Below are 56,982 nucleotides of genomic sequence, written 5' to 3' on the forward strand. Positions count from 1 at the left end.
CCGGCGATGTCGAGCGCACGGGCACGCGGGTGCAAGAGGGACAGGCCCTCGTGCCGGCCCTGGTCATCGGCAAGACCTCCGGCGGGGACCGGTTGTCGTGCACCCGCCTGCCGACCGGGGTGGCGGTCTGGTCGTTGCCGACCGAGGCCGGCTATCCCCGGATCCCGATGGCGCTCGTCGTGGGTGGCGTCGCCCTGGCGGGTACTGGCGCACTCATCCATCCCCGGTCCCGGGGACTGACCCCCTTCGCCTGACCAGCGCGCGCCCTTCGGTCGGGGTAGCGTCGTGGGCGCACCGGGATGGACATCAGCGAAGGGAGCCCGATGCACGCTCTGAACTCCACAGTGGTCAAGGCCGCACTGGCCGCCGGAGGGCTGGTCCTCGTGGCACTCGTCGCCGTCCTGTGGGTCCTGGCCGGGAGGGACTCGGGTGAGCCGGAGCTCCTCGCCGACTCCATGGCGGGACAGTCCACCCAGGTCCAGGTGGGCGAGGGGACGGCCATGGTCTGGGTCTCCAGCTCCGGGTCCGGCGATCCGCGTCCCGGCGACGAGCCCGACCCGGGGATGTGCAGCGTCACCGGACAGGGGATGCCCTCCCTCGCCGAGCCCGACACGACAGACACGTCCTCCATCGGGGAGACGACCCTCTACCCGGTCGCCCAGGTCGAGGACTACAAGGCACCCATGGCAGTCGTCTGCTCGGGCGGGTCCATTGACCACGTCTACGTCATGCGCTGACCGGGTCGTCGCCCGACCAGCACGACCGCGACCGCAGCAGCCACCACAGCGGTGGCCAGCTGCACCGCTGCGTCCAGCATCGGGGCGCTGCCGGGGAGGATGGGCGCATACAGCCCCAGCAGGATGATGCCGGCCACTGCGGCGGCCCATCCCATCGACGGGGCGAGCCAGGCACCGGCAGCTCCGACGGCCAGACCGACCACTCCCCCACCCACGACGAAGTGGATCCGAGCCGTGGTCACGTCGTGCACCCACCACCCCGCGGAACGGGTGACGAGTACCTCGGCGACGAGCCCCGCGAACACGGCAGCGACCACGCTCAACCCGCACCTCCTCATACGTCGTCCTCCATCGACTCGTCAGGCCCCGACTCGTCCGAGTGCTCGTACCGAAGGGTGTCCGTCACGTGGCCGATCAGTGCCTGGTCCACCTCGGTCCCAGCGATCGTCACCGCCACCGATGTCGCCGGCTGACGCTGGGAGGCGATGATCCAGGCACCCTGCGCAGGCTCCCCCCCGTCCTCGTAGGTGAAGGTCTGGATCAGGGCGGTGTCGGCTCCCTCGACCGTGATGTCGCGGAGATCTCCGGGCTCGTACCCGTCCAGCTTCAGCCGGGCCGGAAGTCTCAAGGAACCGATGGCGCCGGCAGCGGTCCGGGAGTCGTCGTAGGGATCTGCCACCTGGATGCTGGCGCCTTCGGTCTCGGCGGCCAGGACCCACTTCTTGCCGGACCCCGCCCCCTGCGTCCAGTCCTGCGGGTACTCCACCGTGATCCGCTCACCCTCGAGCTGCTTCCAGCCCTCGCTCGCTGCGTCTGGGGAGCAGGCCGCGAGGGCCGTCGTCCCCAGCAAGGCCACCACGGCGAGTACTGCGCCCACCCGGAGCCGATGTGCTGTTCCGATCACGATCCTCCTTGACCTCATGAGATGCAGTCCTCGTAGGGCACCATCGAGCGCTCCGCGTTCCTCGGGGCCCCAAGGTACGCGGCATAGACCGCTTCCGCCTCACTCTCGCTGACCGAGAAGTCGAAACCGAGCTTGAGCCCGAGTGAGACCTCGGCTGCCAGGCCGCTGGCGCTGGTCACTCCCTCACTCGTGATCGCCGATACGGTGGCCTGCTCGTGCATCAGCCGGCTGAAGGAGTCCGAGCCCGCGCGGGCCGGGTTGACCGCACCCATGGGGATGGTTCCGGGCCACTCGTAGCCACCGCTGTCCTGTCCACCGAGCCAGTCCTGGACGACGGACACGTCCTCGTCGTATCCCGGCGAGTCGGGGTCCAGGCTCAGGCTGGTCGTCGCGACCGTCGCGGTCGTGTCCGTCTCGGAGGTGAAGATCGAGCCGGACCCGCTGTCGGCCTCGGGGCCGGTCCCGTCACTGCCGCCGCCGTCGATGGTGGCGCCTGCGTTGATCGCACCCTCGCTCGTCGAGACGATCGAGATCTCGGTGATCTCTCCCGCGGCGTTCTCCGTGATCGACATACTCATCCCCTCGGTGTCCCCCAGACCCAGGTCCGCCGACCAGATGTCGGAGGAGACGTCCGGGTTGATCGACATGTCCACGGTGTAGGTGGTGGAGTCGTCCTGCGCACCCTCGGTCCCGTTGGTGTCGGTCGTCTGTGTCCACGTGGCGTCGGCCTCGACCGAGGCGGCGATCGCCTGCGCTTGCAGGCTCGGTCCGCTCCCGTCGTCGTTGCCGGTGAGGTTGATCCCCAGCTGGCCGTCGACCTCGCCGGTGAGGCCGATCTCGGTCGTCGTCGTGCCCGGCTCCGGCAGCGGGTCCAACGGATCGATGAGATCGACCATGAACGCCCCCCGGCCGCCGTACGTGCGGGTCACGTCGCGCACCCGGTGGTCGTTGAGCAGCTCCTCGAACTCGTCGGCGGACTCGGCGTCCGGGAACGTCCACGTGTCTCCGAGACCCAGCTCGACGCCACCGCCGAAGTCGACGGACGCGCCCAGCTCGGCGCCTCCTCCCGTACGCAGCTCAGCCCCGGCTCCACCGGACGCCCCGAGCATCGCACCGTCCGTGGCCGTCAGGGTCACGGTGCCGTCACTCATCACGGTCCGGACCAGTCCCGCGTTGTCACCGATGTCGATGAAGGCGATGGAGATGGTCGAGTTGTACTCCTCACCGGTCCGCGAGACCTGGCAGACCGGCGGTTGGAAGTCCTCGTCCGTCGGGGGCCCGGCTTCGTCGCCACCCTCGTCGCCGGAGCCGCATCCCAGCTCGGTCTGCAGGATCGACCCGACCGAGTCACACACGGCGGCCCGTACGTTCGCGCCCTGCGGGCTGACCGTGAAGACGATCGCGCCGACGAGGATCGCTGCGACGACGACCGCGCCGACGTACTCGGCCGAGCTGGCACCGCGCTCCCGGCGGCGTGTGCGCTCACTCATGGGTACTCGGGCTCCTTGATCTGCTCCTCGACGAGGTCGGCCAGGGCATCGTGCCCCTGGGCGTTGGGGTGGAAGCTGCCCGGGTCGACCAGCGACAGGCCGGGCCCACCCCAGTTGAGGTCGTTGATCCACGGGTCGCCGGAGCCGATGCCGTGCCCCCGGAAGGCCTCCGTCGGGTCGATGAACTCCACCCCGGCCTCGCGCGCCGCCGAACGCAACATGTCGTTGAGCGCACCGGCCTGCTCGTTCATCCACGCCTGGTCCTCGGCGAACAGCAGATTGCTCACGCTGTCGTCGGGGTCCTGTACGAACAACTCCGGGTACCCGACGATGACGACCCGCGCATCGGGTGCCCGCTCCTGCATCTCGTCGTAGGTGTCCACGAGCTCGTCGTGCAGGGTGTCGAGACGGCCTTCGATCCGGTCCGCGTGCGTGTCCTGGCACGAGTCGAGCATGGGGACCCCGCTCTCCCCGTTCATGACACAGTCCTTGACGACGTCGGCGAAGCCGAGGTCGTTGCCACCGACCGACATCGTGATTAGCGAGACGTCGTCGCCGAGGTCGTCCAGCTGGGGACCCTCGTCGTCGTTGCTGTCGTTGTCGTCAGTCAGGTCGCCCTGGGTGGCGCCCGAGCACGCGGAGAAGGTGGACCCCTCCTGGAAGGTGATGCCCGTGCCCTCCCGCTGGATCAACTCCGAGTACGCGTTGTCCGAGCGGTGGCACCGGTTGCGCTCGTCATCTCCCCAGTTGTCCCAGTCCCACTCGTCACCGTGGTCGTAGTCGGTGTCCGGGTCGTAGTCCCCCGCACCCTCACCGGAGGCATAGCTGTCGCCCAGGGCGACGTACTCCCCCCACGTGGCCTGCTCCAGCGGGGTCGCGGTCGGGTCCTGTGGCGGGCAAGAGCCCTGGTCGAGGATCCGGCAGACAGCGTTCCCGACCGCTGTCGGGAGCTGCGCCCCGCTGATGCCGGCGACGACACCCGCGACGATCATCGCCGCGACGACGACCAGACCGACCCGCTCGAGGGCGGCGGCCCCCTGCTCCGCCCCCCTCGAGCGCTGCCCCCCCGGTGTCACGCTCAGTCCATCCGCTCGACTGCGCTGACGGCGTCCTCGAGGACCTGGGGGTCGGGCTCGTCCTTGAGCGCATAGGAGACCAGGGCGACGAGAGCATGGTCGTCGGTCACGAGGACCATGTCGGTGGTCAGGCCGGCGCCCGTGGTCGCCGTCTGTCGCCACGCCACGGCGTTGGCCGGCAGACCCTTGACCTCCAACGGCTCCACATCGAAGCGCACGGTCGGGCTGTCCGCCTTGTTGCCCTTCGTCTCGTAGGACGTGCATCCGGTCAGTGATGCCTTGACGTCCCGAACCACGGCCGCCGGCGTCGTGGCATCGGAGTGGATACGCACGTGCTGGGCGAGGAAGGGACCCAGACCCCCCTGCGAGTATCGGATGGCGCCACCGTCGACCGGCTTCTGCGGCTCGATGTCGACCCCGCAGACGAGCTGCTTGAAGCCCGGACCGGGTGGTTCGCTGTCCCGCCACGTCCCGGGGAGGTCCTTGCTGGTGATGAACCGATCGGCGACCGGTCGGTCGTCCGTGCTGCTCGCGGATGACGACACTTCTGACGCGGCCGGCGCACTGCCTGCACCCTCCGGCGCGGGCTCGTCCCCGCAGCCACTCAGGCCGAGCACGAGCGCACCCACCGCCACCGAGGCCACCCGTCGTGCTCCGGGCACCGCTCGTGCCCTGCTGCTGGCTCGATGGCCCATGTCATCGTTCTCCTTCGATCCCGGGTGACGCCGGCAGTGCGTCCTGATCGAAGATAGAAGTGCAGTCATCCCCCGCACAGGGCTCTGGGACCCGGTTGTGGGCCCGTCCATGGTGGGACCACGGGCCTACGACGGACAGGGCGAAGGGGGCATCGACCCCGCGTCACGGCCGGAGTCGGTGCAGTCAGAGCAGGGCGACGACCAGCGCCGCCACACCGAGCAGGAGCGACAGCCCGCCGGCCACGGCAGCCCAGCGGTGTCGGATCAGTCCTGCAGCGGCCAGGACCAGCCCCGGGACGGCGAGAAGCGCCATCCGCTGGCCCTGGGCCGATTCCTCCAGCGCAGCAGTGGTGGGCTCGATGTAGAACCCCTTGAGCAGGGCCCAGGCGCAGATGAAGAGGTTGAGCACGAACGCGAGTGCGGGGACGGATCGCATCAGATCTCCTGGAGAAGTGTGCTGACGGCCGGCGCGACGAGGACGAGGAGCGTCCCGGCGACGAGGTAGGGACCGAAGGCCAGCTGGGACTTGCGCCCGGCGCCGGTGAAGACCACGAGGTAGACCGCGGCCACGCCGGCGAGCAGGAAGGAGACGACAGACCCCAACAGGACGTGCGGCCACGACAGGTAACCCAGGAGCATGCCCAGACTCGGGGCGAGTTTCGCATCGCCGAGGCCCATTCCCGAGCCCCCACCGATCAGCACGAGGATGAGGTAGAACCCACCGAGCGTCACCCCGGCGAGCAGTGCCCGCACCCAGGCGCCGACGTCGTCCGCCACGATGGCGACCCCGAGCAGCGCGACCACCAGTCCCACGGCGAGCGGGTAGGTGATCGTGTCGGGCAGACGGAAGACGTCGATGTCAATGGCACCGAGCACGACGAGTGACATACCGGCCACCGCCTGGACCGTCGCGAGCAGGGGCTCGTCCGGGCGCGCGAGCACCAGGAGCGCGGGAAGCAGGACGCACGCGGTGACCACCCAGCCGACCCCTCTGGTCCGCAGCCCGAACTCGTCCTCGTAGCGGTATGCCTGCGAGCGCAACCAACGGGCACACCACAGTCCGACCGCGCCTCCGAGGAGTGCTGCAACCCCGGTCCAGGGGAGCACGTCCTCGCTCATCGAGCCATCCCCCTCACCGTCGGATCGTCCATCCGGCGATCAGGGCCGGGATGCCCATGGCGAGCCCGAGGACTCCCGCTCCGAGGGCGACGAGCCCGACGAGCGCGGTGGAGCGGCCGAAAACGGACTGTTCGGACAGTGCCGCCCCCGCCAGCGTGTCTCCGGAGCAGGTCAGGGTTGCCGGCTCGGACTGCAGCTCGACCTGCGTGAACGGGTACCACGTGGTCCCCTCGACGGTGACCGGATCCCCGAGGGCGAAGTCGACGTCCCCGACCCGGGTCCCGCTGGCGACATCTCCGTCGTCCTCGATCAGCTCGCAGCCAAGCGTGCGCGGCGAGTCGCTCGCGGGTTCAGCGGTGTAGACCATCACGGATCCACCGAGGAGGCCGGTGTCCGAGGGGATGACCACCTCCGGTCCCTCGGAGACCGTGAGGCGGACCGGATCGTTGCCCTGCGCGAGGGTCACGCCCCCGACGATGATCGAGGCGACGCCTCCGACGACGAGGGACACGCCGGCGACGAGCAGGACGAGCTTCAGGACCGACGAGAACCGTGTCATGGAGGCGCGGGTACCGACTTACCGCAGTGCGGAGGTGTCGATGCGGGTGTCGTGGATCTCGGGCCGGGAGCGCACGACGAGGACGACGACGACGGCCCAGACCACCGCGTCCACCACCCAGGCGATGATGCCCTCCCACCCGAAGGCGGTGGCGATCAGCGCCTTCCCGGTCCAGGCGGCAGGCAGGAGGACGTACGCGAACATCCCGGCGACGAGCCAGAGGATCCGCGGTCCGCCGCTCGACCAGCGGTACCCGCCGGTGAGTACCAGGGCCACCGCTCCGAGGACGAGGACGGTTCGCACCACGGCACCGACGGGGACGCTCAGCGCCATGATGCCGATGATCGACCCGACGACGCCGAAGATGGTGGCGGCGACCACCAAGGCCAGGCAGGTCAGGACGGCGCCGACCGTGCGGCCAGTCGTCCAGGTGCGCGTCGTCGGCGTCGGGTGGAGATCGTGGACCACGCGTCACGCTCCCTTGAACGTCGCGAGGATCGTGGGTAGTTCGCTGTCGTCGAAGGTGTCGGCGTCTCCGAGGGCCACGACGTTGAGGATGAGGTCCGGGCTGATCTGGGCCATCAGCTGCCAGGTCTCACGTCGTTTGCCGTCGGCACCGCCGACCGGGTTGGTCCACTGGACGAGGACGGCCTTCTCTGCGCCCGGCCAGGTGACTTCGGAGCGCTCGACCCCGGCCTCGTTGTCGACCGACTGCATCTCCTCCAGCACGAACGACTGCTGGATCACGTCCTGCTTCGGCTTCTCGTCCCGGAGGATCGCCACCCGCTCCAAGGAGTTGTCGTCGTCCTTCGTGCGCGGGGCGTCGAAGACGTAGGCCTTCGTCCCGTTGTCCGCCGTGACGATCTCCTCCTCGAAGACGCCGGGAACCCCGATGGTGAAGTCGGGTCCCTCGACAGTGCGCCACTGCGAGGAGATCGCAGCCGGCGTGACCGGCGGCGTCGGGGTCCCGGTGGGCTGCATCTGCGATTGCGAGGGTTTCACGTTCTCCTCCTCCGGCTCGTCGGAGGACGAGCACGCAGCCACGGTCACCAGGAAGGCCGTGGTCACGGCCACGATGCAGGAACGGCGGCCGGACATCAGTCTCCTCCTGCGGCGCTGGCGCCGCTGCAACTCGTCCAGTCGGACATCCGTGATCCGTCCCAGTATTGCGCATCGGTCAGGTCAATGGTCTCGGTCGACACGTCCACAGAACCCGCCAGCGCGATGGGTCCGGCCTTGCCACCGCCGTTGCCGGCCAAGGGGGTCGAACCGTCGAGATCGTATCCCTGCTGGGTCAGGCTGCCGGTCTGACGGACCCGGTTGAAGTAGTTCAGGTCGGCGGGGACCGTGACCGGCATGGCCACGGCCGCGGTCACGCCACCGACGGACTTCACTCCTTGGCTGGCGAGAAAGGACCAGCCGGCCACCTGGTTGTCCCGGGAGTCCATGGGAAGCGACGTCTGGAAGACCGTGGACCGTCCAGCGGACGTGTCGATGTACCCACTCTCGGCCTCACCCGTGAAGACCGCAGCCGCCAGACCGCTCCCCTCACCGGAAGCGGTCACCGTGGCATCGACCGAGCTCACCTCACCGTCGGGGTCCACGGTGACGGCCGTGACCACCTCCATCGAGCCGCTCATCCCGGCGCCCATGAAGTCAATGCCCTCGGTGTCCACGCCCAGAGTCTGCAGCCCGGCCTCCCCGCTGACCTCGGACGCCAGGTAGAAGGTCTTCGAGCCATCCTTCGACTCCCGGAACCCGAGGGCCTGGGCGGCAGTCACTCCGGCGTTCGCCTTGCCGATGCTGGCCGCCTGGGCCGACGCGTTGACCGAGAACCCGCCTTCGTGGAACGTCTCGTCCGGTTCCGGCAAGGGCTGGGTCAGGCCGGTCCCGTCCGTCACCTTGTCGGTCAGCCAGCGCACGGGGCCGGACTCGGCCACCAACTCGTCCTTGGCTGCGTCAGCGATGTGGGCATTCACCAGATCGCGCAACTCGGCCTCGTCCTCGGCGTCGTAGACCTCGCCCTCCGTGACGGACAGACCGGCTCCCACGTCGGCCGACGCCTGGTTGCCGACGGTTCGATCGGCGACCGTGAGCGACATGCCACCGCCCACGCCAACCTCGACGCCGGCGCCCTTGCCCTTGCCGACGGTCATCCGATAGGTCCCGTCGCTGAGGTGCTCGATCTGGAACTGTCGTCCGTTCTCCAGGGTGACCACGGAGACGGAGACCTGCCCCTGGACGTTGCCTGAGGTTCCGGTGACGGTGCAGGCCTGGGTCGGCTCGGGGCGCTTCGCGGTGTCGTCGCCACCGGATGATCCACACGCGCCCTGCCCGAGGTTGAGGATGCTGCACACGGCCTCACGGGTGCGCTCCGCAACCGGGGTGCGCTGGGTCAGGACGACGACGAGGGCACCAACCAGCATCGCGGCGACGACGATGAGACCCACCTGCTCCAGGCTGGCGGCACCCCCCTCGCGGCGACACCGCGTCGACCCCCTGGACATCCAACCCCCTGCTGATGGCAACCGTCGGGTTCTCCGACAGATTTCTCCGCCCAATGTAACCAGATGGGTTACCCGACGTCTTGGGCCCGCAGGCCCGGGTCAGGGCCCAGAGACGCGGCCTGCACCGTCGACGCCGTAACCTGTGTGCCATGGGTCACAGGATCGAGTCGGAGCTGGTCGCCAACGTCATCACCGTCCACGTCACGGAGGGGCAGACGGTCGCCGCCGGTGACGAGCTGGTCCTCCTGGAGTCGATGAAGATGGAGATCCCGGTCCTCACCGAGGGTCCCGGCCGGATCGCCGAGGTGAAGGTCACCGCCGGCGACGTCGTCCAGGAGGGCGAGGTCCTCGTGGTCATCGACGACTGAGTCAGCCGACCTCGAGGACCACCGCGACCTGACCGGCGAGACGGATCGTGGTCCCGGGCCCGATCGGCTGCGGCTCGCCCGGCGACATCCGACGTGACGGCCCCTCGGGAGTGGCCAGCGTCGTGCCGTTCGTCGAGCCGAGGTCGCGGGCGATGACCTGCGTCCCCTCCGGGTACACCTCGACGTGGCTGCGCGAGATCTCGTTGTCCGGGCTGGCCACCCGCACCAGGTGCGGCTCCCCCACGTAGCCGATCCCGGCGCTTGCCCGGGGCGCCCGACCCAGCAGCACGCCTCGGTCGAGCTCGACGACCTCCCCCGTCGGCAGGACGAGTCGGGCCGATGGCCGGGGCCGGTCCGGCTCGCCCTCCCGCGGCACGTCGCCCGCGACCGGCAACACACCCGTCGACGGACCCACCCCGGCGGTGGGGGCCGGAGCGCGGACGTCATCGGCTACGGCCTCCTCCGACGACTCGCGCACCGCGGCGGCGGTGGACCCCCTCGGGGGCACCCGGGCACTCACGAGATGACCGTCGACGAACTGCGGGTGGCGCGCTGCGGGCGACCCGGGCACACCCTCGGGCGCCGTCTGCGGGGAGACGGCGGCGGGGGCCTTCGGCTCGGGGGTCCGGGCGGGCCCGGCCGGGACGGGTTCGGGCTCGCCGGTGCAGAGCACGGCCGTCGCGGTGTCCTCGTCGATGTCCTCGTCGATCCACGGCGCGCGGGCGGGTGCGACGAGCTCGCGGGTGGTCTCGTCGGCACCGGTGAGCAGGACCCGGGCCGTACCGCGGACGAGCACACGCAGACCGGTCTCGTCGACGATCGCGAAGTCCGGCGTCTGCCGCACGCCGTCGGCCGTCAGCACGTCGGTCAGCACATCGGCGGGACTGTCGCCACCGGCGGCCGCGAGGGCCGCGGCGAGGCGCTCACCGAGGGACTCGTCCCCCTTCGCCAGGACGTGGACGCCCGCTCGGGTGAACTCGACCCAGCCGTCGCGGCCCTCGGCCCTGAACTCCATGGTCACTCCCTCGTCACCGCTCGCCCACGTGTGCCTGGTCGATGTCGGCGTCGTCGAGGGCGACCACGACGACGCTCACATTGTCCCTGCCCCCGGCGGCCACAGCAGCCCGGACGAGCTCGTCGGCTGCGTCCCGGGGGTCGGGGTGTGCCTGCAGGATCTCACGCAGCTGCTCGTCGGTGAGCTCGTTGGTCAGCCCGTCGCTGCACGCGAGGAAACGCTCACCCGGGGTCGGCGGCACCAGCCAGAGGTCCGGCCGGTGTCTCAACGGTGCCCCCAGCGAACGGGTGACGATGTTGCGGGCGGGGTGCACCTCGGCCTGCGCGGGGGTGATGACGCCCGAGTCGACGAGTTCCTGGACCTCGGAGTGGTCGACGGTGACCCGAGTGAGCTCGTCACCCACGAACCGGTAGACCCGCGAGTCGCCGACGTTGACGACGGCCCACTGGGCGCGGCCGGAGTGGGTGACGAGGACGAGACCGGTCACCGTCGTGCCCATCCCCCGTTGCTCGGGACGGGCCCGGACCGAGTCGAGGATGCGCTGGTTGGCCAGCAGCACCTGCCCGGTGACGTCGTCGCAGGTCAGGTCGTCGCGCTCGACCAGCTCGCGCATGGTCGCGACGGCGATCCCGCTGGCCACCTCACCCGCGGCGTGCCCACCCATGCCGTCAGCGACAACGAGGACGGAGCCCTCGGCGAGCACGGCGTCCTCGTTGTGGTCCCGCACTCGCCCGGTGTCGGTGGCGCCGGCGATCCGCAGCCGTCCGCGGATCTCGCTGACGGAGCTCACGAGCCCAACCGCATCGACTCGACGATCCGCTCGAGGGTGGCGTCGTCTCTCTCCCGACGAGACCCGGCGAAGGAACCGGTCACCTGGACGACGTCGACGACCTCCTCGCGCTGCCGGGTGGAGAACCAGTGCGTCTGCACCACGGCACCGATCTGCCCGTCGACGAAGGAGACCTCGGCCCCGACGAGGTCCTCCCCAGCCACCTCGCGACGGCGGGCGCCACCGACCCGGCCCCGGTCCCGCTGGTGGGCGTACCCCTCGAGCTCGCTGCTGATCTCGTCCGTGCCGAACGGCGCCGGCCGCTGGTAGTGCCGCACGACGAGGTTGGCCAGGAAGTGGTCGGCTGCCGGCGCGCCGTCACGGATGGCGATGAGGGTGTCCGGGGCCCACACCTGGATCCAGCCCTCGGGCATCTCGAGATGGATCCGAGGCGGCCCGGGCACGACGGGGCTCGGGTAGGTCACGGTGGGCACAGCTGCTCTCCTGATCGGACGACGGGGGTGACCGGGGCGGGGCCCCCGCCCCAGCCTGCCACTTGGCGGCGCCGAGGTGGAGGGCTCAGCCGCGTTCGGCCCACCACGCGCGCAGCCGATCGGTGGCGGCCTCGGTGCCGATCGGACCCTCGTCGAGGCGGACCTGCAGGAGGTAACGGTAGGCCTGCCCGATCTGCGGCCCGGGAGGGATCCCGAGGACCTCACCGATCTGGTTGCCGTCGAGCTCGGGTCGCACCGCTTCGAGCTCCTCCTGCTCGAGCAGTCGCTCGATCCGCTCCTCGAGGTCGTCGTAGGCCCGGGCCAGACGGTTGGCCTTGCGCTGGTTGCGCGTGGTGCAGTCCGCCCGGGTCAGGCGGTGCAGCCGCTGGAGAAGGGGCCCGGCATCGGTGACGTAGCGCCGCACGGCCGAGTCGGTCCACTGGCCGTCGCGGTAGCCGTGGAAGCGCAGGTGCAGCTCGACGAGACGGGCGACCTGCTTGGTGGTCTCCTTGTCGAAACGCAGGGCCTTCAGGCGCTTGGCGGTCATCTTCGCCCCGACGACGTCGTGGTGGTGGAAGGAGACGCCGCCACCGTCCTCGAAGCGTCGGGTACGCGGCTTGCCGATGTCGTGCAGCAGTGCCGCCAGTCGCAGGACGAGGTCCGGCCCGGGCACGGAAGTCTCCTGCGGGTCACGCTGCGCGTCACCGTCGGTCCGTGCCGCGTCCTCCAAGTCGATCGCCTGCTGCAGCACCGTCAGCGAGTGCTCGTAGACGTCCTTGTGCCGGTGGTGCTCGTCGACCTCCAGACGCAGGGCGGGCAGCTCGGGGAGCACGTGGTCGGCCAGGCCGGTCCCGACGAGCACGCGCAGCCCGGCGACGGGGTCCTCACCGAGCACGAGCTTGACCAGCTCGTCACGGATCCGCTCGGCGGAGACGATGTCCAGGGTCGCCGCGGACTCGGTCATGGCGGCCGTGACGTCCGGGGCCGGGACGAGCCCGAGCTGGGCGACGAAACGAGCCGCCCGCATCATCCGCAGCGGGTCGTCGGTGAAGGAGACATCCGGCGTGGACGGCGTGCGCAACCGCTGGGCCGCGAGGTCGAGCAGACCGCCGTGCGGGTCGACGAGCTCGAGGTCGGGCAGCCGCAACGCCATCGCGTTGACCGTGAAGTCGCGCCGGACGAGGTCGTCCCGGAGGTTGTCGCCGAAGGCGACGACCGGCTTGCGGGTGCGACCGTCGTAGGCGTCGGCCCGGTAGGTGGTGACCTCGACGATCGTCTCCCCCCGGCGGGCACCGATCGTGCCGAACTCCCGGCCCATGTCCCAGGTGGCGTCGCCCCAGACGTGCAGGATGCGCTCGGTCTCCTCCGGTGCCGCGGAGGTGGTGAAGTCAAGGTCTCCGCTGGCGCGTGCGAGGAAGGCGTCCCGGACCGGGCCACCGACGAGGGCCAGCTCGTGACCCCCCTTCGCGAAGGCCTCGCCGAGCTCGGTCAGCAGTGGGATCACCGGGGCCAGGTGGGCCACCGCGGCACGCAGGACCTCGGGGGGAATGGCTGGGGTGGACATGGGTGCCAAGGCTACGTGGATGCGCGCTCGGGCACCGCAGCCACGTACGTCCCGGCATGACGGCGACGGGGGCAACAGTCCGGTCGAGCCTCTCGCACCGGCCCCTCCCGGTGCAGGTGCGATGGCTACAGTGACCACATGAGCCACCCCGCCCCCGCCTCCGGACCGCAGCGGCGCCTGCCCGCGGTCGAGGAGCGCAGTGCGGGTGGGGTGGTCGTGGACATCCACGAGGGTGACGCCCGGATCGCCGTCATCGCCCGGCGCAACCGGGCCGGACGACTCGAGTGGTGCCTGCCCAAGGGACACATCGAGGGTCAGGAGACCCTGGTGGAGACCGCCGCCCGGGAGGTCGCGGAGGAGACCGGTATCGAGGCGCGCGTGCTCGTCGAGCTCGGGACGATCGACTACTGGTTCGCCACTCCGGACCGACGGATCCACAAGTTCGTGCACCACTACCTCCTCGAGGCCACCGGTGGGCACCTGACGATCGAGAACGACCCCGACCAGGAGGCCGTCGACGTCGCGTGGCTCCCGCTGCGCGAGGCACACCGGCACCTCACCTTCCCCAACGAGCGACGCATCGCGAGGGAGGCGTGGCAGCGGCTCGCCGGCGACGCCTGAGACCGACCAGCATCGCGCTGCTCCTGCTCGCGATGTTGGTCCTGCCCTCGGCCGCCGCCACCTCCCTGCCCCCCGGGGAGGACTCCACCGGTGGTGAGCTGACCATCGCCTCGATCACCCCCGTCGTCGACGGCGAGGGAACGGCCCGGGTGGAGGGGGAGCTGACGAACACCGGCGAGCAGGCTCTCGCCGCCCAGGAGGTCTCGCTGGTCGGTCGGACCGCCTCGGCCGACCGCGACGACATCGTGACCTGGGCCGAGGGGACGCAGCCGGTCGCCAAGGATCCCCGGGCCACGGTCACCCTCGAGGACCTCGATCCCGGGGAGTCCGCGCCCTTCACCCTCGAGGTCACCGCCGACGAGCTGGCGCCCGGGCTGACCGCCGGCGCGGCGTGGGTGAGCGTGCAGACGTCGCAGACCGCGGTGCACACCTTCATCGGGGTGCACCGGGCCAAGGAGTACGTCCCGATGGGCATGGTCTGGGGGGTCCCACTCCTGCTCCCGGCCGACGAGCGCCTCTTCGGCGAACCCGGCCCCGACCGCGTCCAGGCGTGGAAGGAGACCGTCGGGCCCGAGTCGCGCCTGTGGCAGCTGACCGAGGAACCGCCGGCAGAGGACGAGACGTGGATCCTCGACCCGAGCCTGCTGTCCCTGCCACCGGAGCCGACGGAGGACACCGGCCAGAACCTCACCCGTGCGCTGAATGCCGAGCGGGAGGTCCGGGCCGAGTGGGCCAGTCGGGTCCGCTCCACCCTGGATCCGGAGCAGACCATCGTGCTGCCCTCAGGGGATGCCGACGTCGCCGCGGCGGCCCGATGGCAGGACGTCGCCGAGCTCGTCGCCCCGCAGGTCGAGGAGGGCGTGCGGTCCGCCGACCTGCTCGACGACTCCCACGGCGACATCCAGTGGCCGGCCGACGGTGTCGTCACCGAGTCGCGCACCACGGCCCTGGGCCGGCTCCAGCCCGGGTCCACGCCGCCGACCGTGCTGACCGACACCTCCGCCATCGCGCCCGGAGGATTCACCCCCACCGGCGCGACCCGCACCACCCACGGCAGTGGGTTGCTGGTCGCCGACCACTCCCTCTCCACCCTCGCGGGCGAGCTGACCTCCCCTTCCGACGCGACGCTCGCCCGACAGCGCATCGTCGCCGAGACCTCCGTGCTCCTGGGCGAGCGCCCCGGCACGCCCCGGACGCTGCTGGTCGTCCCCGCCCGCGCGAGCTCACCGTCGCCCGAGGCCTACGCCGATCTGCGGGGCGTCGTCGACGAGATCCCGTGGCTCGACCGGGGCAGATTCGACGACCTGCTCGACGGGGTCGATCGGGCCCAGCAGACGGCCGTTCCCCGGACCACCCAGCAGATCGCCCGTGCCACCGACGAGAAGCCGGTCCCGCCCGTGCTCACCCCGACGTCGGCCACGCGCATCGCCGAGGACAGGCGGTCCATGTCGATCTTCGCCTCCGTGCGCTCCGACGGCGAGGTCTGGAAGGAGGCGGTCGACCCGGCCCTCGACCAGTTGACCTCCGCCCGCTGGCGCAGCGACACCGCAGCCTTCGACGCGTTGCACGACCAGCTGGCCACGGAGGTCACCCTGAGCCACGACGACCTCGTCGTCTCGTCGGGGGAGGTCAACTTCTTCGCCGACAAGGGGCGATTGCAGATCACCATCATCAACAAGACGGACGTGAGGCTGACGAACCTCGACGTCCGGGTGGAGTCGCAGAATCCCTCCTTCCGTATCCAGGAACCGTCCAAGCCCGTGACGATCGGACCCGACGGGCGGCAGAAGGTCACCGTGCAGGCGACCGCCCTGGCCGCCGGCCGCACCCCCGTGCACGTCGTCGTCACCACGCCGAACGGTCACGAGCTGACCGAACAGGCCACCCTGGAGGTACGGATGCGACCCACGGGCGAGACCGTCTACTGGGCCATCGGCGGCATCGCCGTCGTCCTCCTCGGTGTGGGTACGTGGCGTAGCCTTCGCCGTCGGACGAGGACCACCGTGAACGAGGACAGTGCATGAGCGAGCCACCCAGCGCTCCGACGCCCGATCGTGGCAGCGAGGACGTCGCCCCGGGCACGACGGTGGAATCACCCTCGATCATGCGCTCCAGCGCGATCATGGCTGCCGGCAGCCTGGCCTCGCGCATCCTCGGCCTGGTCCGCAACACGCTGACCATCGCCGTCGTCGGGCTCAACCTCATCCCCTCCGATGCGTGGAACGCGGCGAACACGCTGCCGAACATCTTCCACCTGCTCATCGCCGGTGGGGTGCTCAACGCGGTGATCGTCCCGCAGATCACCAAGGCGCTGCGGCACGAGGACGGCGGCGTGGTCTACATCAACCGGCTGCTGACCCTCGCGGTCACCGTGCTCGCCGGTGTGACCCTCGTCCTCACGCTCGCCGCGCCGCTGCTCATCTCCCTCGTCGTCTCGAGCAGCTGGGACGGGCCCTCGCGTGGGCTGGCGACGGCCTTCGCCGTGATCTGCCTGCCCCAGGTCTTCTTCTACGGCCTCTACACGCTGCTCGGGCAGGTGCTCACCGCGCACAACCGCTTCGGCATGTTCATGTGGGCTCCCGCCCTGGCCAATGTCGTGGCCATCGCGGGCCTGTCGTGGTTCCTCCTGACGGGAGCCCCGCTCCAGGCACCGGTCTCGCAGTGGACGCCGACGATGATCGCCGTCCTCGGCGGATCGGCGACGTTGGGCATCGCCCTGCAGGCCCTCGTGCTCATTCCGCCGCTGCGCGCCACCGGGCTGCGCTTCCGCCCGGTCTGGGGGATCCGCGGCAGCGGCCTGGGGTCGGCCTCGCGGATGGCCCTGTGGGCCTTCGCCGCCGTGGCCGTGGGTCAGCTGGGCTACTTCGTCAACTCGCGGGTCCTCACCGGCGCGACCCAGCGAGCCGCCGAGCAAGGCATCGAGGGCGCGGGGCTGACCGCATACGCCAATGCCTACCTGCTCTTCATGCTGCCGCACGGGCTCGTCACGGTCTCCCTCGTGACCGCCCTCTTCACCCGGCTGTCGCACGCGGCGCACGACGGGGACACCCCCGCCGTCACCGCCGACCTGCGTCGCGGCATGACGATGCCCGCCGTCCTGCTGATCCCGGCGACCGCAGCGGTCGTGCTGCTCGCCCCCTACGTCCTCGCCGCGATCCTGCCCGGTACCGACCGGGCCGCGACGAACGCCTCGGTCGGGGTCCTGGTGACGATGATGCTCGGGCTGGTCCCCTACGGCTGGTTCTTCCTCGTCCAGCGTGCCTTCTACGCCTACGAGGACGGACGCACCCCCTTCGCCCTGCAGATCGTGGTCACGCTGGTCGCGGTCGCCGTCACCCTCATCGGGAGCACACGACCCGCCGAGCAGGTGGCCACCTGGGTCGGCTCCGGCCAGACCCTGTCCAACCTCTGCGCAGCGCTCATCGGTCTGTGGCTGCTCCACCGCCGCCTGGGTCCGCTGCGACTGGGTCGGGTCGTGCGCCAGAACGTGCGCCTCGTGCTCGCGACCGGTGTCGCCACCGCGGCCGGCTGGGGGGTCCTGCAGCTGCTGAGCGGCCCCGTCGCGGTCGATACCTGGCTCGGCTCGGTCATCATCTGCCTGGTGATCGGCACCCTCCTCCTCGTCATCACCCTCGCCATCGCCGCCAGACTGCGGGTGCGCGAGGTCACCGAGGTCCTCGAACCACTGACGCGCCGGCTCTCCAACGGCTGACGCGCCCGTGCGGCTCCCCGAGTCGGGGCCGTTGTGGATCTAGGATGGCGCGGCAGGCCAGACCATCGACGAGAGGGACACCGTGCACGGGGTGAACCCGGGGACCGAACTCGGTCGCTACACGCTCGACGCGCAGATCGAGACGGTGTCCGGCGGCGAACGGTGGACCGCGCGCGACACCACGCTGGAGCGCGACGTGACCGTCTTGGTCATGCCCACCGACGACCCGGAGACCGCCGCCGCCCTCGATGCCGCCCGCCGGGCCGCCGGCATCGAGAGCGCGCAGCTCGTGCGCATCCTCGACGTCGGGACCCAGGGGTCGTTCGGCTACGTGTGCGAGGAGCACGTCGAGGACCCGACCACCTTCGCGACGCTGATCGGGACGAAGGGGGTGCCGGCCGAGGAGGTCCGCCGGATCACCGGCGAGGTCGCCACCGGCCTCGAGGCGGCCCGCATGCGCGGGCTGCACCACCTCGCGCTCACCCCCGAGTCAGTGCTGCTGACCTCGGACGGGCGCATCAAGGTCCGCGGTCTGGCCACCACCGCAGCCCTGGCCGGTATCGAGACCGAGGGCGAGGACGCCGACCGCGATGACGCCATGGGCGTCGTCGCCCTCGCCTACGCCGGTCTGACCGCGACCTGGCCGCTGGAGACCGCATCAGGCGTGCCCGCCGCCCGTCGCGGTGAGGACGGGCCACCACCGCCCTCGCGGATCGCCGTCGGTGTCCCCGGTGACCTCGACACGATCTGCCGCGAGACGCTCGGCGAGGGCACCGGCCCCGACTCGCCGGGTGACTATGCCGCCCAGGTGGCTCCCTGGTCACGCATCCCGCTGGCCGGCTCCGTGCGCACCACACCGCAGACCCGTGCCGCCGCCACCGATCTCGCCGACCAGCGGGGCGTCCCCGCGTCCGACGTCGCGTCCGACACCGCGTCCGTCGATCCCTCGGCGGACACCGCGGCTGCCGGAGGGGCTGCTGTGGCCGGGGGCGCTGCAGCAGCCGCAGGCACGGCTGCTCCTTCCGGTGTCGGATCCACCGACGCGGATGACGACCCCGAGACCACCGAGATACCCCAGTACCAGGACGACGCGGCCCCTGCCACCGCGGGTGGCACCACGGACGGGAGCGACGAGCCGGACACCGAGAGGGGCCACGGGGGTACGACCCGGGCGGCTGCCGGCGCGGCAGCCGCCGCCGGCGCGGTCGGCACCGGAGCCAAGGTCATCGGCGATCGCCTCGGCAAGGCATCCAGGACCGCCGCCGAGCGATCCCGGGAGGCGCTGCACGAGTCCCGCGCCCGGCGTGAGGCCATCCGCGAGGACCGCACCAGGAACTCCTCACTCGGCGCGGCCACCGTGTCCGCCGAGGTCGAGGCGCCCGCGCCGCTGCTGCCGGCAGAGGCCGGTCAGGCGCCCACCCGCGCCCAGTCCAACCTCGTGCTGCTGATCGTCGCCGCCTTCGTCGCCGTCGCCTGCGTCTTCGGCTGGGTCGGGGTCTCGCAGATCGGTGACGGCAGCGATCTGGACGAGATCTTCGTCGGCGAGGGGAGCACCCCCACGCAGACCGGCCCCACCGACGGCTCGTCCGCGGGCTCCGGGTCGAAGGACTCCTCGGCGGGCGACGGGGCCGACGACGAGCCCTTCGGCATCATCAATGCGGCAGGGTACGACCCCTCGGGGGACGGCGTCGAACACAACGCCGAGGCTGCGCGGATCTACGACGGCGACCCGGACACCGTGTGGACGACCGAGGGCTACGCGACCCCGGACTTCGGCGGAGGCAAGACCGGAGTGGGTGTCACGGTCGATTTGGGTCAGGCCCAGGAGATCAGCACCGTGACACTGGACCTGCCGACCAGCGCCAACGCCACCGTCTTCGCCGGGGACGCACCGTCGAACTCCGGCACCGAGATCGGCACGACGGACGGCCAGACCGGTGAAGTCACCCTCTCCACGTCGGACCCGACCCCGGGCAGGTACGTCACCGTGTGGTTCACCTCGCTCACGCCCGACGGCGAGGGCCGGTACCGGGCCTCGTTGGGTGAGATCACCATCAAATGATCCGGCGGCGATCCGCTCGCCCGGCACGGCCGCCGAGACGATCGCCGGAACCCAGAAGGCCTCCACTTCGTCGATACCGGGGACCACACGGTGCGAAGGGAGGTGGCCATGACCGACGATCAGGACCCGACCGGTATGAGTCACCTGCTTGCCGGACTGAAGGAGAGCGGACCAATGCCCGACGATCTGAATGACCGCATTCGAGCCAGTCTGGAGCAGGAGCAGGCGGCACGCGGGAAGACGCCCGACGCGTCCACCGACGGGGACGACACCGGCTTCTGGTCGGAGGTGGACTCCGAGGACCGGGGATCCACGCGACGCCGCGGTCACACCGGCCGCTGGGTGCTGGGCCTTGCGGTGGCCGTGGTCGTCGCCCTGGGGATCGGGGGCATCGTCGCGCTCGGCTCCGACGAGCCGGATCAGAAGGCCGACGGTCCACAGGCCAGCGCTCCCGCGAGCGAGGGCGAGGGCGAGGGCGAGGGGACCTCGTCCTCGCAGGAGTCGGCCTCGTCCTCGAGCTCGGCCGGTACCCCCTCCCAGGTGCCGGCCTTCGCGATCACCGACACCGATACCGACTACTCGCGCGCGAACCTGCCCGCGAAGGCGGCCGAGCTCGAGGCGGACCCCCTCAGTGCCCCCGAGCTGGAGGACCCGGGACGCCTCGACGGCATGGACACCGCCGCAGCCGCCAGTGACTGCCTCGCCCGCATCGGCCAGCCGGAGCTGCTGCCGATCGTCATCGACGTCGCCACGTTCGACGGCCGGGACGGGCTGCTGCTCGTGGCCGAGGAGGCACCCGAGGGCAAGGTCCGGGCGTGGGCGGTGACCACCGGCTGCGAGCCGATCTGGGACGAGGCCTTCTCGATACCACAGGGGTGACCCGGCTGCGGACCGGTGTCGGGAACAGACGGGACCTACGATGGCGTTGACATCTGCGTAACCTCCCGCGGGCGGCTCGACCGCTCCGGTACCACCAACCCTTCAAGGACCGACTCCGTGGCCGACGCCAACACCTCCACCGTCCGCAACGTCATCATCATCGGCTCGGGTCCGGCCGGCTACACGGCTGCCGTCTATGCCGCCCGGGCCAACCTCGAGCCGCTGATGTTCGAGGGCTCCGTCACCGCCGGTGGCGCACTGATGAACACGACCGACGTCGAGAACTTCCCCGGCTTCACCGACGGGATCATGGGCCCGGACCTCATGCTCAACATGCGAGCCCAGGCCGACCGTTTCGGCGCCGAGATCGTCACGGACGATGTCACCGAGGTCTCGCTCGAGGGCGAGGTCAAGGTCGTCACCGACGGTGCGGGCAACCAGCACCGGGCCCACTCCGTCATCCTGGCCATGGGCTCCGCCTATCGCGAGCTCGGCCTCGAGGACGAGAAGCGTCTGTCCGGGCGAGGCGTCAGCTGGTGTGCCACCTGCGACGGCTTCTTCTTCCGGGATCAGGACATCGTCGTCGTCGGTGGCGGGGACTCCGCCGTCGAGGAGGCCACCTTCCTGACCAAGTTCGCCCGCTCCGTGACGATCGTGCACCGCCGCGACGAGCTGCGGGCCAGCAAGATCATGGCTGACCGGGCGCACGCCAACGACAAGATCTCGTTCGCGTGGAACTCCGAGGTCCTGGCCATCCACGGCGAGGACAAGCTCTCCGGCCTGACGCTGCGCGACACCGTAACCGGGCAGACCCGCGATATCGCGGCCACCGGCCTCTTCGTCGCCATCGGCCACGACCCGCGCAACGAGTTGATCACCGGCGTCGTCGACCTCGACGACGAGGGGTATGTCCTCGTCGAAGGCCGCTCGACCCGCACCAACGTCGATGGCGTCTTCGCCTGCGGGGACCTCGTTGACCACACCTACCGCCAGGCGATCACCGCTGCCGGCACCGGGTGCTCCGCAGCACTGGACGCGGAGCGCTTCCTCGCCGCACGCGAGGAGGCCGCGGATCCCGCCGAGGACCAGGCGCTCATCGCGCAGGACAACCCGGTCGCCGGAACCGTCGGCGTCCGCTGAACCCCCCGAACACACGCATCACCGAGAGGAAGATCCGCATGGCCACCACCCCGACCACCGACGCAACCTTCGACGAGGACGTCCTCAAGAGTGACACCCCGGTCCTCGTGGACTTCTGGGCCACCTGGTGCGGCCCGTGCCGCGCCGTCGCACCGGTTCTGGAGGAGCTGTCCGGCGACTACGACGGCAAGTTGAAGATCGTCAAGCTCGACACCGACGCCAACCCGCAGATCACCGCCCGATACGGGATCACGTCCATCCCGACCATGCACGTCTTCCAGGGCGGCGAGGTCGTCAAGACGCTCGTCGGCGCCATGCCGAAGCCGAAGCTGGTCAAGGAGCTGGAGCCGTTCGTCGGCTGAGTTCACGTGTGGCAGAAGGTGATTCACGTTCTGCCACAGTCTTGGCATCCGGTGCCAAGGTTCGATGGGGCGCCCCTGTGGCCGTCGCAGGCCCAGGCCCTGAGTCGGGGCACTCCCACACGAACCTTGGCACCTTTGTCATGTCCGGTCCCGGCAGGTCTCGTGGCACCTGTGTCACGCCGTGGACCTGAGTCGGGGCGCACGGGAACCCTCGCGGCGTCGTCATCCACCGAGGAGGGCCACGGGCGTCGTGCGCCGCACTCGTGGTGGGTCAGGAGTCGTCGGTGTCGACGCCCATCTGGCCGAGGACCCGGTGGAGGTCCTCGCGCGAGGCGAACTCGATGGTCATCCGCCCCTTCCGCTTGCCCAGATCGATCTTGACCCGGGTATCGAAGCGGTCGCTGATTCGTCCCGCGAGATCGTCCAGCTGGGCGTCGCGCTCCCGGCGTCCCGGTGAGGCGCTGCGGGAGGAGGACTCCGGTTCCACGCCGAGGGCGACGATCTCCTCCACGCTGCGCACGGAAAGACCCTCGGCGACGATCCGTTGGGCGAGATGCTCCATCTGGCCACCGTCCTCGAGGGTCAGCAGCGCACGGGCGTGGCCCGCGCTGAGGACACCGGCGGCGACGCGTCGGGCCACCATGGGCGGCAACCGCAGCAGACGAAGGGTGTTGGAGATCTGCGGTCGACTGCGACCGATGCGCGTGGACAGCTCCTCCTGGCTGCAGCCGAAGTCATCGAGGAGCTGGCGGTAGGCCGCTGCCTCCTCGAGCGGGTTGAGGTTGCTGCGGTGGAGGTTCTCCAGCAGCGCGTCCCGCAGCAGGTCCCCGTCCTCGGTCGTGCGCACGATTGCCGGGATCGTCTCTCGCGCGGCCTCACGACTGGCCCGCCAGCGCCGCTCGCCCATGATCAGTTCGAACTCGACCCCGTCATCGGGGTCGACTCGGCGCACGACGATCGGCTGGAGGACACCGATCTGCTCGATCGACTGCACGAGCTCGGCCATGTCGTCCTCGTCGAAGACGTTGCGTGGCTGCTTCGGGTTGGGCCGGATGGCCGCCACCGGGATCTCGCCGTAGGAGGCTCCGGGCACCGGCGCCAGGCCGGGCCCCCCCCGCTCTGCCGGCACCTGCTGGTCCGCACCTGCGGATCCGGGGGTGACTGCCTGCGCGGGCGGCGCCGCGGGGGTCCCGCTCGCTGGGTCGGGACCGCGCTCGGCCATCTCTGGCGGTCCCTCGGAGCTCGCGTCCGCGAGCATTCCTGCGGCGGTGTGCGGGGTCGTCGGACGCTCCTGGTCGCGGAACCAGACATCGACGGGACGCTCGGTCCCGGGTCGTCCGGTCGGGGCGGCGTCGGGGATGAGGGCACCCAGCCCACGGCCGAGGCCGCGTCGCTTCTCACTCATGCATCGTCCTTCATAGCTGCACCGCGATGGGCGATCTCCGCCGCGGCCTCCTGGTAGCACCGGGCGCCGGTGCTCTGCGGGTCGTACGTGATGACGGTCTGCCCGAAGCTCGGGGCCTCGGAGACGCGGACCGACCGGGGAATCGTCGCCTCGAGGACCTGGTCGGGAAAGTGCTCCCGAACTTCCTGAGCCACCTGGGACGACAGCCGGGTCCGCGCGTCGTACATCGTCAGCAGGATGGTCGAGACGTGCAGGTCGTGGTTCAGGTGGGTCTGGATCAGGGTGATGTTGTTGAGCAGCTGGCTCAGCCCCTCGAGGGCGTAGTACTCGCACTGGATGGGGATGAGGACTTCCTGCGCCGCCACGAAGGCGTTGACCGTGAGCAGACCCAGGCTCGGCGGGCAATCGATGAGCACGTAGTCCAAGGGAGGTTCACCCGCGGTCTGCAGGTCGTGCTGGAGGCCGGCGACCGCCTTGGCCATACGACTCTCCCGGGCCACCAGCGACACCAGCTCGATCTCGGCGCCCGCGAGATCGATCGTCGCAGGCACACACCACAGGTTCTCCACATCGGGGCAGGGCTGCATGATCTCGCGGATCACGGCCCCCTCGACAAGCACGTCGTACACGCTGGGGATCTCTGCGTGGTGGTCGATGTTCAGCGCCGTACTGGCGTTGCCCTGGGGGTCGGTGTCGATCAGCAGCACCCGCAGTCCGTTCTGCGCGAGAGCAGCGGCGAGGTTCACCGCGCTCGTCGTCTTGCCGACGCCGCCCTTCTGGTTGGACACGGTGATCACGCGTGGTTGTGCCGGGCGGGGCAGGGTGGGCTCGGTCGGTGTCGACTCGTGCGGGTCGACGGGCGCCGCCCGGGGTGTACCGACTGCCGGCTGCCCGGAGTCCGCGATGGGCGTCGACGTGGTCACAGGTACCTCCGGTACCGAGCTGGCGGGCTCGTCCTCGCGCACGGGGGTGCTCTCGGGGGCGGCCGTGCGGTGAGTGGTCACTAGGGCCTGTTCGGGTCGACCGGTCGGCCACCCGATGGGTTCGGATGTCGTCGGCTCGGACAGCGTGGGCCATCCGATCCCCGTGACGACGGATCGTGCGCTGGTCACCGAGTCATTCCTCCTGAGGGCTGGGAGCCCCGCCATACAACCCCACGCGGGGACGACACGCCAAACGGGCCGTCGTCCACGGCGGGAAGCGATGCCAGCAGATGGGTGCAGGACGCACTTCAGGCGCAACGTTTCACGTGGAACGGAGCTGGATACTGGTGTCGTTTCACGTGAAACGGTCCACGCATGGGCCGTACCCGCGCGGTCCTGCGTCTGCCGTCGGCGAGGCATGACCACGTTTCACATGGAACGTCAGCGGCCGTGACGCACGTGGCAGGTTACCGTCAACGTCGGCGCCGCCAGCACGTCGGCACCATGTGATCCGACGTCGGCCCGCACGAGACCCATTTTGCGCAGCGCCGTGGTCGTCGCCGCAAGCTCATCCTCGGCCGATCGTCCCTTGAGGGCCACCATCCGGCCCTCGTGCTCCAGGAGCGGAAAGCACCACCGGGCCAGCTTGTCCAGACGGGCCACGGCTCGGGCCGTCACGTACGGCGCGGTCAGCTGCCCGTGGAACTCCTCAGCGCGGCCGCGGTGCACGGTCACCGTGTCCAGCCCGATCTCAGCGATCGCGGACTCCAACCACTCGGTCCGGCGCTGCATGGGCTCGACGAGGTGGACCTCCAGGTCCGGTCGCGCGATGGCCAGAGCCACACCGGGGAGGCCTGCGCCCGATCCGACATCGATCAGGCGGGCACCGTCAGGGAAGGCGTCCTCGATGACCGCACAGTTGAGGATGTGCCGCTCCCACAGGATCGACACCTCCCGTGGGCCGATCAGACCGTGACTCACTCCGGTGTCGGCCAAGAGCGCGGCGAACACCTCGGCATGCGGAAGGCGCTCACCAAAGAACCGGTGAGCGCCTTCCGTGGGTGGGGGGACGTCAGTCGTCATGCCGTCAGCGTTTCACGTGAAACGCGTCCGGTCACGCCGGGTCCGCGGGCCCGTCGTCCGTCACCGGGGGCGGACCACTCGTCGACGCCTCGGACCCCGTGCCGGCAGCATCCTCTCCCGGTCGCGACGCGAGCCCGTCCTCGGCCGGGTGCACGACGACGAAGCGACGCGGTTCGGTGCCGGAGGAGTCGGAGACGAGCCCACTGGCCAGCACCTCGTCGTGGACGACCTTGCGCTCGAAGGCCGTCATCGGATCCAGGTCGACGGACTCGCCGGACTCCTTCACCGAGGCGATGGCAGCGCGAGCCACCTCCACCAGCTCGGCTCGTCGCGCAGCGCGGTGACCGGCGACATCGAGCATCAGGCGGCTGCGGTCACCGGTGGCCGACTGGACCGCCAGACGGGTCAGCTCCTGGAGAGCCTCCAGGACCTTCCCGTTCTGCCCCACCAGGCGACGTGGCACCCTGCCCTCATCGGAGTCCACGACCGCCACCGCAGCGCGGTCACCATCGATGTCCAGGTCGATGTCGCCGTCGAGGTCAGCGATGTCGAGCAGGGTCTCGAGGAAGTCCGCGGCAACCTCCCCTTCGCGCTCAAGACTGCGACGACGGCCACCGCCGTGGGTCGAGCCCGACCCGGCCGCGCTCTCCTGATCGATCTGGCCGGTCGTCGCCACATCGGACGTCACGGTCGCCTCCTGGTCCGGCTCGTCGCGGCTCGACGAGCCGACGGACATGCTGTTCTCGCTCATGGTCTCTCCTGCTGCGTGGTGCGGGCGGTGGCGTCCGGCGTGTTGCCGCCGGTCACGACCGAGGTCAGGTGCTGTTGCCGGGCTTCTTCGGCGTCTGTCCGCCGGACTTCTTGGCGCGCTTCTTCGACTTGGGCTGCTGTCGCTGCCCGGACAGCACGCCCTTGGTGCGCAGCTCCTCCTCCATCTCGAGGTCGTGCGCCCGCTCACGGGTCTCCTCGTAGGTGTCGATCGGCTTGCCCTTCTTCCGGCGACGATCCTGCATCGCCTTCTCGGCGGCGGAACCGGGCGCAGGCATGCGGCGGATGACGTAGAACTGCTGCAGCATCGTCCACAGGTTGGTGGTGAACCAGTAGATGAGCACACCGACGGGGAAGAAGACACCCGAGACGGCGAAGATGATCGGGAAGAGGTACAGCATCATCTTCTGCTGCTGGGCGAACTGCCCCTCCAGCGCCGACGCAGGCATGTTCTTGCGCATCAGTTGGTACTGCGTGGTGAAGGTCGTCGCCGACATCAGGATGATGAGCACGACGGTGACGATGCGCACGGAGAGGTTCTCCGCGGAGCTGAACTGTGCGGACAGCTGGGCGCCGAAAATCGCGGACGACTCGGCCTGGGCCGCGACGTGCTGGGTGATCGGTCCGATCGCGTCCGCCGTGCCGGCACCGATCTCGTCGAGCGAGTTCAGCACGCGGAAGAGCCCGAAGAAGAAGGGGGACTGGGCCAGGATGGGTAGGCAGGACGAGAACGGGTTGGTCCCGGTGTCCTTGTACATCGCCATCGTCTCTTCCGTCATCTTCTGACGGGACTCCGGGTCCTTCTTGTCCTTGTACTTCGCCTGGATCTTCTGCATCTCGGGCTGGATGAGCTGCATCTTGCGCGAGGCGTGGATCTGCTTGACGAAGAGCGGGATCAGCGCCGCACGCATGATCAGCACGAGGCCGACGATGGACAGCGTCCACGTCCAGCCACTCGTCTCCGGCAGACCGATCATCGTCAGGGCCTCGTGCCAGAGATACATGATCCAGGCGACGAGCCACTCGAAGGGGTAGAGGAGGTCGCTGAAGCTCACTCGGTGAACATCCTTTGGTCGGTGACGTCGGGCGCGACGCCGTCGTCGTGGTCCGCCACACCGGCCAACTGCGGCTTCGCCAGCTCCGGCGAACCCCGGTCGGCCCAGGTGGCGGGCACGTGGTCGATTCCCCCGGCGGACCAGGGGTTGCACCGCACCAGGCGGTGCACGGACAGATAGCCGCCATGCAGCGGGCCGAACCGCTGCAGGGACGTGACTGCATACCCGGAGCAGCTCGGGTAGTACCGGCAGCTCGGGGGCAGCAGCGGGGAGATCGTCAGCTGGTAGATCTTCACGAGCCAGATCAGGGGGAGTGCCAAGAGCGTCATTCGTCCTCACCAACGAGCAGCTCGCCCAAGCAGTGCCGAAGGGCGTGGCCCAACTCCTGCGACGTCGCGTGCGCAGCAGGTGGGTTGGCCCGGATCACCACGTCGGTCCCGACCTGCAGAGTCGGGAGCAGCAGCGCCATCTGGGCGCGCAACCGTCGCTTGACGCGCGTGCGGGTCACGGCATTGCCCACCGCTTTGGACACGACGAGACCGACGCGCGAGACCTCATCTCGTGCGTCGGTCCGAGGGGCGTCCGCCGGGCGGGCATGGACCACGAGGAGACGGGAGCCGCGGCGGGCGGTGCCCCGGCCTCGGATCGTTGCCGCGAAGTCCGCGCGATGCGTCAGGCGGTGCCGCGGAGGCAGCACCGTCAGCTCGTCAGGCCGAGAGCTTGCTGCGACCCTTGGAGCGACGGTTCGCCAGGATCGAGCGGCCGGCACGAGTGCGCATCCGGGCGCGGAAGCCGTGGGTCTTCGCACGGCGACGGGTGTTCGGCTGGAAGGTGCGCTTGCTCATTGCAGTCTCCGATGATCGGTGGATCCCCGTGGGGGTCCGGTGCTCAGGTCGATGGCATCGGTCGCCATCGGAAACCCACGTCGTGCTTCCCTGATCGAGTCGGGACGAGCATGGGCATGCGAAAGCGGCCGACAGGCCTCGGACAAAGGTACGGCAGCCGTGTCCCAGGGGTCAAACCACGACGAGGGGACCCACTCCCTTCGCCCGAACCCGCCGACATTGCCAGCGGGGCGACCGATCCCGGCGTCGACACGCCGGGGAGGGCCAAATTGCCGCTGCCGACAGTTGCCGTTTGCTGATCCGAGTTGTTAGCGTCACTCCTCATCACCGTGGCAGACATGGCATACCCACAGATGTGGACAATGATGTGGAAACCGACCCCACATGGGGTTGAATGACAGGTGACGAGGAACCCGACCGGCCACGAGCCGCAGGAAAATGAGGTGTGCGTACGTGGCCGAAGCCGAGGTCGACTTCGGTCAGGTGTGGCGCACCACCCTGGACACCCTTGACGCCGACGGCGTCCCGGTGACACGACGGGCCTTCCTGAGCATGGCCCGACTCGTCGGTCTCCTCGACGACACCGCACTGATCGCGGTCCCTGACGACTTCTCCAAGAACTTCGTCGAGCAGCGCCTGCGGATGCACGTCACCCAAGCACTGTCCGAGCAGCTCGGCCGCGAGGTCCGCCTCGCCGTCACGGTCGACCCCGACCTCGCCGAGGAGGACTCCCTCCCGCCGACCCAGGGCATCGCCGACGAGGACGACCCGTCAACGTCCCGGCCCACGCGCCCGCAGGGACTCTCCTCGACACTGCCCGTCGACGACGTGGACGATGGCCTCGTCGACGAGGACCCGGAGCCGCCCGCGCCCGTGCGCCCGCGTCGCGGTCGCCCCGAGCCGGAGCAGGTCGAGCTGACCCGGCTGAACCCGAAGTACACCTTCGACACCTTCGTCATCGGGGCGAGCAACCGCTTCGCCAATGCCGCGGCCGTCGCTGTGGCGGAGGCGCCGGCGAAGGCCTACAACCCGCTCTTCATCTACGGCGAGTCCGGGCTGGGCAAGACGCACCTGCTGCACGCGATCGGTCACTATGCCCGCAGCCTCTACCCGCACGTGAAGGTGCGCTACGTGAACTCCGAGGAGTTCACCAACGACTTCATCAACAGCATCCGTGACGACAAGGCCGCGAACTTCCAGCGCCGCTACCGCGATGTGGACGTCCTGCTCATCGACGACATCCAGTTCCTCCAGGGCAAGATGCAGACGCAGGAGGAGTTCTTCCACACCTTCAACACGCTGCACAACGCGAACAAACAGGTCGTCATCACCTCGGACGTCGCGCCGAAGCTGCTCTCCGGCTTCGAGGAGCGCATGCGCAGCCGGTTCGAGTGGGGCCTGCTGACGGACGTGCAACCACCCGACCTCGAGACGCGGATCGCCATCCTGCGCAAGAAGGCCATCCAGGAAAAGCTCTCGGTCCCGGCCGACGTGCTCGAGTTCATCGCCAGCCGGATCAGCACGAACATCCGCGAACTCGAGGGCGCCCTCATCCGCGTCACCGCCTTCGCCAGCCTCAACCGGCAGCCGGTCGACATCGGCCTGGCCCAGATCGTGCTCAAGGACCTCATCCCCAACGAGCAGTCGAGCGAGATCTCCAGCGCGACGATCATGGCCCAGACGGCCGACTACTTCGGGCTGAACATCGAGGATCTGCAGAGCCCTTCGCGCACCCGCCTGCTCGTCACCGCCCGCCAGATCGCGATGTACCTGTGCCGCGAGCTCACCGACATGTCACTCCCACGGATCGGCGATCAGTTCGGTGGACGGGACCACACGACCGTCATGCACGCCGAACGCAAGATCCGTGAGCTCATGGGTGAGCGCCGCGCCATCTACAACCAGGTGACCGAGTTGACGAACCGGATCAAGCAGCAGGCCGGCTGACCCGAGCATCGCACCGTATATACGACTCTGTATTTCAGATAATACAACCGGATAGATCGGCAGCAGGGATATCCACAGGGTTCTCCCCACCTGTGTGCGCCTGCCGCTGTTCGATTCATCTCCCGGTCCCCCGATGTCCCTGAGCGCCCCGACGTCGGAGTTGTCCACAGATCCACAGGCTGTGGACAAGCTTGTGGGTACCACCCGGTCGCATGGACTCGGACAACACGCCCGACCTCGTCCACAGGACGCGCCGCGACACGCCGCCACCGCCGCGCGCACGGCGTCCGGTCACCCGCAGTGCTCACCAACCCGCCTCGGATCGCCTCTCAGCACGGGATTTCCTGCGGACGAGCGTGTGCACAGGATGTGCAGAAGCTGTGCACGACGCGTTGGGCCTGGTGACGGGTGACGTCCGCCCACAGGGAGAGTCTCGTCGTCCACGTTCTCTCCACAGGAGGTCCACAGCCGACAACCGCGCCACGAGCGCCCCGGAGGCAGTTGTCCACGGTGTCCACACCGCCGAAGACAACGATGAGTCCTCCATCCATCCATTCCCTCCCCCACGCATTGCGGGATGCCCGGGTGTGGACGGACGTTCGTCGATGAATGACAACGAACCCCTCAGTTCCACAGACCGGCTCCCACCGCGTAATGTCAGGGAGCCCACGTCTTTTGGTGTGGGTTCCGTGTCATCCCGTGACCTCGCGCTCACAGCGCGTCGAAGGGTAGGTCTGTCGTGAAGTTCCGCGTCGAGCGCGATGTGCTGGCCGAGGCGGTCACCTGGGTGGCCCGAAGCCTGCCGAACCGGCCACCGGTGCCCGTCCTGGCGGGTGTCCTCCTCGAGGCCACCGATGACGGTGCACTGACCCTGTCCACGTTCGACTACGAGGTCTCGGCACGGATCACCGTTGCTGCGGAGGTCAGCGAACCGGGAACCGCGCTCGTGCTCGGGCGACTGCTGGCCGACATCTCGCGCAACCTGCCCGGCAAGCCGGTGGACGTCACGACCGAGGCAGCGAAGGTCCAGGTCACCTGCGGCAGCTCACGCTTCGCCCTGCTGCAGATGCCCGCGGACGAGTACCCGACCCTGCCGACCTCGCCCGAGGGCAGCGGCACCGTCGACGGGACCCTCTTCACCCAGGCGGTGCAGCAGGTGCAGATCGCCGCCGACCGCGGTGACACCCTGCCGATCCTCACCGGTGTCCGGGTGGAGATCCAGGGGGAGAAGATGACCCTGCTGGCCACGGACCGCTACCGGCTCGCGATGCGTGAGCTCGTCTGGCAGCCCCGCGCCTCGGACGCGGACCACATCGCGCTGATCCCGGCACGCACCCTCGCCGAGACCGCCAAGGCCCTCGGTGCCGCAGGATCGATCGAGGTCTCCCTCGGCGCCGCCACCGCCGGCGGCTCTGCCGGTCTGGTCGGATTCGAGGCCGGCCAGCGACACACGACCAGCCGCCTGCTCGACGGCGAGTACCCCAAGGTCTCGAAGATCTTCCCCACGACGAGCGAGACCGAGGCCGTCATCGGCACCGAGTTGCTCACCGAGGCCGTCAAGCGCGTCGCCCTGGTCACCGAGCGCAACACCCCGGTGCGACTGCGCTTCGCCGACGGCCAGGTCACCATCGAGGCCGGCACCGGCGATGACGCCCAGGCCTCCGAGGCCATCGAGGCCACCGTCGAGGGACCGGAGATCGAGGTCGCCTTCAACCCGGGCTACCTCCTCGACGGGCTCGGCGTGCTCGGCACGACGTTCACCCGCCTGTCCTTCACCGCTCCGCTGAAGCCGGCGATGATGACCGGCCAGGAGTCCCTCGAGGCCGAGATCGACACCACCTACCGCTACGTCCTCCAGCCGGTCCGCCTGGCCGGCTGACCCCCCTTCGTCCCCTCGCCCGACGTCGACAAAGGAAGGTCCGACATGCAGCTCGGTCTCATCGGTCTCGGCAAGATGGGTGGCAACATGCGTCAGCGTGTGCGCCGCGCCGGTCACGAGGTCATCGGTTACGACACCGATCCCGACGTCAGCGACGTCGAGAGCGTCCAGGCGATGGTCGATGCCCTCCAGACGCCACGCGTCGTGTGGGTCATGGTGCCGGCGGGCGAGGTCACCCAGAGCGTGGTCTCCGACCTCGCCGCCCGTCTCTCCCCCGGCGACCTGGTCATCGACGGCGGCAACTCGCGCTTCACCGACGACGTGCCCCACGCGCAGGAGCTCGGTCAGCACGGCATCGGCTTCGTCGACTGCGGTGTCTCCGGCGGTATCTGGGGTCTGGAGAACGGCTACGGACTGATGTGCGGCGGGGCGAAGGAGGACGTCGAGAAGGCGATGCCCATCTTCGATGCGCTCCGGCCCGAGGGGCCCCGGGACGAGGGGTTCGTCCACGCGGGCGACGTCGGTGCCGGCCACTACGTGAAGATGGTCCACAACGGCATCGAGTACGGACTGATGCACGCCTACGCCGAGGGCTACGAGCTGCTGGAGAAGAAGGACATCGTCACCGACGTCCCCGGCTCCTTCAAGGCGTGGAGTCGTGGCACCGTGGTGCGCTCCTGGCTGCTCGACCTCATGGTCAAGGCGCTCGAGGAGAACCCCGAGATGACCGATGTCAGCGACTTCACCGCCGACTCCGGGGAGGGACGCTGGACCGTCGAGGAGGCCATCGACAACGCCGTGCCGATGCCGGTCATCTCGGCTGCGCTCTTCGCCCGCTTCGGATCGCGTCAGCAGGTCAGCCCGGCCATGCAGGCCGTGGCCGCGCTGCGCGGACAGTTCGGTGGGCACCAGGTGATGACCGTCGCCGAGGGCGAGGAGCTGCGTGCCGAGGCCGCGAAGGGGGTGGCCTCCCCCGGCGCCAGCCAGGTCCAGGAGGAGAAGAAGGTCAGCCCCGCGGCCGCACCCACCGACTCGTCGAAGGGTGACGCTGCCGCCGCCGGTCCCACCTCCGGGACGGACAGCACCGGGGGCTCGCCGGGCCCGACCAGCGGTTCCGCGTCGACCGAGTGACGTGTACGTCCGCCACCTGAGCATCGGCGACTTCCGCAGCTACCCGGCCGCCGAGCTGGCTCTGGAGCCGGGGGTGACGACCCTCGTCGGTCTCAACGGGCAGGGCAAGACCAACCTCGTCGAGGCGATCGGCTACGTGGCCTCCCTCTCCAGCCACCGGGTGGCGACCGATCAGCCGCTCGTGCGCTTCGGCACGGATCGCGCGATCGTGCGTGCCGCCGTGGTGCGTGATGAGCGGGAGAGTCTCGTCGAGCTGGAGATCACGCCCGGCAAGGCCAATCGCGCCCAGCTCAACCGCTCCCCCCTCCCCCGCACCCGGGACGTGCTCGGCACCCTGCGGACCGTGCTCTTCGCCCCCGAGGACCTCGCCCTGGTCAAGGGTGACCCCGGGGAGCGACGTCGCTTCCTCGACGACCTGCTCGTCCAGCGCCAGCCCCGCTGGTCCGGCGTGCGCTCCGACTACGACAAGATCGTGCGCCAGCGGGGTGCGCTGCTGAAGTCGGCCGCCTCCCTCCTGGGCTCGAAGCGCGGACGTCGCCGTCGCAGCTCGACCGCTGCCGAGGGGACCGACCCGACGGCAGCGGCCGAGGACGCCTTGCGCACCCTCGAGATCTGGGACGAGAACCTGGCCACCGTCGGGTCGCAGCTGCTCTACGCTCGGCTGCGTCTGCTGCGCGATCTGGTGCCGCACCTCCAGGAGGCCTATCGCGAGGTCAGCGCGAACCAGTCGGGGGCCACCGCGGTCTACCGCTCCTCCCTGCACGAGGAAGCCGCCGAAACGATCGCCGCCGGCGAGGTCCCGGAGGTGCCCGAGCTGCGCACGATGATCCTCGAGTCGCTCGCCCGGGTCCGGGACCAGGAGGTCGACCGGGGGGTCAACCTCGTCGGACCCCACCGGGACGACCTCGTGCTGGGGCTCGGGCCGATGCCGGCGAAGGGGTACGCCTCCCACGGCGAGTCGTGGTCCTTCGCCCTGGGGTTGCGTCTGGCGGCCTACCACCTGCTGCGCCACGACCTCGGGGACGACCCGGTGCTGATCCTCGACGACGTCTTCGCCGAGCTGGACAGCGGCCGGCGTGAACGTCTGGCTGCGCTCATCAGCGACTGCGAGCAGGTGCTCATCACCGCCGCGGTCCCCGCGGACGTGCCCGAGTCCCTGGCCGGCCGGCGCTACACCGTCTCGCTCGGCGAGGTCGGCGAGGCATCGTGACCGAGGGTGACGACCCCCTGACCGGTCCTGCCGGGGACCCGGACCCGGGTGCTGCACCGGAGGCGATGACCGGGCCCGCACCGGTGGAGGACGACGAGGTCGAGCCGAGCATCGAGGATGCCGCCGCCTCCGCCCTCGCCCGGGCCCGCGCCATGGCGACGAAGAAGGGCCTGCGGCCTGGGATGAAGCCGCGCCCGAAGCGACGTCGGCAGCACCCCGGGTCAGCGAAGGGTGCCCGGGGGCGTGACCCGATGACCATCGGTGACCAGGTCGATCGCCTCGTCGACAACCGGGGCTGGCAGGTCGACGTCGCGGCGGGTTCCGTCATGGGCCGGTGGGACGAGATCGTCGGTCGAGAGGTGGCCGAGCACTGCCAGCCGGTCAGCTTCGAGGACGGGGTGTTGTCGGTGCGTGCCGACTCGACGGCCTGGGCCACCCAGATCCGACTGCTGTCCAGCTCGCTGCTGGGGCGCATCGCGGATGCAGCCGGCCCCGACGTCGTGCACGAGCTGCGGGTGCACGGACCGAGTGCGCCCTCGTGGTCGCGTGGGCTCCGGCGCACCAGCGATGGTCGTGGCCCTCGTGACACCTATGGCTGAGGAGGCCCGGACCCGGTCGACCGCCTCGGGCCGGTACCCGTGGCTGTTCCGCGGGTGGGAACGACCCACGCCATTGCCGGTCTCGTGGTGGAGAGTCAGGTCACACGGGGCAGTGGCGCACCGCTCCGTGTGACGACCACGAAGGAGTGTCCGGTGACGACCATCATCGTGCAGCCATCGGGGACCGAGATCCACATCGAGCCCGGTGACACCGTGCTGGCAGGCCTGCAGAAGGCCGGCTACGCCTACACGGTCGGCTGCCGTCGCGGTGGCTGCGGGATCTGCAAGATCGACGTCCTCGAGGGCACGTTCTCCTACTGCCGGCCGGTGGCCGACACGGTCATCAGCGAGCAGGAGCGCTCGGACGGCACCTGCCTGAGCTGCCGTGCCGTCCCCACCGACGACGTGACGATTCAACTGCGAGACGCGTCCCTGCGCCTCGCCAACCCCCTGCTGGGACAGATCAATGCCAGAGCGCGTGAGCGCGCCAAGGCAGCCAGCACCGCACCGGAGGAGCAGTAGACATGGGCATCATGCGAATGGGGTACGCCCACGTGCGTGTCACCGACATGACCGAGGCGAAGAACCACTACGCGTCGACCCTGGGTCTGTACGAGACCCTGGAGGACACCTCCCCGGAGGGGAACAAGCGTGTCTTCTACAAGGGCTGGGACGAGTGGGACCACCACTCCGTGGTCCTCGAGGAGGGGGGCGTCGGCGTCGTCAAGTACGGCTGGAAGGTCGAGAACGAAGCCGACATCGAGGCCATCGAGAAGAAGGCGCAGACCTTCGGCCTCACGGTCGAGCGGATGGCGAAGGGGGAGAACCCCGAGGTCGGTGACGGCATCCGCTTCAGCACCACCAGCGACCACGTCTTCGAGGTCTACCACTCGCAGACCGCGATCGGCACCGAGGTCGGGACGCACAATCCCGACCCCTTCCCCCGCCACCTCGTCGGCGTCGGGGTCCCGGCCCTGGACCACTCGCTCATCACCTGCGAGGACCCGAAGCTGATGGAGAGGTTGCTCATGGAGGTCTTCGACTTCTACGCGACCGAGAGGGTGCAGACCAGCCTCGACGACGACCACGACCTCGTCGGGACCTGGTTGACGTCCAACAATCAGATCCACCAGCTGGCCGTCATCGGGGGCCCCCAGGGCAAGTTGCACCACTTCGCCTTCCGGCTGGACGACTGGAGCGAGGTCGGGCACGCGGCCGACCTGCTGACGATGGACGACGTGTCGGTCGACGTCACACCGACCCGACACGGCATCACGCGCGGCGTGACGACCTACTTCTTCGACCCGAGTGGCAACCGCAACGAGGTCTTCGCGGGTGGGTACCTCGCGTTCCCCGACCGTCCGACCAACGTCTGGACCGTCGACCAGCTCGGCCAGGGCATCTTCTACCACGCCCGCGAGCTGAACGAGCGCTTCACCTCGGTCCTGACCTGATGGACCACGTCCGCTCCAGCGCCGTCCTGACCCTCGCCGGGGCCAGGGCGGCGCTCGACGCCGCCCTGGCCCATGCCACCGAGCACGGCCTGAGGATGAACATCGCCGTGGTGGACACCGGCGGATCGCTGCTGGCGTTCGCGCGGATGGACGGCGCCTTCGTCCACTCCGGCCCGATCGCGATCGACAAGGCGTGCACGACCGTCGGTTTCGGTGGCGCTCCGACGGCCCGGCTCTACGAAGCGCTGGCCGGGGAGGACGCAGTGATCCGCGGCATCGGCAACCGCCCGGGCGTGGCCGCCTTCGGTGGTGGGGTCCCGATCCACGTCGAGGGTGAGCTCGTCGGGGCGATCGGCGCCTCCGGTGGCTCGGCGCAGGAGGACGAGCAGGTGGCGGCCGCCGGCGCCGCCGCGGTCGCCACGCACTGACGGGCGTCGCGTCCGTCCCGACTCTGCCTGGGCACGTTCGTGGGGACACGACTGTGCCCAGGCAGAGTCGTTGTCTGCGTGAACCGGTCAGGCGCAGCGTGCCAGGGTGCGGCTGGGCAGCTCCCCGTAGCTCTGCCGGTAGGCCGCTGCGAAGCGACCCAGATGCGACACGCCCCAGCGCAGGGCCACGTCGGTGACGCTCTGTCCGCGACCGTGCACGAGGTCGTCGTGCACGCGTTCCAGCCGCACCTGGTGGACGTGGCCCAGGGGCGTCGTCCCCACGTTCTCGCGGAAGCACTGCTGGAGCCGACGCACGCTCACGCCCGCGATCTCGGCGAGCTCGGCGGGCGCCCACGCACGGGCAGGGTCGAGCTCGATGGCGTCCATGACCCGGCGGATGGGGCGTGGCCGCAGCCCCGTCGGACAGGCCGAGAAGTCCTCCTCGGGCACGGCGGTGAGCAGCAGTCCCGTCACGAGCATGCTGGCGACGGACTGCGCGACCTGGTCCCTGGTGTAGAGGCTGCCCCCGGCCTGCCTGGCGTTGTCGAAGGTCGTGCGCGCCAGCGTCAACCACGCGGCCCCGTCGGGACCGCGCAGGTCGATCACCCGGGGCAGCTGCACGTGCTTGCCGCCGAAGACGCGCTCGACCTCCCGGGAGAGGTAGTCGCTGTCGATGCGTAGTCCGAGGACGGCGCGGTCCGCCGGCCACGCGGGAAGGCGGGCCGGGGTGTCGGCGGGGAAGACCATCGCCTCGCCCGGCGTGGTGGTGAACGATTCGGAGCCGACCCGTGACTCCATACTGCCCTCGAGCTGGATGTTGATCGCGGTGGCGTCGGGGTGATCGGTGACGATGTCGACGGTCGCGCCGAAACGCATGTGGGCCAGTCGGCACACGGACAGGTCCACGATCTCCAGACCGCTGTGCGACGCGGGTCCTCGGGAGCGAGGTCTCATGTCGTGGGGGAAGTAGGCGTTCGCGACCGCGCTGTGGACCCCTTCCCAGTCCTCGAAGGTCGACGCCGACTCCAGAAGATGCTTCATTGCACTCCTTCTTCACGTCCGTGTCCACAGCAGGATGGGCACGTCGTCGACAGGCGGAGCCCCGCGTTCGCCACCGCGGAACGACTGGTGACACCACGGGCTCCTGCTGGGTTGGGCCCACCCGACCGGGACCGAAGGGGGCGTGCCTGCCCGCGTGGGGCCGGCGGTTGGTTGCGCTGGGTGGACACGATTTTCGCCACGTGGATCGCCGAACGGTCGGGGTCGTCCTACGTTCGTGGACGACGACGCACCTCCCGACCCCAGGAGAAGAGCAATGACGCCCTTCATGACCCGCGTGGCCGAGTTCATCGGTACGCCCGCACACGAGGAGATGGCCGACGTGCCACCGATCTCTTCGAGGCGCACCACCATGCCGGAGACCCGGCTCAGCCGCCGGGTGGCCACCGGCACCGGGGCGGACCGGCACGTGGCGCTGCGCTCTCTGGCCGAGCAGTACGTGTGCGAGGCCAACGCGGTCCTCGGGCCGGGCAAGGACCACCTCGACCTCGTCGACGAGCCCCTCCCCGACGAGCTCGCCTTCACCGTGACCTACCGCGACCAGGGCGCACGCTGCTCGACGCTCTTCTCCGACGGGCGCGCCTTCGGCCGCCTCGTCGGGAGCTTCTTCGAGGGAGAGGAAGCCCGCGAGCTCCACGGGCCCGACGCGCTTCCCGACCTGCTGATCCGCCTCATGGAGGCCAGCGCCGAGTCCGTGACCCCCACGCAGGCCCCGGCCTGACCCCTTCGCCCGATCGAACCCGAGGAGAACGTCCAGTGCAGTACGAACTCAAGACCCAGGTCATCGAACCCCAGCGCAGCACCTTCACGGCCATCGAGAAGCGCTACGGCGACAAGCCGGCTTCGCGCTACCTCGAGGGCATCATCGACGTGCAGCCGAAGGAAAACTTCCACTACCGGCCCACGTGGGACCCGCAGCGAGAGATCTACGACGACACCTTCAGTCTCTTCCGCCTGACCGACCCCTACTCCTACCTCGACCCGAGGCAGTACTATTACGCGCCCTACGTCACGGCACGGGCCGGTCACCACGAGGCCTTCGCCACGTCCCTGTCCTACATCGAGGACCGCGGACTCCTCGAGCGACTCCCGGACGGATGGAAGAGCGTCCTGACCGAACTCGTCGTGCCGCTACGTCATCTCGAGAGTGGTGGCCAGCTCATCCTCTGCGGCATGGCCCGCTTCGGCTTCGGCGCGACGATCACCCAAGCGGCGGCATACTCCGCCTTCGACCGCGTCGGCAACGCCCAGGTCCTCAGCCGCGCCGGGATCGCCCTCGGCGGCGGCACCGCGGATCTCCTGGGCGAAGCCAAGGAGCACTGGATGGAGGACGCCTCCCTGCAGGGCCTGCGCAAGCTGACCGAGGAGACGATCGTCGAGAGCGACTGGGGTGTCGCGCTCCTGCAGCTCGACGCGGTCGACCAGCTCCTCTACGACCTCCTCTACCGTCACCTCGACGACGAGGCCGTCGTCGCCGGCGCTCCGGCCTACTCGCTGATCTCGCAGCACATGGCGAGCTGGTTCGCCGACAACCGCAAGTGGATCGACGCGCTGTACAAGGCCTGGCGCGCCGACGAGCAGCTCGGCGACACCAACGCCGCGCTGCTCGAGGAGCACGGCCAGCGGGCCGTGGACCGGGCGCTCGAGGCCGTCACACCCTTCGCCGCCCGCATCGATGAACTGATCGGCGTCGGCGCCGTCGACTGCGTCAACGCCAAGGCCGCCGAGGTGCGCAGTGCGCACGCGGCGGAGCAGGCCTGAGGGCCGGGGAAGAGGAAGGAACGGACATGAGCGATCAGACCGAGACCAAGGCCGCCCGCGATGTCGGCGTCGTCATCCAGGAGTCGGAGAACAACCGCCCCGTCATCGAAGCCATCGAGCAGGACAACCCCGCGTGCACCATCTCGCACTCGCCGGGGCTCGTACGGATCACCGCCCCACAACGGATCGTGATCACCCAGGAGACGGTCGAGGAGAAGCTCGGCCGCGAGTGGGAGACCCACGAGTTCCAGATGGCGATCGTCTCCTACTTCGGAAACATCCAGGAGTGGGACGACGACGAGATCGTCATCGCCTGGGACCACTGAGCCCGTCACGGCTCGTGACCCACGGGTGACCGGACCCCCCCCACAGACCAGCACTGACCAGGACAACGACGTTCACAGGAGGACGAGATGACTCTCGCACCGGAGCAGAAGAAGACCAAGAAGCCGAAGAAGCTGTCGATGAAGGCCCGCTACGAGGCGCTCACCCGCGGCCTGGACTGGGAGCCGAGCTACGTCCAGAAGAGCGAGATGTTCCCGCACCTCGACTACGAAGGCATCACGATCCACGACTGGTCGGCCTGGGAGGACCCCTTCCGTCTGACGATCGACGCCTACTGCAAGTACCAGGCGGAGAAGGACAAGCGCCTCTACGCGGTTCTCGACGGCTTCGCCCAGGGCCAGGGGCACCTCAACCTGACCGACGCGTCCTACCTCAACGCGATGAAGGTCTTCCTCGGTGGCGTCACCCCCTTGGAGTACGGCGCGCACCGCCACTTCGCCTATCTTGCACGGCACTTCGCCGGCCCGGGCCCGCGCTTCGCGGCCCTGTGCCAGTCGATCGATGAGATCCGGCACATGCAGACCGAGATCCACACGTTGAGCAACTACAACAAGCTCTACTCCGGCATGCACAACTGGTCGGAGAACCACGACCGCGTCTGGTACCTGTCGGTGCCGAAGAGCTTCTTCGAGGACGCCCTCTCCTGCGGGCCGTTCGAGTTCCTCATCGCGGTCGGGTTCTCCTTCGAGTACCTGCTGACCAACCTGCTCTTCGTGCCCTTCATGTCCGGCGCCTCCTTCAACGGCGACCTGCCGACGATGACCTTCGGCTTCTCGGCGCAGTCCGACGAGTCGCGCCACATGACCCTGGGCCTCGAGGCGATCAAGTTCCTCCTCGAGCAGGACGAGGCGAACGTCGAGATCGTCCAGGGCTGGATCGACAAGTGGTTCTGGCGCTCCTACCGAGTCACCGCCCTCGTGGCCCAGATGCTCGACTACATGCTCCCGCGCAAGGTGATGAGCTGGAAGGAGTCCTTCGAGCTGTACTTCGAGGAGCAGATGCTCGGCGGTCTCTTCGAGGACCTCGCCTTCTACGGCATCAAGCCCCCGCGCCACGTCGAGGACGCCATCGCGGAGAAGGAGCTTCTCTCCCACCAGGTGTACTGGATCCTCTACCAGTTCTCCTTCGCCGCGAGCTTCACCACCTCGGCCCCGACCGATGAGCACATGGACTGGCTCTCGCAGGCATACCCGGACACCTTCGACAAGCACTACCGACCGTTGTGGGAGAAGGAGAAGAAGAACATCGCGAACGGCGGGCGGCACTTCGCCCGGGGCCTGCCCCAGCTGTGCCAGGTCTGCCAGATCCCGATGGGCTTCACCGAGCCCGGTGACCCGACGACGCTGTGCCAGCGCGAGTCCGAGTTCGAGGGGGAGATCTACCACACCTGCTCCAACGGGTGCCAGTGGATCTTCGAGCGGGAGCCGGAGAAGTACCGCCAGGCCTGGCTGCCGGTGCACCAGATCTACCAGGGCAACTGCGGCGGTCCCAGCGTCCCCGAGGTCTTGGAGTGGTACGGCCTCAAGGACGGTGACGCCGGTGAGTACCTCGGGTCGAAGGACCATCAGAACTGGGTGGCGTGGCAGGGCGAGGCCGCTGCCGACACCGCCGCCCCGACCAACGAGAAGAAGGCAGGTGCCTGAGATGGCGATCAAGAGCCTGGGCGAGTACAACTTCCCGTCCCGCTCCCGGCAGGAGCTCTACGGCGATGACCAGCTCGTCACCGTCTGGTTCCAGGACACGATGTGGTTCTGCTCCCCCGCGATGTTCCGCGCCCCGCGGGAGATGACCTGGGGTGATTTCAAGGCCCAGGTGTTCGTGCCCTTCGCCGAGGAGGACCCGGACTTCGACCCGTCCGCTCCCCGTGCGTGGACCCTGCACGGCAAGCCGTTCGAGCCGGAGGACGGCAGGACGCTGTCCGAGCTCGGCGTCCGCCACAAGGACGTCATCGGCACTCGCGTGGCTGCCTGACGCGGCCGCACTCCCTTCGTCCCGCTCTGCAAGGAGATCCCATGAGCACGTACACGATCACTGTCGAACCGGTCGGCCGCGAGGTCGAGTGTGACGAGGACCAGACGATCCTCGACGCCTGTCTGCGCGCCGGGGTGTGGTTGCCGCACAGCTGTACCCACGGCACCTGCGCGACCTGCAAGGTCGACAAGCTCGACGGTGAGGTGGATCTGGGTGAGGCGAGCACCTTCGCCCTCATGGACTTCGAGCGGGACGAAGGGAAGCTGCTCACCTGCTGCGCGAAGCCCCGGGAGGACGTGACGATCGAGGCCGATCTCGATGTCGACGAGGACCTGGAGGTCCACCCGGTGCAGGACTTCACCGGGACGGTCCTCGTCCTCGAGGACATCGCGGAGCAGACCAAGCGTCTCGTGGTCGAGCTCGACCGCGAGATCGGCTTCAACGCCGGGCAGTACATGAAGTTCACCGTCCCGGCCGCCACCGTCGACGGCGCGGAGGTCGGTGAGGTCGACCGCACCTGGTCGATCGCCTCTCCTCCGGGCGAGACCACCCGCCTGGAGTTCCACATCCGCAACGTCACGGGTGGCCGTGGCACCGACGGCTGGGTCTTTGCCTCGCTCGCCGAGGGTGATCAGGTCCGCCTCTCCGGCCCCTACGGCCGATTCGTCCTCAAGACGAGCGATGACAAGCACGCGATCCTCGTTGGTGGTGGCACCGGTGTCGCGCCCTTGAAGTCGATGGTCCGGCACGCGCTCGAGGCCGGTGAGTACGACGGTGACCTCACGCTCTACGCCGGGGGACGCACCCGTGCATGGCTCTACGACGTGGCGACCTTCCGGGAGCTCGAGGAGCAGTACGAGGAGTTCACCTACCGACCGTGCCTCTCCGACGAGACCCCGGAGGAGGTCGAGGCCTCCGGTGACGACCCGCACGCCTACGCCTACGGCATGGTCACCGACGTCATCGAGTCCGACCACGAGCGTCTCGGTGGCTGCCGCGGCTACCTCTGCGGTCCGCCGGCAATGGTGGACGCAGCGCTGAAGACCCTGATGAGCCGTCGCCTCTTCCCCAGGGACATCTTCCGTGAGGACTTCTTCGACGAGTCGGACAAGAACAGTTCCGGGCTGAAGAGCCCACTCATCAAGCGATGACTCACAGTCCGGCGTCCCGCAGCTGTCGTGAGATCGCGAAGGCTGCGGTGCGCACCGCCACACCAAGCCGGTCCAGGTCCATCTGCTGGGTCTGCCCGGTCGCGGAGATCGCCGCACGGATGCGTTTGTCCGCCCCGAACACCGGGGCGGACACGCACGAGATCCCGGGGTGGGATTCCTCGTGGTCGTAGGAGGTCCCCACCGAGCGGATGTTCTGCAGCTCGCGGGCGAGGCCACCCGGTGTGACGATGGTCCTCGGGGTCATCGCTGGCAGCCCGGCGTCGACCCGCGCCCTGACCACGGAGCGGGGGGAGTAGGCGAGCATTGCCTTGCCGACACCGGTGGCATGGGCGGGCAGCCGACCACCGGTGCTCGAGGACAGCGGGAGACCGCCGTGGACGATGGCGACGTAGACGACGTCGACCCCGTCGAGCGCGGCGAGGTGGATCTGCCGGCCGGTGGCCCGGTGCAGGTCGTCCATCAGCGGACGGGCGACGTCGGTGAGCGTCCGCGGCAGGGAGACGCGCGATCCGAGCTCGAAGAGGCGTACACCCAGGTCCAGACGCGAGTCCTGGGTCCGCTTGAGGATCCGCTCATCCACGAGTTGGCCCACGAGGCGGTGGACCGTGCCCTTGGCCAGTCCCGTCGTGGCGGACAGCTCACTGATCCCCAGCGGGCCGGGGGCGTCCTCCAGGGCGCTCAGGATCGCACTGACCCGCCCGACGACGGAGATCGGCGGGTCGTTTCGATCAGCGGAACGCATTCCTTGATCATGCCCGTGATCGGGGCGACAGTACAGACACCTCGAGCTGGAGAAGGGTGTGGACGACGATGACCACCATTCCTCACGAAACCCCCACGGAGAGCGTCAGCGACAGTGCCTGGTGTACGTCCACACCCCGCCGGGGGGGCGCCGCAGGGCTGCGCTCGGTCGGTACCGCGCTGGACGTGCTCGAGTGCTTCGCGGTCGACAGCACCCTGGGTGTCTCCGACGTGGCGCGCAGGCTCGGTGTCGCGAAGTCGACCGCGCACCGCGTCCTGACGACGCTGGCCGGTCGTGGGTTCGTCGAGCAGGACGCGAGCGGTTCCTATCGCCTCGGTCTGCACCTCTACGAGCTCGGGATGCTCTCCCATGCCCGCAACGGGTTGCGTCACGTGGCCCTTCCCACGATCCGGGCGGTGGCCGAGCAGACCGGGCACACGGTCAATCTGGGGGTGCCCGACGGGGCGGATGTCGTCTTCCTCGAGCGCATCGAGTCGATGGACGGGGTACGTATCCTCGGGCACTTCGGTCGCCGGCTGCCGGCGCACTGCGTCAGCTCCGGCCTGGCCATCGCCGCCTTCAACCCGACCCTCGAGTACGAGCGCCGTGAGGCCGGCTTCCCACCCAAGGCACGCGGGACCATCCGTCGGGTCGAGGACTGGGACCGGACCCTGGCCGAGGTGCGGCGCCGGGGGTACGCGGCGCTGAGTTCGGGGTCCTTCGCCGACGCGAGCTCGCTTGCCGTACCGATCCGCGTGCAGGGCGTGGCGATCGGTTCGATCTCCGTGTTCGGGCCGACGCCGCTGATCGAACCCGACGTACGCCGGGCGGTTCCGCTGCTCACCGCGGCCGCCAACCGCATCGCCAAGCAGTACACCTCCTGACCACGACGCCCCGGCACGATCGTCAGGACACGAACCTGCCCGGGCACCCTCGACACTCCCGTTCGTTCCCGCCACGGGAACGAACCCCCGAATCGATGAAGGGCAGTCCTAGCGTGACAACCATGGAAGCGTCCACGACCACCCGGGACGACGCGGCCCGTGTCCTGCTGCAGGCGTACGCCAGCGGCGTCCCGACTGCCCCGCTCACCGAGCAGTTCGACGGGCTGACCGTCGAGGACGCGTACGCGATCCAGCTCGCGCAGGTGGCCGGCTGGACGGCCGCGGGCCGCACCGTCATCGGGCACAAGGTCGGCCTGACCTCCGCCGCGATGCAGAAGCAGCTCGGGGTGGACCAGCCCGACTTCGGCCACCTCATGGACGACTTCGTCCACCTCGAGCACCAGGCCATCCCGCTGGCGGGGTACCTCCAGCCGCGCATCGAGCCGGAGATCGCCTTCGTGCTGCGCAAGCCCCTCACCGGGCCCGGCGTGAACGTCGCCCAGGCGATCGACGCCGTCGACTACGTCCTGCCGGCGCTGGAGATCGTCGACAGTCGCGTCGCCGACTGGAAGATCACGCTGGTCGACACCATCGCGGACAACGCCAGCTCCGGCGGCTTCGTCCTCGGCTCGACGCCGACGCGGCTGCAGGACGTCGACCTGCGCCTGACCGGGTGCGTCTTCTCCCGCAACTCCCGCATCGTCGGGACCGGGGCCGGCGGCGCCGTGCTCGGTTCCCCGATCACCAGCCTCGTGTGGCTGGCCAACACGGTCGGTGCCCTCGGCACCACCCTCGAGGCCGGTCACGTCATCCTCCCCGGGTCCGTCACCTCGATGGTCCCGGTCGCCGCGGGCGACGTCCTCACCGCGACCTTCGCCGGTCTCGGCAGCGTCACCGCCCGCTTCGCAGACAAGTGAAAGGTCAACCCATGCCGCAGCGCACCCAGGGAACAGCCGCGATCGTCGGACCGGGCAACATCGGCACCGACCTGATGTTCAAGCTCATGCGACGCTCGAACGTCCTCCAGCCGCGCTACATGGTCGGTGTCGACCCGGCCAGTGACGGTCTGCGTCGGGCCAGGACACTCGGCCTCGAGGCCAGCCACGAGGGTGTCGACTGGTTGCTCGCCCAGGACGAGTTGCCCGACGTCGTCTTCGAGTGCACCTCCGCGAAGGCGCACCAGGCCAACGCCCCCAAGTACGCCGAGGCCGGGATCCTCGCCGTCGACCTCACCCCGGCGGCCGTGGGCCCCTACCTCTGCCCACCGGTGAACCTCGACTTCAACCTCGACGCGCAGAACGTCAACATGATCACCTGCGGTGGCCAGGCCACGACGCCGATCGTCTCCGCAGTCTCGCGAGTCGTGGACGTGCCGTACGCCGAGATCGTCGCCTCCATCTCGAGCAAGTCCGCCGGTCCGGGCACCCGCGCCAACATCGATGAGTTCACCGAGACCACGAGCGAGGCGCTCGAGGTCGTCGGTGGCGCCAGGACCGGCAAGGCGATCATCATCCTCAACCCGGTCGAGCCGCCGCTGATGATGCGCAACACCGTGTTCTGCGCCATCCCGCAGGCCGCCGCCGAGGCCGGCCCGCTGCGTGACGAGGTGGAGGAGTCGATCCACGCGATGGTCGCGCGCGTCCAGGAGTACGTGCCCGGCTACCACCTGCGCACCGATCCGCAGTTCGACGACGCCCGCGACCTGTGGAACGGCATGGCACGGGTCACCGTCCCGATCGAGGTGAAGGGGCGCGGTGACTACCTGCCGGAGTACGCCGGCAACCTCGACATCATCACGTCCGCTGCCGCCCGCGTGGGCGACATGATGGTCGCGCACCGCCTGGGGGTCGACTCCGGCTGGGTCGCGTCCGACACGAGCAGCACGACCGGCCAGGAGGTCCCCGCATGAGCGACAACACCAGCACGGCCCCCGCGCCCGTGCTCTTCGATGGAGACGTCGATGTGCGCATCACCGACACCACGCTGCGCGACGGATCGCACGCCCAGTCCCACCAGTTCACCGAGGAGCAGGTGCGCACCACCGTGCGCGCCCTCGACGACGCGGGTGTCCAGGTCATCGAGGTGACCCACGGCGACGGTCTCGGCGGCAGCTCCTTCAACTACGGCTTTTCCGCCGTCGACGAGATGGCCCTGGTCAAGGCAGCCGTCGCGGAGGCGCACCAGGCGAAGATCGCGGTGCTCATGCTCCCCGGCCTCGGCACCGTGGAGAAGCTGCACGAGGCGCACACCATGGGCGCCCAGATCGCGCGCATCGCCACCCACAGCACGGAGGCGGACGTCTCGATCCAGCACTTCGGGGCGGCCCGCGACCTGGGCATGGAGACCGTCGGGTTCCTCATGCTCAGCCACATGAACACACCCGAGGGGCTGGCCCAGCAGGCACGGATCATGGTCGACGCCGGGTGCCAGTGCGTCTACGTCGTCGACAGCGCCGGCGCCCTCATCCTCGAGGACGTCTCCGATCGGGTCGAGGCGATCATCGCCGAGGTGGGCACGGACGCCCAGGTCGGCTACCACGGCCACCAGAACATGTCCTTCGGCGTCGCCAACTCGGTGCTCGCCCACCGAGCCGGCGCCACGCAGATCGACGGCTCGCTGCGCGCCCTCGGCGCCGGCGCCGGCAACTCGCCCACCGAGGTGCTCGCGACCGCCTTCGAGCGACTCGGCATCAGGACGGGCATCGATCTGGGCGCCATCCTCGGTGCGGCCGAGGACGTCGTCACCCCGATCATCCGTCGGATGCCGGTGATGGACCGTGCGTCGATCACCCAGGGCTACGCCGGGGTGTACAGCTCCTTCCTGCTGCACGCGGAGCGGGCCGCGCAGCGCTACGGTGTCCCGGCCCACGAGATCCTCACCAAGGTCGGCGAGTACGGCTACGTCGGCGGCCAGGAGGACATGATCATCGACGTGGCCCTGGAGCTGCGCGACCAGCAGACGGCACTGCGTGACGATCGGACGGTGAGCGCATGAGCACCACCTGGGACGTCGAGTCCGTTGCCACCGAGCTCCTCGCCTGCGAGGCAGAGCGCCGAGACCGGGTGAAGTTCACCGATGAGTGGCCCGAGCTGGACGTCGCCACCGGCTACGAGATCCAGGACCTGACCCTCCGGCGGCGGCTGGACCGGGGTGAGCACCTCGTCGGCATCAAGCTCGGCCTCACCTCGCGGGCCAAGCAGCAGCGGATGGGGGTCGACACCCCCTTCGTCGCCTGGCTGACCGACGCCATGGTCCTGCCGGCCGGCGACCCGGTCCCCCAGGACGCGCTCATCCACCCGCGGATCGAGCCGGAGCTCGTCTTCGTCATGGGCGAGCGGCTCGAGGGCCCCGGCGTCACCGCCGCCCAGGCGATGGCCGCCGTCAGCCACGTCCTCGGTGGCGCCGAGATCATCGACAGCCGGTACCGGGACTTCAAGTTCGCGGCCGGTGACGTCATCGCCGACAACGCCAGCTCCGGTGCCTACGTCACCGGGCCGGTCTCCCTCCCCCCGAGCGAGCTCGACCTCTCCCTCGAAGCGGTCCTCGTCGAGGTGGACGGCGAGGTCGTCGACTCGGCGACCGGCGCCGCCGTGCAGGGACACCCGGGCGAGGCGCTCGCGCTCGCGGCCAACGACCTGGCCACGCGCGGTCACGCCATCGAGGCGGGCTGGATCGTCCTGACCGGCGGCATGACCGACGCCCAGTTCGCGCCCCCCGGTTCGTCGGTCGCCTGCCACTTCACCAACCTCGGCTCGGTCCGCGTCCACGGGGGCGAGTGACGTGCCGGTCGTCCAGGTCACCCTCACCCACGGCCGCACGCCGGAGACCATCCGGTCGATGATCTCCGCCATCACCCGGGCCCTGGCCGACACGGGCGTCGCCCCCGAGGAGAACGTCCGTGTCCTCGTCAACGAGATCCCCACCGAGCACTTCGCCGCCGGTGACGTCACCATCGCCGAGCGGCACGCGGGCCGGACGGCCGACACCGAGAGCAAGGAAGGCCAGTCGTGAGTACCCAGTTCTTCGGCCACATCATCGACAACGAAGAGGTCGAGTCGCTCAGTGGCGAGCGCTTCGACGTGTGGAACCCCTGGACGCAGGAGGTCTTCGCCCAGGCCGCCGAGGGGTCAGCCCAGGACGCCGACCGCGCGATCGCCAGCGCCCGCCGCGCCTTCGACGAAGGTCCCTGGCCCCGGATGACCCGTCCCGAGCGCGCAGCGGCCATCCACACGCTCGCGGACCTCATGGAGGAGCGCGCCGACGAGCTGGCCACCCTCGACGCGACCAACATGGGCAAGCCCGTCGCGCAGGCCAAGCACGACGTCGGCCGCTCGGTCTGGAACTTCCGTTTCTTCGCCGACCACCAGCGTGACCACAACGGTGAGGTCTACCCGATGCCCTCGGGTCACCACACCTACAGCGAGTTCGGCCCCGTCGGCGTCGTCGCGGCCATCTCCCCGTGGAACTTCCCGCTGATGATGGCCTCGTGGAAGATCGCCCCGGCGATCGCCTGGGGCAACACCTGCATCATCAAGCCGAGCGAGGACACCCCGGCCTCGGTGACGCTGCTCGGCCGCCTCGCGGTCGAGGCCGGCTTCCCGCCCGGTGTCCTCAACGTCCTCAACGGCCACGGTGCGCCTGCCGGCGCGTCGCTGACCGAGGACGACCGGGTCGACCGCGTGACGTTCACCGGGTCCTCGGCGACCGGCAAGACCGTCATGGCCTCCGCGGCGACGCACCTCGCCCCGGTCTCGCTCGAGCTCGGCGGGAAGGGGGCCAACCTCGTCTTCGACGACGCCGAGATCGACAACGCCGTCCACTGGGCCGTGGAGGCGATCTTCCGCAACTCCGGCCAGATCTGCCTGGCCGGCTCGCGCCTGTTCGTCCAGTCCGGCATCTACGACGAGTTCATGGAGCGCTTCGTCGCGGCTGCCGAGGCACTGCCGATCGGTGACCCCTTCGACCCCGAGAAGAAGTTCTCCTCGCTGGCGAGCAAGAAGCACTTCGACAAGGTCGCCTCCTACCTCGAGGACGTCGAGGCGCAGGGAGGGACGATGGTCACCGGTGGTGTGGACGAGGACGGGCGCTGGTTGGTCAGGCCGACGGTCCTCACCGACCTGCCGCTCGACTCCAAGCAGTACTGCGAGGAGATCTTCGGCCCGGTCGTCGTCGTCAACCGCTTCGACACCGAGGCGGAAGCCGTGCACCTGGCCAACGACACCCGGTACGGACTCAATGCCATGCTCTTCACCGAGAACCTCTCCCGCGCCCACCGGGTCTCCTCGAACCTGCGCGCCGGCACGGTCTGGGTCAACTGCTTCTTCATCCGCGATCTGCGCACGCCCTTCGGTGGTGTCGGTGACTCCGGCGTCGGACGTGAGGGCGGGGACTTCAGCCGTGAGTTCTTCACCGAGCCCAAGGCGGTCGTCATGCAGATCGACCGGACCGTCCCCGGGGCCGGCTGACCCCCGTCGCCGACCCGGAGGAGTCCACCCACCGAAACGGCGATTGGTGGACCCCCCGGGTCGTTATGGCATCGTGAGGTGCCGCTCTTGATTCCGAGAGCGCGAGATGCCTACGAGGAGTTCCCATGAGTGGTCCGGAGGACAGGCGGCGCGGCGACGCCTTCGATGACTTCTTCGGTGACCCGAGCCCGTCCGGACGGATGGGTCCGGCGGCGGAGCAGCGCCCGAGGAGCGGTCCCGGCGACACTCCCACCACACGCATGGACGCCGACGGTGGGGATGAGACCCAGACGCAGCCGACACCGACGGCCGAGCCGTCGTACGAGCCGACCATCGCGACGGGCGCCGTCCCGGAGAGATGGTGGGCCGCCGAGCCCGAGAAGACCGCAGCGGCGCCTGCGTCGACCTGGGAGACCACGGCGACGCCACCCCGGGAGGACCGGCAGCCACCACGCAAGGGCATCTCCACCCTCGGCCTCGTGGCCATGCTCGTCGGTGGGGTCCTGCTCGGTGGCCTGGTCGTCGGTGGCGTCATGGCCATGGGTCTGGGTCCGGGCAGTGATGATTCAGGGCAGCCGACCGCCCGGGAGACCGTGACCGAGACCGGCTCGCCCACCTCGACCACCGAGCCGAGTGAGTCGTCCAGTGACACCTCGTCGAGCTCCTCCCCCTCGTCCTCCTCGAGCTCGTCCTCGCGTTCCTCCTCGAGTTCGTCCTCGAGCTCGACGACGGCCGAGCGGTCCGGCACGAAGCCGGCCGACGTCTCCCAGTGCGCCGGCCCGTCCGGTGGGGTGGCCGTCGGTACCGGCTCGGACGTGACGTCCTGTGCGTTCGCCGTCGCCGTGCGCGATGCCTATGTCGCGGGCGACTCCAACGGCGCGGCGAACCTGCGGGTGACCTCCCCGGTGACCAACAAGGCCTACACGATGAGCTGCTCCGGTGCGGCGGTCACGACGTGCACCGGCGGCAACAACGCCGTCGTCGTCCTCTACTGATCGTGCTGCGCCGTCTCGCCGGGGCCGTCACCGTGGCCCTGGCGGTGGCGGCGTGCTCGCTCCCGGGTGAGGCAGGACCGGCACCGTCGCAGACCGGGACCCCGTCCGCGACCTCCGCCTCGTCGACCTCGCCCTCGTCGTCGACCGGCGAGGGCCGCAGGGCCCTGGACTCGTCGCTCGTCGCGGACCTCGAAGAGGTCCTGCGGGCCGATGACCGGGCCGAGGTCTCCCTCGCCCTTGCCCCCATCGGGTCGCACGAGCGCCCACGAGTCCTCGGCGACGCACCGTCGCTCATCGCCTGGTCGACGATCAAGGTGCCGTTGGCGTTGGCCGTCCTGGGATCCGGGACCGAGGCGATGGCGGACATCGACGCGGCCCTGACCGCCTCGGACAACGCGGCCGCAGATCGTCTCTGGGAGTCCCTCGGGACCCCCCAGGAGGCCGCCGGGGCGGTCGAGAGCCAGTTGCGCCGTGGCGGGGACGCGCGCACGCAGGTCCCTTCCGCAGTGACCGTGCCCGGGTACTCGGCCTTCGGCCAGTCGACGTGGCGCCTGATCGACCAGGCCGCATTCACCGCCGCCCTCCCCTGCCTGAACGGCTCATCACCGGTCACCGAGGCGATGGGTCGGGTCGTCGAGGGCCAGCGGTGGGGCCTGGGCGTGATCGAGGGCACCCGCTTCAAGGGCGGGTGGGGGCCCACCCCCGAGGGCTACGTGGTCCGCCAGCTCGGCATCCTCCCGGGCGCGAAGGGGGGGACGGCCGCGGCCGTGCAGGTGCGCACCGGGACCCACGAGCAGGGGACGGCGATCATGGACGAGGTGGCCGCAGTGCTCGATCGCCACCGGAAGGCCCTGCCGAACGGGTCCTGCTGAGCAGACTGGGCCACCTGCACCGGGGCGTCCTCCGGGCTCGTCGCCGGGCCTCATCGACGGATGGCAGGAGTGCGGCTCAGAGCGCCTGACGGCGTGGCTGATGTACCGGGAGTCATCAACCGGCGGTTTCTGCGGCGAGAACGGCCGCCACGGGCCGTACAGGTGCGTCCTCGCATCCCTCGGAGAGGTAGGATCGGGGGGTTGAGGCCGTGGCGCCGACCCTGGTGGGTCAGCCCGCGGCGATCCGTGCACGCACTCGAGGAGCACCGTGGCAGACGAGCAGTCGCCGTCAGAGATCCAGCCGACAACGTCTGACCCCGGTGGCACGGGTGGCGCCGAGTACGACGCCAGTGCCATCACCGTGCTCGAGGGCCTGGAGGCCGTGCGCAAGCGGCCCGGCATGTACATCGGCTCGACCGGCGAGCGTGGTCTGCACCACCTCGTGTGGGAGATCGTCGACAACGCCGTGGACGAGGCGATGGCCGACTACGCCGACACCATCGACGTCACCCTCATGGCGGACGGCGCGGTCCGGGTCAAGGACAACGGCCGCGGCATCCCCACCGACATCCACGAGGCCGAGGGCGTCTCCGCCGTCGAGCTCGTCCTGACCCAGCTGCACGCGGGCGGCAAGTTCGGTGGCGGCGGGTACAAGGTCTCCGGCGGTCTGCACGGCGTCGGTTCCTCCGTCGTCAACGCCCTCTCCTCCCGCATGGACGTGTGCGTGCGGCAGAAGGGCCATGCCCACCGGATGTCCTTCGAGCACGGGGTGCCGACCGGCTCCCTTCGCCAGGAGGAGGAGACCGAGGCCACCGGCACCACGATCACCTACTGGCCCAACGACGAGATCTTCGAGTCGGTCGACCACGACTTCGAGACGATCCGTGCCCGGTTCCAGCAGATGGCCTTCCTCAACAAGGGTCTGACGATCAACCTCGTCGACCAGCGGATCCCGGCGGAGCTGACCGACGAGGAGCAGGACGAGGACCTCGACCGCGTCGACGCCGACATCACCGAGGTCGTCGACTCCGAGGAGGCCACGGCAGCGCCCAAGAAGGCCCGCAAGGTCTCCTACCGCTACGACAACGGCCTGGTCGACTACGTCGAGCACCTCGTGGGCTCCAAGAAGGCCGAGCCGATCACGAGCGAGATCATCGACATGGAGAACGAGGACACCGAGCGTGAGCTCTCCCTCGAGATCGCCATGCAGTGGACGACCGCCTACAGCGAGTCCGTCCACACCTACGCCAACGCGATCAACACCCACGAGGGCGGCACCCACGAGGAGGGCTTCCGGTCGGCGCTGACCAAGCTCGTCAACGACTTCACCCGTCGGCAGAACATGCTCAAGGACAAGGACGACAACCTCACCGGTGACGACATCCGTGAGGGCCTGACCGCAGTCATCTCGGTCAAGCTCGGCGAGCCGCAGTTCGAGGGGCAGACCAAGACCAAGCTCGGCAACTCCGAGGTCAAGGGGTTCGTCCAGCGGGCCATGACCGACGAGTTCGGCCACTGGCTCGAGACCCACCCGAACGAGGGCAAGGACATCGTCCGCAAGGCCATCCAGGCCTCGGCCGCGCGGATGGCCGCGCGCAAGGCCCGGGAAGCGACCCGTCGCAAGGGTCTGCTGGAGTCCGGCGGACTGCCCGGCAAGCTCTCCGACTGCCAGACCAAGGACCCGAGCCTCTCCGAGGTCTTCATCGTCGAGGGTGACTCCGCCGGTGGCTCGGCCAAGGCCGGCCGCAACCCGTGGAACCAGGCGATCCTTCCCATCCGCGGCAAGATCCTCAACGTCGAGAAGGCCCGGATCGACAAGATCCTGGCCAACCTGGAGGTCCAGGCGCTGATCTCGGCGTTCGGTACCGGCATCGGTGAGGACTTCGACATCACCAAGGCGCGTTACCACAAGATCGTGCTGATGGCCGACGCCGACGTCGACGGCATGCACATCCGCACCCTCCTGCTGACACTGCTCTTCCGGTTCATGAAGCCGATGATCGAGGCCGGCTACGTCTACCTCGCCCAGCCCCCGCTGTACCGCCTCAAGTGGTCCAACCACGAGCACGGATTCGCCTTCACCGACCGCGAACGCGACGCGAAGATCGCCGAGGGACAGGCGAAGGGGTGGCGCCTGCCCAAGGAGAACTCGGTCCAGCGGTACAAGGGCCTCGGCGAGATGAACTACCAGGAGCTGTGGGAGACCACGATGAACCCCGAGTCCCGGGTGCTGCTGCAGGTGACCCTCGACGACGCGGCCGCGGCCGATGAGATCTTCTCCGTGCTGATGGGCGAGGACGTGGAGTCCCGGCGCAGCTTCATCCAGAAGAACGCCCGCGACGTGCGCTTCCTCGACATCTGATCGTCCACCTCCGGGGCCCCGCCCCGGAGGGACTCCCCCGAGAACCCGCTCCCTGGCCCGGACGACGCACCCGACCTTCCCCCTTCGGCCACGACCCCGAGGTGACCTGACCACATGACCGACATCCCCACCACCGACGAGCAGCACGACCGCACCGAACCGATCGACCTCAACGCGGAGATGCAGCGCAGCTACATCGAGTACGCGATGAGCGTCATCGTCTCCCGCGCGCTGCCGGACGTGCGCGACGGCCTCAAGCCCGTGCACCGGCGCATCGTCTACGCCATGTACGACGGCGGTTACCGCCCCGACCGTGGCTACAACAAGTGCTCCCGCGTCGTCGGTGACGTCATGGGTCAGTACCACCCGCACGGCGACACGGCGATCTACGACGCGATGGTCCGGCTCGTGCAGCCGTGGTCGCTGCGGTACCCGCTCATCGACGGCCAGGGCAACTTCGGCTCCGCGGGCAACGACGGTGCGGCCGCCCCGCGGTACACCGAGTGCAAGATGGCGCCGCTGTCTCTGGAGCTGGTGCGCGACATCGACCAGGAGACGGTCGACTTCGTCCCCAACTACGACGGCAAGACGATGCAGCCGGACGTGCTGCCGGCGCGCTTCCCCAACCTGCTGGCCAACGGCTCCGCCGGCATCGCGGTCGGCATGGCCACCCAGATCCCGCCGCACAACCTGCGCGAGGTCGCCGAGGCCGCCCACTGGATGCTCGACCACCACGAGAGCACCCGCGAGGAGGCTCTCGAGGCGATCATGGGGATCATCAAGGGCCCGGACTTCCCCACGGGTGCGCTGATCATGGGCACCCGCGGCATCGAGGACGCCTACCGCACCGGCCGCGGCTCGATCATCATGCGGGCGGTCGTCGAGGTCGAGGAGATCCAGGGCCGCACCTGCCTCGTCGTCACCGAGCTGCCCTACCAGGTCAATCCGGACACGCTCGCGCAGAAGATCGCCGAGATGACCAAGGAGGGTCGTCTCTCGGGCATCGCCGACATCCGCGACGAGACCTCCGGTCGGACCGGTCAGCGTCTGGTCATCGTGCTCAAGCGTGACGCCGTGGCCAAGGTCGTGCTCAACAACCTCTACAAGCACACCCAGCTGCAGACGACCTTCGGCGCCAACATGCTCGCCCTGGTCGACGGCGTGCCGAGGACCCTGCCGGTCTCTGCCTTCATCCGGCACTGGGTCGAGCACCAGATCGACGTCATCGTGCGGCGCACCGAGTACCGGCTGCGCAAGGACGAGGCCGCGATCCACATCCTGAGCGGCTACCTCAAGGCCCTCGACATGCTCGACGAGGTGATCGCGCTGATCCGCCGCTCGCCCACGGTCGAGGAGGCCCGCGAGGGTCTGATCCAACTCCTCGACATCGACGAGCTGCAGGCGCGGGCGATCCTCGACCTCCAGCTGCGCCGCCTGGCCGCGCTGGAGCGGCAGAAGATCATCGACGAGCACGACGAGATCGAAGCCCGGATCATCGACTACAAGGACATCCTCGCCAAGCCCGAGCGGCAGCGCCAGATCGTGCGCGAGGAGCTGACCGAGATCGTCGACCGCTACGGCGACGATCGGCGCAGTCGGATCCTGCCCTACGACGGCGACGTCGCGATCGAGGACCTGATCCCCGAGGAGGACGTGGTCGTGACGATCACCCGGGGCGGGTACGCCAAGCGCACGCGGGTGGACGAGTACCGGGCCCAGAAGCGCGGCGGGAAGGGGGTGCGGGGCGCCACCCTGCGGGGCGAGGACGTCGTGCGCAACTTCTTCACCACGACCTCCCACCACTGGCTGCTCTTCTTCACCAACATGGGCCGGGTCTACCGGATCAAGGCCTACGAGCTGCCGGAGGCGGCGCGAGAGGGCAAGGGCCAGCACGTGGCCAACCTGCTCGCCTTCCAACCGGACGAGCAGATCGCGGCCGTCTACGCGATCAGGGACTACGAGGTCGCGCCCTATCTGGTGCTCGCGACCAAGCGGGGCCTGGTCAAGAAGACCCGGCTGGAGGAGTACGACTCGCCGCGCACCGGTGGACTGATCGCGATCAAGCTGCGCGAGGACGACGAGCTCATCGGGGCCGGGCTGGTCCACGCGGAGGACGACCTGCTGCTCGTCTCGCGCAACGCGCAGTCGGTGCGCTTCCACGCCACGGACGACGTGATCCGGCCGATGGGGCGCTCGACCAGCGGTGTCACGGGGATGAAGTTCCGTGACGGCGACTCGTTGCTCGCACTCAACGTCATCCCCGACGGCAGTGACCCGGACGTCTTCGTCGTCTTCGAGCAGGGTGTCGCCAAACGGACCGCGGCCTCCCAGTGGACGGCCAAGGGCCGCGCGGGCCTGGGAGTCCTGGCCGCCAACTCGGACAAGGGAGGCCAGCTCGTCGGTGCCCTCGTCGTCGACGAGCACGACGAGGTCATGGTCGTGATGGAGAAGGGCAACATCGTCCGCTCCGCCGTCACCGAGATCAACCGCACCAGCCGCAACACGCAGGGGGTCACCTTCGCCAAGCCGCGCAAGGGCGACTCGATCGTGGCAG

At 69.5% G+C, this 56,982-nt stretch carries 60 protein-coding genes (2 of these 60 running past the window's edge); 35 read left to right on the top strand and 25 right to left on the bottom strand.

Features of this window, described 5'->3' with window-relative positions:
* Positions 1-254, top strand: the end of a protein-coding gene (locus V1351_RS15905) for a hypothetical protein (protein WP_338749355.1). It extends 307 nt beyond the left edge of the window; 254 of the gene's 561 nt are visible here — the last part of the coding sequence; its start codon lies beyond the left edge, outside the window; its stop codon occupies positions 252-254.
* Between the two features lie 69 nt (positions 255-323).
* Entirely contained in the window at positions 324-737 is a 414-nt protein-coding gene (locus tag V1351_RS15910; RefSeq protein ID WP_338749357.1) for a hypothetical protein, read from the top strand.
* On the opposite strand, the gene V1351_RS15915 is transcribed toward V1351_RS15910, so the two are convergent.
* The 11 genes from V1351_RS15915 to V1351_RS15965 all read right to left on the bottom strand — a co-directional run bounded on the left by V1351_RS15915 (position 722) and on the right by V1351_RS15965 (position 9,030).
* On the bottom strand, positions 722-1,054 hold the full coding sequence (locus V1351_RS15915; RefSeq protein WP_338749359.1) for a hypothetical protein: 333 nt from the start codon (positions 1,052-1,054) through the stop codon (positions 722-724). The genes V1351_RS15910 and V1351_RS15915 overlap by 16 nt on opposite strands.
* A gap of 17 nt (positions 1,055-1,071) precedes the next feature.
* Positions 1,072-1,641: a hypothetical protein gene (locus V1351_RS15920; protein WP_338749361.1), complete on the bottom strand. Its 570-nt coding sequence runs from the start codon at positions 1,639-1,641 to the stop codon at positions 1,072-1,074.
* A 14-nt stretch (positions 1,642-1,655) separates the two neighbouring features.
* Positions 1,656-3,131: a hypothetical protein gene (locus V1351_RS15925; RefSeq protein ID WP_338749363.1), complete on the bottom strand. Its 1,476-nt coding sequence runs from the start codon at positions 3,129-3,131 to the stop codon at positions 1,656-1,658.
* Entirely contained in the window at positions 3,128-4,207 is a 1,080-nt protein-coding gene (locus V1351_RS15930; RefSeq protein ID WP_338749365.1) for an SGNH/GDSL hydrolase family protein, read from the bottom strand. Before V1351_RS15930 ends, V1351_RS15925 begins: the two co-directional genes overlap by 4 nt.
* A 2-nt stretch (positions 4,208-4,209) precedes the next feature.
* Positions 4,210-4,902, bottom strand: a complete 693-nt coding sequence (locus V1351_RS15935; RefSeq protein WP_338749367.1) for a hypothetical protein — start codon at positions 4,900-4,902, stop codon at positions 4,210-4,212.
* Positions 4,903-5,086: 184 nt separating this feature from the next.
* On the bottom strand, positions 5,087-5,338 hold the full coding sequence (locus V1351_RS15940; RefSeq protein ID WP_338749369.1) for a hypothetical protein: 252 nt from the start codon (positions 5,336-5,338) through the stop codon (positions 5,087-5,089).
* Positions 5,338-6,021, bottom strand: coding sequence for an A24 family peptidase (locus V1351_RS15945; protein WP_338749371.1), 684 nt, complete (start codon positions 6,019-6,021; stop codon positions 5,338-5,340). Before V1351_RS15945 ends, V1351_RS15940 begins: the two co-directional genes overlap by 1 nt.
* Positions 6,022-6,034: 13 nt before the next feature.
* Positions 6,035-6,580, bottom strand: a complete 546-nt coding sequence (locus tag V1351_RS15950; protein WP_338749373.1) for a hypothetical protein — start codon at positions 6,578-6,580, stop codon at positions 6,035-6,037.
* Between the two features lie 18 nt (positions 6,581-6,598).
* Complete coding sequence (locus V1351_RS15955) at positions 6,599-7,048, bottom strand: hypothetical protein (RefSeq protein ID WP_338749374.1); 450 nt, start codon at positions 7,046-7,048, stop codon at positions 6,599-6,601.
* Between the two features lie 3 nt (positions 7,049-7,051).
* Positions 7,052-7,678 (bottom strand): hypothetical protein, encoded by a 627-nt coding sequence (locus V1351_RS15960; protein WP_338749376.1) that lies wholly within the window; start codon positions 7,676-7,678, stop codon positions 7,052-7,054.
* Positions 7,678-9,030 carry a hypothetical protein gene (locus V1351_RS15965; protein ID WP_338749378.1) on the bottom strand — a complete coding sequence of 451 codons (1,353 nt, stop codon included), beginning with the start codon at positions 9,028-9,030 and terminating at the stop codon, positions 7,678-7,680. Before V1351_RS15965 ends, V1351_RS15960 begins: the two co-directional genes overlap by 1 nt.
* Before the next feature lie 206 nt (positions 9,031-9,236).
* Between V1351_RS15965 and V1351_RS15970 the strand changes: the two genes are divergently transcribed.
* Positions 9,237-9,455, top strand: coding sequence for a biotin/lipoyl-binding carrier protein (locus tag V1351_RS15970; RefSeq protein ID WP_338749379.1), 219 nt, complete (start codon positions 9,237-9,239; stop codon positions 9,453-9,455).
* A 1-nt stretch (position 9,456) separates the two neighbouring features.
* Here V1351_RS15970 and V1351_RS15975 read toward each other — a convergent pair whose 3' ends face one another.
* The 4 genes from V1351_RS15975 to V1351_RS15990 all read right to left on the bottom strand — a co-directional run bounded on the left by V1351_RS15975 (position 9,457) and on the right by V1351_RS15990 (position 13,297).
* A complete protein-coding gene (locus tag V1351_RS15975; protein WP_338749381.1) occupies positions 9,457-10,470 on the bottom strand; it encodes an FHA domain-containing protein in 1,014 nt (337 codons plus the stop codon).
* Positions 10,471-10,483: 13 nt separating this feature from the next.
* A complete protein-coding gene (locus tag V1351_RS15980) occupies positions 10,484-11,260 on the bottom strand; it encodes a PP2C family protein-serine/threonine phosphatase (protein WP_338749383.1) in 777 nt (258 codons plus the stop codon).
* Entirely contained in the window at positions 11,257-11,733 is a 477-nt protein-coding gene (locus tag V1351_RS15985; RefSeq protein WP_338749385.1) for a hypothetical protein, read from the bottom strand. Before V1351_RS15985 ends, V1351_RS15980 begins: the two co-directional genes overlap by 4 nt.
* 85 nt (positions 11,734-11,818) lie before the next feature.
* Positions 11,819-13,297 (bottom strand): CCA tRNA nucleotidyltransferase, encoded by a 1,479-nt coding sequence (locus V1351_RS15990; RefSeq protein ID WP_338749386.1) that lies wholly within the window; start codon positions 13,295-13,297, stop codon positions 11,819-11,821.
* Positions 13,298-13,435: 138 nt separating this feature from the next.
* Between V1351_RS15990 and V1351_RS15995 the strand changes: the two genes are divergently transcribed.
* The 7 genes from V1351_RS15995 (at position 13,436) to trxA (ending at position 22,073) form a co-directional block, all read left to right on the top strand.
* Positions 13,436-13,918: an NUDIX hydrolase gene (locus tag V1351_RS15995; protein WP_338749388.1), complete on the top strand. Its 483-nt coding sequence runs from the start codon at positions 13,436-13,438 to the stop codon at positions 13,916-13,918.
* Positions 13,891-15,942, top strand: coding sequence for a DUF6049 family protein (locus tag V1351_RS16000; protein ID WP_338749390.1), 2,052 nt, complete (start codon positions 13,891-13,893; stop codon positions 15,940-15,942). The genes V1351_RS15995 and V1351_RS16000 overlap by 28 nt, the downstream gene beginning before the upstream one ends.
* The gene (gene murJ, locus V1351_RS16005; RefSeq protein ID WP_338749392.1) at positions 15,939-17,630 is read left to right on the top strand and encodes a murein biosynthesis integral membrane protein MurJ; all 1,692 of its coding nucleotides are present in this window, start codon (positions 15,939-15,941) and stop codon (positions 17,628-17,630) included. The genes V1351_RS16000 and murJ overlap by 4 nt, the downstream gene beginning before the upstream one ends.
* A gap of 91 nt (positions 17,631-17,721) precedes the next feature.
* Positions 17,722-19,692: a hypothetical protein gene (locus V1351_RS16010; protein ID WP_338749394.1), complete on the top strand. Its 1,971-nt coding sequence runs from the start codon at positions 17,722-17,724 to the stop codon at positions 19,690-19,692.
* A gap of 108 nt (positions 19,693-19,800) precedes the next feature.
* A complete protein-coding gene (locus V1351_RS16015; RefSeq protein WP_338749396.1) occupies positions 19,801-20,571 on the top strand; it encodes a hypothetical protein in 771 nt (256 codons plus the stop codon).
* 117 nt (positions 20,572-20,688) lie between these two features.
* Positions 20,689-21,711 (top strand): thioredoxin-disulfide reductase, encoded by a 1,023-nt coding sequence (trxB, locus tag V1351_RS16020; protein ID WP_338749398.1) that lies wholly within the window; start codon positions 20,689-20,691, stop codon positions 21,709-21,711.
* A gap of 38 nt (positions 21,712-21,749) precedes the next feature.
* Positions 21,750-22,073: a thioredoxin gene (gene trxA / locus V1351_RS16025; protein WP_338749400.1), complete on the top strand. Its 324-nt coding sequence runs from the start codon at positions 21,750-21,752 to the stop codon at positions 22,071-22,073.
* 271 nt (positions 22,074-22,344) lie between these two features.
* On the opposite strand, the gene V1351_RS16030 is transcribed toward trxA, so the two are convergent.
* The 8 genes from V1351_RS16030 to rpmH all read right to left on the bottom strand — a co-directional run bounded on the left by V1351_RS16030 (position 22,345) and on the right by rpmH (position 28,152).
* Positions 22,345-23,478: a ParB/RepB/Spo0J family partition protein gene (locus V1351_RS16030; protein WP_338749402.1), complete on the bottom strand. Its 1,134-nt coding sequence runs from the start codon at positions 23,476-23,478 to the stop codon at positions 22,345-22,347.
* Positions 23,475-24,482: a ParA family protein gene (locus V1351_RS16035; RefSeq protein WP_422388987.1), complete on the bottom strand. Its 1,008-nt coding sequence runs from the start codon at positions 24,480-24,482 to the stop codon at positions 23,475-23,477. Before V1351_RS16035 ends, V1351_RS16030 begins: the two co-directional genes overlap by 4 nt.
* 360 nt (positions 24,483-24,842) lie before the next feature.
* Entirely contained in the window at positions 24,843-25,484 is a 642-nt protein-coding gene (gene rsmG / locus V1351_RS16040; protein ID WP_338749404.1) for a 16S rRNA (guanine(527)-N(7))-methyltransferase RsmG, read from the bottom strand.
* A gap of 31 nt (positions 25,485-25,515) precedes the next feature.
* Positions 25,516-26,220 carry a protein jag gene (locus V1351_RS16045; protein WP_422389036.1) on the bottom strand — a complete coding sequence of 235 codons (705 nt, stop codon included), beginning with the start codon at positions 26,218-26,220 and terminating at the stop codon, positions 25,516-25,518.
* 79 nt (positions 26,221-26,299) lie between these two features.
* Positions 26,300-27,307, bottom strand: a complete 1,008-nt coding sequence (yidC, locus tag V1351_RS16050) for a membrane protein insertase YidC (RefSeq protein ID WP_338749408.1) — start codon at positions 27,305-27,307, stop codon at positions 26,300-26,302.
* Positions 27,304-27,636 (bottom strand): membrane protein insertion efficiency factor YidD, encoded by a 333-nt coding sequence (gene yidD, locus V1351_RS16055; protein WP_338749410.1) that lies wholly within the window; start codon positions 27,634-27,636, stop codon positions 27,304-27,306. The genes yidC and yidD overlap by 4 nt, the downstream gene beginning before the upstream one ends.
* Positions 27,633-28,076, bottom strand: a complete 444-nt coding sequence (gene rnpA / locus V1351_RS16060; protein ID WP_338749412.1) for a ribonuclease P protein component — start codon at positions 28,074-28,076, stop codon at positions 27,633-27,635. Before rnpA ends, yidD begins: the two co-directional genes overlap by 4 nt.
* A complete protein-coding gene (gene rpmH / locus V1351_RS16065) occupies positions 28,015-28,152 on the bottom strand; it encodes a 50S ribosomal protein L34 (RefSeq protein WP_338749414.1) in 138 nt (45 codons plus the stop codon). The genes rnpA and rpmH overlap by 62 nt, the downstream gene beginning before the upstream one ends.
* 438 nt (positions 28,153-28,590) lie before the next feature.
* On the opposite strand from rpmH, the gene dnaA reads away from it, so the two are divergent.
* From dnaA to V1351_RS16105, 8 genes are all read left to right on the top strand, one after another.
* Positions 28,591-30,099, top strand: coding sequence for a chromosomal replication initiator protein DnaA (gene dnaA, locus V1351_RS16070; RefSeq protein WP_338749416.1), 1,509 nt, complete (start codon positions 28,591-28,593; stop codon positions 30,097-30,099).
* A 739-nt stretch (positions 30,100-30,838) separates the two neighbouring features.
* Positions 30,839-31,978: a DNA polymerase III subunit beta gene (gene dnaN, locus V1351_RS16075; RefSeq protein ID WP_338749418.1), complete on the top strand. Its 1,140-nt coding sequence runs from the start codon at positions 30,839-30,841 to the stop codon at positions 31,976-31,978.
* Positions 31,979-32,023: 45 nt separating this feature from the next.
* The gene (gene gnd, locus V1351_RS16080) at positions 32,024-33,109 is read left to right on the top strand and encodes a phosphogluconate dehydrogenase (NAD(+)-dependent, decarboxylating) (RefSeq protein ID WP_338749419.1); all 1,086 of its coding nucleotides are present in this window, start codon (positions 32,024-32,026) and stop codon (positions 33,107-33,109) included.
* Position 33,110: 1 nt separating this feature from the next.
* Positions 33,111-34,319, top strand: a complete 1,209-nt coding sequence (gene recF, locus V1351_RS16085; protein WP_338749421.1) for a DNA replication/repair protein RecF — start codon at positions 33,111-33,113, stop codon at positions 34,317-34,319.
* Positions 34,316-34,918 carry a DUF721 domain-containing protein gene (locus V1351_RS16090; RefSeq protein WP_338749423.1) on the top strand — a complete coding sequence of 201 codons (603 nt, stop codon included), beginning with the start codon at positions 34,316-34,318 and terminating at the stop codon, positions 34,916-34,918. The genes recF and V1351_RS16090 overlap by 4 nt, the downstream gene beginning before the upstream one ends.
* Positions 34,919-35,071: 153 nt before the next feature.
* Positions 35,072-35,440 carry a 2Fe-2S iron-sulfur cluster-binding protein gene (locus tag V1351_RS16095; RefSeq protein ID WP_338749425.1) on the top strand — a complete coding sequence of 123 codons (369 nt, stop codon included), beginning with the start codon at positions 35,072-35,074 and terminating at the stop codon, positions 35,438-35,440.
* A gap of 2 nt (positions 35,441-35,442) precedes the next feature.
* Positions 35,443-36,372 carry a catechol 2,3-dioxygenase gene (locus V1351_RS16100; RefSeq protein WP_338749427.1) on the top strand — a complete coding sequence of 310 codons (930 nt, stop codon included), beginning with the start codon at positions 35,443-35,445 and terminating at the stop codon, positions 36,370-36,372.
* Positions 36,372-36,800, top strand: coding sequence for a GlcG/HbpS family heme-binding protein (locus V1351_RS16105; RefSeq protein ID WP_338749429.1), 429 nt, complete (start codon positions 36,372-36,374; stop codon positions 36,798-36,800). The genes V1351_RS16100 and V1351_RS16105 overlap by 1 nt, the downstream gene beginning before the upstream one ends.
* Before the next feature lie 87 nt (positions 36,801-36,887).
* Here the strand turns inward: V1351_RS16105 and V1351_RS16110 are convergent, their stop codons facing one another.
* Complete coding sequence (locus V1351_RS16110) at positions 36,888-37,841, bottom strand: AraC family transcriptional regulator (protein ID WP_338749431.1); 954 nt, start codon at positions 37,839-37,841, stop codon at positions 36,888-36,890.
* A 274-nt stretch (positions 37,842-38,115) separates the two neighbouring features.
* Here V1351_RS16110 and V1351_RS16115 point away from each other — a divergent pair, with 274 nt between their 5' ends.
* The 6 genes from V1351_RS16115 (at position 38,116) to V1351_RS16140 (ending at position 43,087) form a co-directional block, all read left to right on the top strand.
* Entirely contained in the window at positions 38,116-38,580 is a 465-nt protein-coding gene (locus tag V1351_RS16115; protein WP_338749433.1) for a hypothetical protein, read from the top strand.
* Positions 38,581-38,615: 35 nt separating this feature from the next.
* A complete protein-coding gene (locus V1351_RS16120) occupies positions 38,616-39,620 on the top strand; it encodes a hypothetical protein (protein WP_338749434.1) in 1,005 nt (334 codons plus the stop codon).
* A gap of 26 nt (positions 39,621-39,646) precedes the next feature.
* A complete protein-coding gene (locus tag V1351_RS16125; protein WP_338749436.1) occupies positions 39,647-39,946 on the top strand; it encodes an MmoB/DmpM family protein in 300 nt (99 codons plus the stop codon).
* A gap of 87 nt (positions 39,947-40,033) precedes the next feature.
* Positions 40,034-41,608, top strand: coding sequence for a YHS domain-containing protein (locus tag V1351_RS16130; RefSeq protein ID WP_338749438.1), 1,575 nt, complete (start codon positions 40,034-40,036; stop codon positions 41,606-41,608).
* 1 nt (position 41,609) lies between these two features.
* Positions 41,610-41,936, top strand: a complete 327-nt coding sequence (locus V1351_RS16135) for a phenol hydroxylase subunit P4 (RefSeq protein ID WP_338749440.1) — start codon at positions 41,610-41,612, stop codon at positions 41,934-41,936.
* A gap of 41 nt (positions 41,937-41,977) precedes the next feature.
* Positions 41,978-43,087, top strand: a complete 1,110-nt coding sequence (locus V1351_RS16140) for an NADH:ubiquinone reductase (Na(+)-transporting) subunit F (protein ID WP_338749442.1) — start codon at positions 41,978-41,980, stop codon at positions 43,085-43,087.
* A gap of 1 nt (position 43,088) precedes the next feature.
* On the opposite strand, the gene V1351_RS16145 is transcribed toward V1351_RS16140, so the two are convergent.
* Positions 43,089-43,850, bottom strand: coding sequence for an IclR family transcriptional regulator (locus V1351_RS16145; RefSeq protein ID WP_338749444.1), 762 nt, complete (start codon positions 43,848-43,850; stop codon positions 43,089-43,091).
* Positions 43,851-43,918: 68 nt separating this feature from the next.
* Between V1351_RS16145 and V1351_RS16150 the strand changes: the two genes are divergently transcribed.
* From V1351_RS16150 to gyrA, 11 genes are all read left to right on the top strand, one after another.
* Complete coding sequence (locus V1351_RS16150) at positions 43,919-44,734, top strand: IclR family transcriptional regulator (RefSeq protein WP_338749446.1); 816 nt, start codon at positions 43,919-43,921, stop codon at positions 44,732-44,734.
* 122 nt (positions 44,735-44,856) lie between these two features.
* Positions 44,857-45,651: a 2-keto-4-pentenoate hydratase gene (locus tag V1351_RS16155; RefSeq protein ID WP_338749448.1), complete on the top strand. Its 795-nt coding sequence runs from the start codon at positions 44,857-44,859 to the stop codon at positions 45,649-45,651.
* 11 nt (positions 45,652-45,662) lie between these two features.
* Positions 45,663-46,643, top strand: a complete 981-nt coding sequence (locus V1351_RS16160) for an acetaldehyde dehydrogenase (acetylating) (protein WP_338749450.1) — start codon at positions 45,663-45,665, stop codon at positions 46,641-46,643.
* Entirely contained in the window at positions 46,640-47,728 is a 1,089-nt protein-coding gene (dmpG, locus tag V1351_RS16165) for a 4-hydroxy-2-oxovalerate aldolase (RefSeq protein ID WP_338749452.1), read from the top strand. The genes V1351_RS16160 and dmpG overlap by 4 nt, the downstream gene beginning before the upstream one ends.
* A complete protein-coding gene (locus V1351_RS16170) occupies positions 47,725-48,513 on the top strand; it encodes a 2-keto-4-pentenoate hydratase (protein WP_338749454.1) in 789 nt (262 codons plus the stop codon). Before dmpG ends, V1351_RS16170 begins: the two co-directional genes overlap by 4 nt.
* Before the next feature lies 1 nt (position 48,514).
* Complete coding sequence (locus V1351_RS16175) at positions 48,515-48,745, top strand: tautomerase family protein (protein ID WP_338749456.1); 231 nt, start codon at positions 48,515-48,517, stop codon at positions 48,743-48,745.
* Positions 48,742-50,199, top strand: a complete 1,458-nt coding sequence (locus V1351_RS16180) for an aldehyde dehydrogenase (RefSeq protein WP_338749458.1) — start codon at positions 48,742-48,744, stop codon at positions 50,197-50,199. The genes V1351_RS16175 and V1351_RS16180 overlap by 4 nt, the downstream gene beginning before the upstream one ends.
* A 125-nt stretch (positions 50,200-50,324) precedes the next feature.
* Positions 50,325-51,194, top strand: coding sequence for a hypothetical protein (locus tag V1351_RS16185; RefSeq protein WP_338749460.1), 870 nt, complete (start codon positions 50,325-50,327; stop codon positions 51,192-51,194).
* Between the two features lie 2 nt (positions 51,195-51,196).
* The gene (locus V1351_RS16190; protein ID WP_338749462.1) at positions 51,197-52,066 is read left to right on the top strand and encodes a hypothetical protein; all 870 of its coding nucleotides are present in this window, start codon (positions 51,197-51,199) and stop codon (positions 52,064-52,066) included.
* 268 nt (positions 52,067-52,334) lie between these two features.
* Positions 52,335-54,428, top strand: a complete 2,094-nt coding sequence (gene gyrB / locus V1351_RS16195) for a DNA topoisomerase (ATP-hydrolyzing) subunit B (RefSeq protein WP_422388988.1) — start codon at positions 52,335-52,337, stop codon at positions 54,426-54,428.
* Between the two features lie 114 nt (positions 54,429-54,542).
* Positions 54,543-56,982, top strand: partial view of a DNA gyrase subunit A gene (gene gyrA / locus V1351_RS16200; protein ID WP_338749464.1) — the 5' portion only. 140 nt of this gene lie beyond the right edge of the window; only the first 2,440 of its 2,580 coding nucleotides appear in the window; it begins with the start codon at positions 54,543-54,545; the stop codon falls past the right edge of the window.

Origin of the sequence: Janibacter sp. A1S7 (assembly GCF_037198315.1) — a bacterium.
In the GTDB taxonomy this organism is placed as follows: Bacteria; Actinomycetota; Actinomycetes; order Actinomycetales; family Dermatophilaceae; genus Janibacter; species Janibacter alittae.

Bases quoted from the DNA above. Each gene is read 5' to 3' on its own strand.
- V1351_RS15910 (WP_338749357.1), top strand. From the start codon at position 324: ATGCACGCTCTGAACTCCACAGTGGTCAAGGCCGCACTGGCCGCCGGA.
- V1351_RS15925 (WP_338749363.1), bottom strand. From the start codon at position 3,131: ATGAGTGAGCGCACACGCCGCCGGGAGCGCGGTGCCAGCTCGGCCGAG.
- V1351_RS15935 (WP_338749367.1), bottom strand. From the start codon at position 4,902: ATGGGCCATCGAGCCAGCAGCAGGGCACGAGCGGTGCCCGGAGCACGA.
- V1351_RS15940 (WP_338749369.1), bottom strand. From the start codon at position 5,338: ATGCGATCCGTCCCCGCACTCGCGTTCGTGCTCAACCTCTTCATCTGC.
- V1351_RS15945 (WP_338749371.1), bottom strand. From the start codon at position 6,021: ATGAGCGAGGACGTGCTCCCCTGGACCGGGGTTGCAGCACTCCTCGGA.
- V1351_RS15950 (WP_338749373.1), bottom strand. From the start codon at position 6,580: ATGACACGGTTCTCGTCGGTCCTGAAGCTCGTCCTGCTCGTCGCCGGC.
- V1351_RS15960 (WP_338749376.1), bottom strand. From the start codon at position 7,678: ATGTCCGGCCGCCGTTCCTGCATCGTGGCCGTGACCACGGCCTTCCTG.
- V1351_RS15970 (WP_338749379.1), top strand. From the start codon at position 9,237: ATGGGTCACAGGATCGAGTCGGAGCTGGTCGCCAACGTCATCACCGTC.
- V1351_RS15975 (WP_338749381.1), bottom strand. From the start codon at position 10,470: ATGGAGTTCAGGGCCGAGGGCCGCGACGGCTGGGTCGAGTTCACCCGA.
- V1351_RS15990 (WP_338749386.1), bottom strand. From the start codon at position 13,297: ATGTCCACCCCAGCCATTCCCCCCGAGGTCCTGCGTGCCGCGGTGGCC.
- V1351_RS15995 (WP_338749388.1), top strand. From the start codon at position 13,436: ATGAGCCACCCCGCCCCCGCCTCCGGACCGCAGCGGCGCCTGCCCGCG.
- murJ (WP_338749392.1), top strand. From the start codon at position 15,939: ATGAGCGAGCCACCCAGCGCTCCGACGCCCGATCGTGGCAGCGAGGAC.
- V1351_RS16015 (WP_338749396.1), top strand. From the start codon at position 19,801: ATGACCGACGATCAGGACCCGACCGGTATGAGTCACCTGCTTGCCGGA.
- trxA (WP_338749400.1), top strand. From the start codon at position 21,750: ATGGCCACCACCCCGACCACCGACGCAACCTTCGACGAGGACGTCCTC.
- V1351_RS16030 (WP_338749402.1), bottom strand. From the start codon at position 23,478: ATGAGTGAGAAGCGACGCGGCCTCGGCCGTGGGCTGGGTGCCCTCATC.
- rsmG (WP_338749404.1), bottom strand. From the start codon at position 25,484: ATGACGACTGACGTCCCCCCACCCACGGAAGGCGCTCACCGGTTCTTT.
- V1351_RS16045 (WP_422389036.1), bottom strand. From the start codon at position 26,220: ATGTCCGTCGGCTCGTCGAGCCGCGACGAGCCGGACCAGGAGGCGACC.
- yidD (WP_338749410.1), bottom strand. From the start codon at position 27,636: ATGACGCTCTTGGCACTCCCCCTGATCTGGCTCGTGAAGATCTACCAG.
- rpmH (WP_338749414.1), bottom strand. From the start codon at position 28,152: ATGAGCAAGCGCACCTTCCAGCCGAACACCCGTCGCCGTGCGAAGACC.
- dnaA (WP_338749416.1), top strand. From the start codon at position 28,591: ATGAGGTGTGCGTACGTGGCCGAAGCCGAGGTCGACTTCGGTCAGGTG.
- gnd (WP_338749419.1), top strand. From the start codon at position 32,024: ATGCAGCTCGGTCTCATCGGTCTCGGCAAGATGGGTGGCAACATGCGT.
- V1351_RS16100 (WP_338749427.1), top strand. From the start codon at position 35,443: ATGGGCATCATGCGAATGGGGTACGCCCACGTGCGTGTCACCGACATG.
- V1351_RS16105 (WP_338749429.1), top strand. From the start codon at position 36,372: ATGGACCACGTCCGCTCCAGCGCCGTCCTGACCCTCGCCGGGGCCAGG.
- V1351_RS16110 (WP_338749431.1), bottom strand. From the start codon at position 37,841: ATGAAGCATCTTCTGGAGTCGGCGTCGACCTTCGAGGACTGGGAAGGG.
- V1351_RS16115 (WP_338749433.1), top strand. From the start codon at position 38,116: ATGACGCCCTTCATGACCCGCGTGGCCGAGTTCATCGGTACGCCCGCA.
- V1351_RS16125 (WP_338749436.1), top strand. From the start codon at position 39,647: ATGAGCGATCAGACCGAGACCAAGGCCGCCCGCGATGTCGGCGTCGTC.
- V1351_RS16130 (WP_338749438.1), top strand. From the start codon at position 40,034: ATGACTCTCGCACCGGAGCAGAAGAAGACCAAGAAGCCGAAGAAGCTG.
- V1351_RS16135 (WP_338749440.1), top strand. From the start codon at position 41,610: ATGGCGATCAAGAGCCTGGGCGAGTACAACTTCCCGTCCCGCTCCCGG.
- V1351_RS16140 (WP_338749442.1), top strand. From the start codon at position 41,978: ATGAGCACGTACACGATCACTGTCGAACCGGTCGGCCGCGAGGTCGAG.
- V1351_RS16145 (WP_338749444.1), bottom strand. From the start codon at position 43,850: ATGCGTTCCGCTGATCGAAACGACCCGCCGATCTCCGTCGTCGGGCGG.
- V1351_RS16150 (WP_338749446.1), top strand. From the start codon at position 43,919: ATGACCACCATTCCTCACGAAACCCCCACGGAGAGCGTCAGCGACAGT.
- V1351_RS16155 (WP_338749448.1), top strand. From the start codon at position 44,857: ATGGAAGCGTCCACGACCACCCGGGACGACGCGGCCCGTGTCCTGCTG.
- V1351_RS16160 (WP_338749450.1), top strand. From the start codon at position 45,663: ATGCCGCAGCGCACCCAGGGAACAGCCGCGATCGTCGGACCGGGCAAC.
- dmpG (WP_338749452.1), top strand. From the start codon at position 46,640: ATGAGCGACAACACCAGCACGGCCCCCGCGCCCGTGCTCTTCGATGGA.
- V1351_RS16170 (WP_338749454.1), top strand. From the start codon at position 47,725: ATGAGCACCACCTGGGACGTCGAGTCCGTTGCCACCGAGCTCCTCGCC.
- V1351_RS16185 (WP_338749460.1), top strand. From the start codon at position 50,325: ATGAGTGGTCCGGAGGACAGGCGGCGCGGCGACGCCTTCGATGACTTC.